The following is a 44,733-nucleotide window of genomic DNA, read 5'->3' as shown; positions in this document are numbered from 1 at the left end:
TTCCCCTCTCTTCTCCCCGGATGCGGCACGGGTGAGTCCGCCGGAGAAGGGCAAGAGGCAGGTATGACCATGACTCTCGGTGCCTTCGTTCTCGGCACCCCCGATCCGCCGGCGCTCGCAGACTTCTACCGGGCCCTCCTGGGCTGGCAGGAGGAGGACCGCGACCCGGAGTGGGTTCGCCTGAAGGATCCGGAGCAGGACCGGCCGAGTCTCAGTTTCCAGCTGGAGGCCGGCCATGTGCCTCCCGTGTGGCCACCGCGGCCCGGTACTCAGCAGATGCAGGCACATGTGGACCTGCGTGTCGACGACCTGGAGGCGGAGACCGCCCGCGCCTGCGCCTTGGGGGCGACAGTGGAGGAGCACCAGCCGCAGAAGGACGTACGAGTGCTCCGTGACCCGCACGGTCACCTATTCTGCCTCTTCCTGCCGGGGGCCTGAGGTGCCGTGGCGCGAGGGCACCCGACCAGACGCCCCGTCGCGCCGAAAAGAACGAGCAGTTGTTCTCCGAGGCCGGAGGCAGGCTCGCACGCACGTCGCACTCGCACGTCGTACTCGTACTCGTGCAGGGCGACGGTGTCCTTGACGAGCGTTCCGGAGCGCCGGGCACTCAGGCCGGTGGCGGTCCGATCGGCGTGGTTTCCAGTGCGCGGGCGACCGCGTGCAGGTCGGCGGCCACCGCCCGCCCGGGAATGGTGTGGCCGATGTCCGTGAGGCCGCCGGTGATCTCGGAAATCACATGATGGCCCCTGTCCTCGTTGCCGGTGACCACCACACCGGCGACCCGGTTGTGGGCGACCGGACGCTCCTGTGACGGTTCCCGAGCTGAGCCCGGCGCTCTGGAGGAGCTGGGCAGGCGTCTGCCGCGCGAAGCCCGGGAGGTCGACCTGACGCTGATTGACGCGTTGGGGCAGCCGCGCGTGCTGGGCTTGGACGAGGCACGGCGCCTCGTGGGGCCGGCCTGTGGAAGACCAGGTTGTTCGTCGGGCAGAAGTTGCCTTTCTGCTGGTGTGTCGTTGATGGATTCGGCAGCACCCGCACAGAGTGGTGGAGGGTGCTCAGCAGGGCGTGGTCCCGCGCGGGGAGCGGTGGCCGGCCCGGTGGACCGTTTCGATCGACTGCGCCACGTCTTCCGGCCAGTTCGCTGTACCCAAGACTTGTTTTTCTCGCTCTCTGCCACAGGTGTGAAAGAGGCATCGGGCGCGGAGGACACGACATGACAAACGGAGGGACCGCAGCCGGACGGCTTCTCGGGCCGCCGCGGCGCCTCAGCGCACCCGGTGTGCGGGCCTGTGACGGGTCGGACGGCGATGGGGGCGGGTGAGGGTGATCTGGCGGACGAGCTGGTGGAAGCAGCTCAGCGCGGTGATCGGGGGAAGGCCGGCGACCGCGATCCCGACGAGGGTCTTGTCGGCGTGGTTGACGCACAGGGTGAGCGCGACGGCCGAGAAGAGGATGACGACGAACCAGGAGTGTGCCGCTCCGCGGTGGTGGAGGGCGGCACGCAGAACGGACAGGGAAGCGACGAGCCATGGACCGTACACCAGCAGTGGCCACAGTTCCGCCAGGTGCCCGGGCACGATCGGCTGGGCCAGGTGGCGCAACGGGTTGTACGTGACGACCGCGCCGAAGGCGCTGACCATGGCCACGATGACGGTGGTGAGCGCGGCGAGACTGATGCTGACTCCGCGCACCCAGGACCACCCCTGCCGCCGCAGCCGGGTGTGCGGCCGACGCCGTTTGCGATGGTCGTGCGACCCGGGCCTCGGGAGCGGCACGTCAGGCTGCCGCGTCTGTTCCGTCTGCTGCGCGGGCGGTTCGGCGGAGGTGCCCAGGATGCGGGCGAGTTCGTCCTCCAGGCCCGCTTCCATGTCCATCGGGCCGGGCCACGAGGTCTGCCGCGGGAGGAAGAGCTCCTGCGTGGGGACCAGCCGTTCGGGGTGTGCTGCGGGGGGTCCGGCCCAGTCTCCGGGTTCTTGCAGGAAGAGTGCTTCGTCCAGGCCGAAGGGATTGCGGTGCTCATCCACAGTGGGAGTGCTCCCACGCCGTGGCCGCCGTCCGCGCGGCGCTGAGCGGCAGCACTTGCGCGTCTGCCTTCGGCCCGCCGGTACGCGCGGGCCGGGGAACGCCCGGAGCACAGGAGCTCGTGCAGACGGCTCGGTGGTAGAAGTCGGCCTGCATGGCGTTGAGTTCCTGAAGGAAGTCCTCCAGAAGGTCGGTGAAGACCGGAGCCCCGTCGGGCGGTGCGGCGGAGCCGTCCGACGACGGGGCAGGAGGGCCGTCCTGCCGAGGGAGCACGCCCCGCAGTGAGATGAGCGCGTCGGCGTCCTGCGGGCCTGCCGTCCGGGGAAAGCGCTGGGATGAGGTCACACACCTCTTAACGAGCCCGTCGTACTGACCATGTGTGGCAGACGAGTGGGCGGGAACGGCAAAGGGGTGAGTGTTCTGCGGCCGTGGGCAGAAAAAAGGCCCAACTGCCCGCGTCGCTTACCCCATTGTGTACCCGGCCGCGCCGGTTCCCATTTCGCTGCCGCCGGAGAGCGCCCCCGCTGCGCCGTATGACGGCATCCGCGAACACAGGAGCGTCCACCGGTGTTCCCACACGCCGAACCGGAACCTCGAGACCTGCACCGGTCGTCACGAGGCCGCACGGCAAGCAGTCGGAGACAACCGTACGCGGACAATGCCTACGACACGGCTCACCTGCGCAGATGGTGCCGCGCAAGCGCCCAGTGCCCACATCACCCGGACAGGCGCCGAATTCAGTGAACCGGAGCCACGAAGACGGTGACGGGGGAGTCGTCGTCGCTTGTCCCCGGTACGAGTTCCGTGCCTTCCCCGGTGTGCGTCGCGGACGCTCAGCGTCGGCCCAGAAGGACCGTCAGCGGCTGGGGGTGGGGTGGAAGGCGCGGATGTCGCGGGTGGTGCGGGCGTTGTGGATGTCGTAGACAGGCGGGGGCGGGACATTTTTCCTCGGGGTCCAGTAGCCGGGCGCTCACATCTGTCCGGCGATCGTCCTTCCTAGGTCCTCCCCGGCGGGCGCGCCTTCCTCCGCCAGGGGGAGACGGTCCGCCGTAGCGGCTGACGTGCGGCTGCCGTGTCCAGGACCAGCATGTACGTCATGACCACAGCGCCAGCTTCTCTCCCTGTCCCCGTCCCCGCGCCCGTCTGGGCTCGTCGTGCCGCCCACGCCATCGCTCTGTGCGCAGTTCCGTCCGGCCTGTGGCGCATCGCCATGGCATCCGGTGTCCCTGTCGGCTACAGCGATCAGGTGCTGCGCGACGTCTTCGACATACCGGGCTGGGGCATCGCCTACGTCGTCGGCCTCTCCGTCCTCGCCGAACTGGCCGCACTGTTTCCGCTGCTACTCGTCAGCGACCGGTGGCGGCCGCTGCGCCCCCGGGTCCTGTCCGCACTGGCCTGGACCGCCTCGGGGGCCCTGGTCCTGGTGGCGCTGTGGCAACTCGTGGTCGCTTTCACCGTCGAGAGCCAGACGTACATGTCGAGTGGTGCGGCACAGGCCCTATGGGGCTTCGTCTTCGCCCCGCTGTTCGCCGTCCCGGCCCTGATGACCGCGGTGACCTGGTCCTACGCAAAGCGGCACCGGGCGGGGAGACGGGCATGGCCCTACCGCGTGGACGTCTTCGACCGCCGCGTCAGCCGTTTCAGTTCCAGCCGCCGTGCCCGCACCCGTCGGCCTTGCCGTCCCTGCCGTCCCGACTGTCCCTGCTGTTCCAGCCGTCCCGGTCACTCCCGCGGGTCTCGGCGTGCAGGGCCGCCCGGGTGAGCGGGCCGTACACACCGGGTGTCTCCGGGATGTTGCGCGCCACTTGGTAACGGCGCAGGGCCACTTCCACCGACTCTCCGAACTGTCCGTCGGCCGACCCGAGGAACAGAGAGAGCTGGAAAAGGCGGCGCTGGAGGTCTACGACCTCGGCGCCGGTACTGCCCAGCCGGAGACACTTCCCGGGCGGTTCGGGCTGTGGGGGGCTGAGGTGCGGTGGCTTCCTCTGCTTGGGCTGTTCCGTCTGCTTGGGCACGGCGCCGGGTGTGGAGGCCGTCGGCCGACCGGAGGCTGGAGACGACGCCTTCGGGGCGGTGGGTGTCGCGTTCCGGACGGAAGTCCGCGGGGTAGCCGGCGGGTTCACCGTTGCGGACGTACTGGCGGACGGCTGGGGCTTCGGGGTCGCGCTGGGCGGCGGGAGGTCGGGCACCGTCAAGATCACCCTGTCCGGCGACGTCCGATGGGGGCCGGAGGTGAAGCACAGGGTGAGCCCGATCCCAGCGGCCAGAGCGCCGGAGACCAGCAGCGGGAGCGAGAGGCCGAGTTGACTCTCGCGCGTCGGTTTCGACGTGCTCCCCCGCGACCGCAACCGCGACCGCGAGGCGTGCCGCATCCGGGGGGTCTTCTCCCCTTTGCGGCTCTCGTGGACGTCGGTGGCTCCGGGGGTGGGAGGCAGGGCGAGCGTGGTGTCGAAGAGCTCGACGTCCTGCTCTCGCGCGCCCAACTCACCGCTGCCGCATTCCGTGATCTTGCCGAAGACGCGATCGTACTGAGCGGAGGGCGGCGTCGACTCGGGGGCACCGCGGTCAGTCGGCGTGCTCAGGGCAGTTGTGTCGCGCATCGAGTGCTCCAGATGAGGTGGATCGCGGGCGATACGGCGCGATGGCGAAGATCCGGAATGAGGACTAGGAGAGTTTGAGCGGCGCTCAATTGAAGCGTCAACTGCGGTGAAGCCACACGAAAAGGTGGCGAAGGTGACGTTGATTCTTAAACGACTCTTAAGGAGAGACGCACATCACATCCACCGGGTCGTGCCCTGTGGCTTCGTGACGCAGGACCTGCCTTCTCGAACGACACCTCGATACGGTTTGTGACCGCCAGCGCAGGCGGTCGGCAACGGTACGGCGGAGAGGGTCCCGCGGGCTGTCCAGGCCGACGTCGGTGCCACGGGCCGGACCGACTGGAGCATGGCCGGTGCCGATTCCACGAACTGCCGCGTGCATCCAGTACGCGGTGCACGTCTCCATCCGTGCCCCGAAGATCCAGGGGCGGTGCGGAAGTCCGGTGCGCCACCGCTCCGATGAGGCCCCGGGACGCTCGCCAGGTGGACTGACAAGCAAGATCCACCGTGTTGGAACGTGTGCCTCGGCAGACGGGTGGACGCCCCCGGCCGTCGCACCGGCCCAGGCATCAGCGCGTCCCATCGGCAGCGGCCTGCACGTCGGGTCCGGGTGCCGGTGACGTCTCCGCGATGAAGGGGTTACGCCGTCGGAGTGAGTAAAGCCTTCACGAGGTGAACCCGCGGGCTCGTTCCGAAAGCATCCCTGTTGAGCAAAGGGCTGCCCGTCGTGGCGACCTCTCAGCGGCCTGTGCGCCGAGGAGTGATGGAGGAACCAGAAGGATGACGTACGGAAGCAGGCTGCGCGAGCAGATCGCGGTGCCGGGCACGACGCCCCTGATCGGTGTTTACGACATGTACTCGGCGTCCATCGCGGCGGAGCACTACGACGGGATGTTCGTCTCCGGGTTCGGCTTCGCAGCCTCCCACTACGGGCTTCCCGACATCGGCTTCATCGCGTGGCCCGACATGCTGGCCTTCGCCCAGCGGCTGCGCGGCGCGTTCCCCCTGCACCACCTCCTGGTGGACATCGACGACGGATACGTCGACCCCGAGGTCGCCTGCCACATGGTGCGGAGTCTGGAACGCGCCGGAGCCTCCGGCGTGATCCTGGAGGACCAGAAGCGTCCCCGGCGCTGCGGACACGCGGACGGCAAGCTGGTACTGCCGCTGGAGGAGTACCTGGAGAAGCTCCACCTGGTCCTGGCCGCCCGTGACGACCTCGTCGTCGTGGCCCGTACGGACGCGACCGAGGACGACGAGATCCTGCGCCGGGCCCGGGCTCTCGCCGCCACGGACGCCGACGTCATCCTGGTCGACGGGGTGCGCAGCACCGAATGGATCCAGCGCATCCGCGAGGTCGTGGGAGGCAAGCCACTGCTGTTCAACCAGATCGCCGGCGGCAAGTCGCCGCGTCTCTCGCTCACCGAACTGACCGGTCTCGGTGTCGACGCCGCCATCTACAGCACGCCCTGCCTCTTCGCGGCGCACCAGGCGATGGAGACCGCCCTGGCCGAACTGCGCCTCGCCGACGGCCGTTTGCCGGCCGCGGACGTGAGTACCGTCGGTGTGCGGGAATCGACCGCCCTGCTGGCCAGGAACATCAGCCGCCACCACGGGGCCCCCACCGCACCGGAAGAGGCCACCGTGTGACCACCAGGCCGACGGGGACGGCAGCCCTCTCGCCGGCCGGGCGGTCCGGTTCGAGCGGGACGGGGAGCCGAACCGGACACGCGCACCGGCTGCACGGATGCACGGGCGCACAGGTGCACGGGCGCGCCCGTCGTGCGGCGCGCCCGTGCACCCGAGCGGGGATCAGCGGCGCAGCGTCAAGCGGTGGACGCCGCCGTCGACCGTACCGACGTAGAGCGTGCGGCCGTCGCGGGCGGCGGCCAGCTTGGTGGTGTCGGTGTTCTGCAGACCGCTGGAGACGTTCTCCCAGGTCCGGCCGTTGTCGGTGCTGCGCAGCACGCCCCGGCCGCCCTGGACGAGTCCGGAGGCCCGTGAGCTGGTGGTGGCGGCGTAGAGCGTCCCGCCGACCCGCAGCAGGTCCGACACGTGGACCGCGAGCGGACCGGTGTCGGCGGTCCGGAAGGTCCTGCCGTCGTCGGTGCTGACCCGGATGGACTCGCCGCCGACCACCAGGCGCCGGCCGTCCGTCGTCAGCGAGGAGACGGGACCGTCGGCGACCTTGGTCTTGGTGACGCCGCCGTCGTCTGAGCGGTAGAGGCCCGAGGCGTTGCCCAGCCAGAGGCGCCGCGGTTCGCGCGGGTCACCAGCCATGGCGTCGAACGACCTCTCGTGGAAGAGGTTCTTCCAGGTGTGGCCGCCGTCGGTGGTCGAGTACAGCCCGTCGCCGAAGATGCTCCGGAAGCCGACCGCCACCCGGTCGGGGTCCGCCGGGTGCACCAGGATCGACGTCGGCACCTCCGACGAGGTGCCCTTCACCTGCCAGGTCCGGCCGGCGTCGCCGCTGCGGGAGACCTCGAAGAGGCCGGTCGCGGTGCGCCGGACCTGCCACACCACCGCGGTGTCCTGGGCGGAGACGGCGAGGTGGGAAGTGAGGCGGCCGGTCATGCCCTCCGCGCCGGACTGGCCCCACTCGGGGCCGGCGACGGGGATCCTGGTGCGGTAGGTGCCGCTCACCGTTCCGGCGAGCAGATGGTCGCCGCCGGCCGCCAGGGCGAGGGTGGTCAGGCCCTGGACGCCGATCCTGCGGTAGCCGGTGGCGTCGGCCGAGCCGCGGTACAGGCCGTCCTGCTCGCTGGACACGGTCACCGAGCCGTCGGCCCAGCGGTCGTAGTCCATCGGGATGGCGGCCCTGGAAGGCGCCTGCGCGGGCTGCCAGGTCCTGCCGTGGTCCCGGCTGACCTGCCCGGCGCCGAACAGCGCGCGCAGGTACAGGTCGCCGCCGGAGGCGGACAGTCCGTTGCCGCCCTCCTTCAGGGGGAGCACGGTGGACCAGGTGCGGCCCTTGTCGTAGGAGCCGCGGACGCCCGTACCGGGGACGAGGGCCAGCAGGACGGTGGAGTCGGCCGTCAGGCCGCGGACGGACTTCACCGGTTCGTCGAGGACCAGGTGCGCCGGACCGGGATCGCCCTTGCCGACGCCGTCGATCCGCCAGACCCTGTCGAAGGTCGCCAGGTAGAGGGTGTCGCCGACGAGGGTCGCGTCGCGTACCGCGCCGTTCACGCCGGTGGGGTACGTCGCCCAGGTGTCGCCGGCGTCCGTGCTGACCAGCAGGCTGCCGTCGACCAGAGCGGCGAGGGTACGGGTCTGCTCGTCGGCGACGAACTCCTCGATGTGCGCGTCCGGCACGTCGAGCTTGCGCCAGCTTCGGCCGTTGTCGTCGGTGCGCAGGACGGCGCCCCTGCGGGTGGGGTCGGCAGCCGTGTTGACGGCGTACCACCAGCGGTCGGGGCGGCGGGCGTCGACCACGACCGCGCCGGTGCCGTTGCCGTCGGCGACCGGCAGCCTGCCGACCTGGCGCCAGTTGGCACCGCCGTCGGTGGTCAGCCAGGGAGCGGCCTTGCGGTATTGGGTCACGACGGCCTGCTTCGGCCGGGCGGGCGTGAGCGCGACGTGACCGGCCTCGCTGTTGGGGCCGACGGGTTCCCAGCGGTCGCCGCGGCTGCCCGCCGGGGTGACCTCGAAGGCGCCGCGGCCGGTGATCCGCCGGCCGTCGGTGGTGGTGGCGCGTACGTCCAGCAGGTAGGCGCCGGCTGCCTTCTCGTTCACGTCGGCCTGGTAGTAGCCGGCGCCGTTCATGGTCGTGGGCAGGGTGTGGCTCCTGCCGTGCGGGGACTTGACGGTGATCTCGGGCGGCGCGTTCAGGGCCGTCGGGGAGGCGATGTGCACCGTGGAGCGGCCGTCGCTCGGGTCGGGGGACGCCTGGACGACCAGGTGCCGCACGACCAGCAGGTACGGCACCCGCAGGGCCGGGCCGCGCGCCGGGGTGGCGGTGATCCGGCCGCTGATCTCCCGGTCGGTCTCCGGGCGGTCGGCGCGCAGGGTGACGGTGACGGTCGCGGACCCGCCGGCGGGAACGGTGACCCGGGACGGGGACACGGTGGCGGGGCCGCTGCTGCTCAGGGTGGTGGTCAGGGGTGCCTTGCCGGGGTTGGTCAGGCGCACCTTCGCGGTGCCGCCCACGGTCCGGCCCGAGAGGTCGGCGAGGCCGAACGACACGGCCGACGGGGAGGCGCCCAGGGTGGCCCCCGCCGCGGCGGCCACGTCGAGGCGTCCGTTGCCCTGGACGGCGGGGCCGGTGCCGGCGAGCGGCTTGGCGGAGCCGACGAGGGCGGACCTGATCCCGTCGGTCCCCTGGTCCGGGCGCAGTTGGCGCAGCAGGGCGGCCGCGCCCGCGACGTGCGGGCTGGCCATCGAGGTGCCGGACATCCGGTAGACGCCGGGACCGTACATCGAGCTGGGTATCGCCGAGCGGATCTCCACGCCGGGTGCGACGAGGTCGGGCTTGAGGCCGAAGCCGGTGCCCGGCCCGCGCGAGGAGAACGAGGCGATCTCGTCGGTGGAGTCGGCGCCGCGCAGGGTGACGGACACCTTGCCGACGGCCAGTCGGCGGCTCAACTGGTCGTACTGGGTCGTGTCGATGCCCATCATCACCAGGCGGTCCATGCGCAGCGAGTCCCCGGAGGCGGCGCCCCGGGCGAGGTCGGGGCGCGCGGGCGTCGCCGGGGCCCCGAACGTCCCGGGGCCGCCGGCGAGCGCGGGTCCGCCGTGGGACGGGAGGCCGCCGGCGAGTGCGGGTCCGCCGTGGGACGGGAGGCCGCCGAGCACGGCGAGCGCGCCGCGCTTCTCGGCCTCGCGCGCCCAGTCGACGTCCTGCTGGCTCAGGACCTCGGTGCTGGGCGGTACGAGGATGTCCGCCCGCAGGATCTTGCCCCGTACGTCACCGGCCCGCTTCCAGTCCTCGGCGGTGCCCGCGCCGACGTCCACGAGCGGGGCGGTGACCGGCTCCCGGGGCGGGTTCGCGGACAGGATGCCCCGGTAGGTCTGGATCAGTTCGGGCTTCCGGCCCGCGAGGTACGCGCTCGGGGTGCGCACCCCGCTGGTGGACGCGCCGACTGCGATGACGCCGTCGGCGGACGCCGGGGTGTTGACGGTGCCGCTGCCCGGCCCGCTGTTGCCGGCCGCCGCGACGACGACCACTCCGGCCCGTACGGCGGCGCTCGCCGCGCGACCCAGCGGGTCGGTGCCGTCGCCGGGGCCGCCGAGGCTCATGTTGATGACGTCGGCGGGGAACGGGTTGGCCGGGTCGGCCGCCGCCTCGATACCGGCAACGATGTCAGAGGTGTAGCCGCTGCCGTCGGCGCCGGTGACCTTGTACGCCAGCAGACGGGCGTCGGGCGCCATGCCGGTGACGCCTTCCTTGCCGGCCGCCTTGCCCGCGATGATGCCCGCGACGTGGGTGCCGTGGCCGTTGTCGTCCATCGGGTCGTCGTCGCCGTTGGCGAAGTCGTAGCCGCCGACGACCTTGCGGTCCTTGCCGAAGCCGCCCCCGAGGTCGGGGTGTCCGTAGTCCACGCCGCTGTCCAGGACCGCCACGACGGTGCCCCTGCCGGTGGCCTTCACCCCGGACGGGTCCGCGCGCTTCCAGACCTCGGGCGCGCCGGTCAGCGGCACGCTCACGTCCGTGCGCACCTGTATCCGGGTGTCGGGCCGGACGGCGGTGACGCCCGGCAGCGCGGCCAGCCGGGCCGTCTCCGACGCGGGTACCGTCATCGCCACGGCGTTGACCAGCAGCCCGAGTTTGCGCGGCGAACCGGGGTGCAGTCCGGCCTTCCGCACCTCCCCGACGAAGGCGTCCTGCCGGGCCGCCAGGTTCCGCCGGGCCTCGGCCACCGCGGCGGCGGGACCGGCGGCGAGGGCTGTCAGGGTGCCGCTGGGGGCGGCGGCGACGGCGGCGTCCCCGGACAGTTCGACGATGACCCGCTGGTTCGGGTCGGGCGACTTCGCGGTCGCGGTCGTGGCGCCGGGCAGCGCGGTGAGCGTCCCGGCGAGAGCGACGGTGGTGACGGCAACGGCCACCAGGCGTCGGGTTCTTCGTGCGTTCTTGGCCATGGGCAGCAGTCCTAGCCCCGAAGTCACTCTCCGTACAACAGATCCCGGCGGCCCATTGCTGCCGCTGGCACAAGTGGGCCAGTATCGGCATATGACGAACGAGCTCACCGCCGCAGGCATCGACCCGTTCGACGAGAGCGTCTACCGGGCCGTGCTGACCCGGCGTACCGCGGCCCCGGCCGAACTCGCCGCCGATCTCGGCTGTTCCGCGCTCCGGGCCACCAGGGCGCTGGACCGGCTGCACGACCACGGCCTGGTCGGGCGGCTCGCGGGGGTCCGCCGCCGGTACGCGGCCATCGAGCCGGGGGCCGCGGTGGAGTCCCTGGTGCGGTCCAGGGCCGCGGAGCTGGACCGGGTCCGCTCGGCCGCGGGCGAGCTGTCCCGCCTCTTTGCGGCGGCCCAGTCCGGCGCGGCCGACGAGGAGGAGGTGGAGATCGTCACCGGCCGTGAGGCGCTCGGCCGCTGGTTCGTACGGCTCCAACAGGAGGCGCACGAGGACGTCATGACGCTGGACCGGCCGCCGTACGCCCTGACCACCTCCAACCCGGTGGAGAGCACGGCGCTGGGCCGCGGGGTGCGCTACCGCGCGGTCTACGCCCCCGAGGCGCTGGAGTGGCCCGGGGTGCTCGCCGACATCCGCGCGCTCGTGCGCCGCGGCGAACAGGCCCGGGTGCTGCCGGGCCTGGGAATCAAACTGGCCGTCGCGGACCGCCGGTTGGCGCTGATGCCGCTCTCCCTCGACCTCGACGGCGTACGTGCCGCGGTCATCCGCCCCTGCACCCTGCTGGACGCCCTCACCGACTACTGGGAGCTGTGCTGGAAGCAGGCCCTGCCGTTGGACGCCCCCGCCGAGGACCCGCTCGGCGAGGAGGACCGCCTGGTGCTCACGCTGCTGGTCAGCGGCCTCAAGGACGAGGCGATAGCCCGTCAGCTCGGCTGGTCGGTCCGCACCATGCGCCGGCGGATGAGCCGCCTCCACGACCTGCTGGGCTCGGTCAACCGCTTCCAGGCCGGTGTGGTCGCGGCCCGCCGCGGCTGGATCTGACCTGCCCCGGGACCCCGCGAGACGTCGGCTGCCGGTGTCGCGCCGCCCCTCTCACCGCACGTCCACGAACACCGGGTTGGTGTAGAGCCAGGTGTCGAGCCACGGGTTGCCCTTGCCCGGCTCGTGCGGCAGCGGACCGTGCGGATCGACGCCCGCCCCGAGGAAGCCCTTGCCGTGGCGCCTGCCGTCGCTGCCGCGCAGCCGTACGTAGCACGACCCGTCCGCGCGCCCGAGCGGAATGCGCAGGGTGTACGTGCCCCGGCGGCCCGACACGTCGGCGGTGCGGACGACCCTGGTGTCCGGGGCGTGCCAGTCGTCACGGTCGGCGGCCGGGCCGCGCACCGTGCCGCGGATGACGTCGAGGTGTTCCAGGCGCGGCAGCACGCCGTACGGATTGCGGCGGGACGCCGCGGTCACCGTGACCGTGAGGGTGATCCGTTCGCCGCGCCGCGCCCGCAGCCTGCCGCCGAGGGTGGCGCTGCCGCCGCGCTCGCCGCGCACCTTGACGTCGATGCCGTCGACGAGGTGACCGTGGTCGACCCAGACCCGGCCGGCCCGCAGTCCCGCCATCACGTCCCGGTAGCCGTACCGGGTGACTCCCACGTGCGTACGGCTGAACTGGCCGGGCCAGAAGTCGCCGCCGGGCTGCGGTTCGGCGGTGTCGTACGGGTCGGGGAGGCGGCCGGTGCTGTCGAAGTCCTGTCCCGGGGGCCAGGCTCCGTTGGCCCAGGTGTCCTGGGCGACCCGGTGGACGTCGGAGTTGGAGGTGATGGTGAAGAGCTTGCCCTCCGCCAGCATGGCGTCCCACAGGCCGCCGACGGTCGCGGTCGCCCAGTCGAAGCCGCCGTAGGTGACGTAGGCCTCGCGGGGGTAGCCGGGCCAGGAGTCGGCGGAGGGCGAATTGGTGTACTCGCCGCGGACGTTGGTGTCCGCGTGCCAGCCCGGGATCGCGCCGGCCTGGGCGCCGGGGGCGCCCTCCATGCCGATCATGATGTCGGGCGCGGCGTCGCGCCAGCCGCGCAGTTCGTGCGGCGAGTCGATGCCGAGCCGCATGGGGTGGTTGGCCAGGACGAGCACGTCGTCGACGTACCGGGTGCGACGCTGTTCGGCCAGCCACTTGAGGGCCTTGACCGCGTGCGCCTCGTTGCGCGGGGTGTCGGGGTGCGTGGGGGCGCCGGCCGTGTAGCCGAGCAGCTTGCCGTCGAAGGCTCTCTCGAACCGGGTGAGCAGATCGACCTCGTGCCGGCCCGGCGGCGAGAAGACGGTGCAGTGCTCGGCGCCGGGGATGTACCACTCCAGGCCCTGGAAGATCAGCATGCGCCTGTTCTCGGCGCGTGCCCGCAGGATCTCCCGGTGCTCCCGCGCGGCGCCGAACTCGGCGTGGCCGACGTTGCTGTGCTCGGTGAAGACCATCCAGTCGAGCCCGAACTTCTGCCCGGCCCGGGCCAGTTGGGAGAACGTGTACTTGGCGTCGTGGCTGTAGACGGAGTGGTTGTGGTGGTCGCCGACCAGATAGACCAGGTCGGGGGCGCGACCCTGCCCTCCGCGCCCGTGCCCCCCGTCGCCGTGCCCCCCTCCGGGGCCGTGCCCCCGGGACCCGGTCCCCCGCCCGTCGGCCAGTGCGGCCGACGGCAGCGACGCGGCGGCGAAGGCCGCGCCGAACAGGCCGGCGCGGCGCATCAGCCCCCGGCGGCTGACCGCCTGCGGGTCGAGCGACTCCGCGGGCACCTGGGGGTCGGCCCATTCGGGTACGGGGTGGGACATGCGACGGATCTCCTCGGTGCGGGCGGCGGCGGTCCGTGATTCGGAGGACGCCACCTGGAGGATCTCCGCATTCCGGAACCGCCCGGTGAACCGCGGACGAACGGAAGGGGGCCTTCCGTTAGTCCGTTGAACGGAAGCCGACGGGCCGTTCACCACCGGAGCCGCCGACCCGGCCGTCAGCTTTTTACTCCCGTGTGCTGGACGGCCGCCGCGGGCACAATGGCCGGGAAGGCACGGGGAGCACGAGCGGCGGGGGACGTGCGGGATGGCCGGACGCGTGTGTACGGCGGTGGACCGATGACCGTCTATCCGATCAAATGTCTGCCGCCCGGGGCGCTGCCCGCAGGCGGCGTGCCGGCCTGGTCCGTGGACGGGGGAGGGGACGTCACCCGGTCCGTGGCCGGAAGCGGCGTCGGCGGCTGGCCCGTGGCCGACGCCGAACGGTGGCGGAGGGCGCGGGTCCCCGCCGTGCTCGCCCCGGCCGTGGGCGGCTGGATCGTGGCGGCCCTGGTGGCGGCGGCGTACGTCCTGCTGTTCGGCCTCTCCTCCACGTCCGCGGTCTGGCACGGCGGGCCGGGGGAGGGCACCGACTGGCTGCGGTACCCGGGGATCGTCCTGCTGACCGCCCTGCCGTTCTGGTACCGGTACGTTCCGGTCGCGGCCGTTCCGGCGGCCCTGGCCGTCGCCGTGGAGGCGGGCCTGTCCCTGGCCGGGTCCGGCGCTGCGGATCAGTCGGCGCGGGCCGGAGAGCTGGTCGTCCTCGCCGCCTGCGCCGTCACGGTCACCGGCGGCGGCCTGCGGCTGCGGGCCCGGCGCCGGCAGCGCGCCCTGGCCCTCGCCGCCGCGGGACGACGCCGCTTCCCGCTGCCCGACGGCACTCCGGAATCGGACGGACACCGCGGCCACCGGCACGTCTACCTCGGGCTGGTGCTCTGCCTGGTCGCCGCCGGCATCCTCACCGAGGGCCTGTTCGGGGAACCGACCGGTTCCGGCGTCCCCTACGACGCCGTCGGACAGCAGCGCGTCGCCCTGGTGCTCCTGGTGGCCGGTACGACCTTCTACGGCCACGGCCAGCTCGCCTACCTGGCGGCCCGGCGGCTGCACGGGGAGCCGCAGCCGGCCCTCGTCGTGGGCGTGCGGGAGGGGGCGGACGGACGCCGCTGGGTGTGCGCGGACGCCCGCACCGGCTCGGCGGCCCCGCTGGTCGCGTTCGTCGCCCGCAAGGGCGACACCTGTGCCTTCGCGCGGTCGCTGGGCAGCGGCTCGGCGTACGCGGTGGGCAACGGACACCACGACATCGACCCGAAGCACGAGCCCTTCGAAGCGCTCCTGTACGGCACCCCCGTGGAGGGCGACGAGGTCGTCCTCCTGTACGCCTGCGCCGAATACCACCGCCCTGACGAGATGGGGCAGATGTACGCGACCGTGTCCGCTGTCGCGCTCCGCCCGGACCGCCGCCACCGGCTCGGTCCGTGGCAGCCGGCGGACGGCCCCGCCCGGCAGCGCGAGCGGCTCCGCGAGGCCCAGGAGCGGGCGGAGCGCCACCGGGCGGCACAGCGCGAGGCGGCGGAGCGCCGCCGGAACGCACCGCGCGGTGGCTCGTGGACCCGCTCGACGGGCAGCGGCAGCAGCTCCGGCGGGGGCGGCTGCGGCTCCGGTTGCGGGTCGGGCGACGGCGGCGGCTGCGGGGGCGGCGACTGAGCGGCGGCGGGCCGGTGGGACGCGGGGCGACCGCGCCGGACGTACGGACGGGGCCCGAGTGGCTGTCGGGCCCCGTCCGTGCCCGACCCCCGGGGGAACGGTCCGGCGGTCGCGCATCCGGTCAACGACCGGCGAGCGGAAACGTTGCTGCACTTCTCCCCGTCGACCCGAGCCCTTCACGGCTCATGCGGAGGCGCGCTGCTTTCCCCGCTGTTTCTGCGCCGCGCGTGCGAGGCGGGACCCCAGCCAGCGCTTGCAGCCGCGCATCGCCGGGAGACGGCCCGCGGTGCGGTCGAGGTAGTAGTAGAGCTGCGGCGGCACGTGCGGCAGCAGGGGGGAGTGCCGCTGGCCGAGCAGGGCGAACATCTGGGACGGCGGAAGCCGGAGGTAGCGCGGGAGGTTCTCGTACCACTGGGCGCTGAGGCGGGCCGCGCTCTGTGCCGCGAGGAGGGCGGACTTGCGCCGTTGCTCGTACCCGCGCAGGGCGGCCTCGGTCGTCGGCTCCCTGAGCACGGCGGCGGCGAGCTCGACGGCGTCCTCGACGGCCAGGGTGGTTCCCGCGCCGATCGAGTAGTGCGTCGTGTGGGCGGCGTCGCCCAGCAGCACGAGGTTCCCCCGGTGCCACCGCTCGTTCGTCAGCGTCCGGAAGGTCTGCCAGCGGGTGCGCCCGTCGGCTTCCGCGCGGCCGATCAGCCGGTGGCCGTCCAGCGGCTTCGCGAACAGGGCCCCGAGGAGTTCCAGCGCCTCGCCCTCGTTCGCCGAGTCCAGTCCGAGGCCGCGGTGCGTCTCGGGCGAGCACTCCACGATGAAGGTGCTGCGGTCCGCACCGAACCCGTAGGCGTAGCACCAGATCCAGCCGTGCGCCGTCTCCACGAAGCTGAAGGTGAACGTGTCGAACCGCTTCGTCGTGCCGAGCCAGACGAAGGTGTTGCGGCCGCCGACCGCCGTGGGGCGGAAGTGGCCGGCGAAGCGTTCCCGCAGCGCGCTGTGGACGCCGTCCCCCGCGACGACCAGATCGGCGTCGGGGAGGGGGTCCTCCGGGGACCACTCCCGCTCGAACTCGACGCGGACGCCGAGTGCGGCGGCCCGCCGGGCGAGGATCTCCAGGAGACGATGACGGCTGATGCCGAACCCGCGGTCGCCGTCGTGCACGGTGGTGCGGTCCCCGACATGGGCGGTGCCGCCCCGCCAGCAGACCGAGCCCGCCCGGATGCTCTCGGCGCTCTCGGGGTCGCAGGCTCGGAGCGTGTCGAGCAGTCCGTCCCAGTACGTCACTCCCCAGCCGTACGTCGAACCGGCCGCGTCGCGCTCGTAGACGGTGACGTCGTGAGCCGGGTCCTGCCGTTTCATCAGGATCGCGAAGTACAGGCCGGCGGGACCTCCGCCGACGCAGACAATCCTCACACGTGCTCCCGTTGGGATTCATTGCGACGACGGTGACATTTTGCCGCCGCAGATTAGCAGGCGGGTGTGCCGGGCCGGAGGAGAAACACGCGGGGGCCGAGGTTTTGTCCCTCCTGCCCGACGGAGGCATTCGCTCACGCGTACGAGACTGTCCGCCGAATGGTAGTCAAAGAAGTTTTCGACCGGGTGTATTCGCACGCCTGAGGTGACTTCATATGGGCCGTCTGAGAATGTGCACTCCTATTTTCTTTTTCCGACCGAACCTGGAGTGCGGCCCATGCGAAGACCAGCACGCGTCCGCTCGTTCGCCGACTCGGGCACGCCGGGCCGGTCGTGCAATTCCCCCGACGAAAGCAGGACGTTCCACTGACCGCGCGGTTCCTTCTCGTCCCGCGCGGATCCGCCGGAGAGCCGGCGGGAAAATCAGGCGTGAGTTCCACCGTTCCTTGCGGCCATCAGAAGTAGTTATGGGACCGGAGTGGTTCCGGCTCCTGAGGGCGGTTGCCGAACCGCCCCGGGACTGACGCACAGTTCCTTTCCGATTCGATTCAACTTCACGTACGAAAGGGCTGCCCGTGTTGCAGAAGAATCGGGCCGGGGGCCGTCCGCTGACGGTCCTTCACCTGGTGCAACCGGTGGACGGCGGGGTCGCGCGGGTGGTCGTCGATCTCGTCGGGTCCCAGGTCGGCAAGGGGGTGCGCGCACTTGTGGCCTGTCCGCCCGAAGGGCCGCTCGCCCGCCAGGCGGCCGCGGCCGGGGCGGAGGTGCTGCGCTGGCCCGCCGGGCGCGCGCCCGGCCCCGGGCTGGTGTCCGAGGTGCTGACCGCCGCCGGGCTGATCCGGCGGAGCGCTCCCGACGTCCTGCACGCGCACAGCGCCAAGGCGGGCCTCGCGGGCCGGCTCGCGGCGCGCGGCCGGGTGCCGACGGTCTTCCAGCCGCACGCGTGGTCGTTCGACGCGCTGGAAGGGCGCTCCGCGGCCCTGGCCCGCCGGTGGGAGCGCTACGGCGCGAGGTGGAGCACCGCCATCCTGTGCGTCAGCGAGGCCGAACGGCGCGTCGGCGAAGCGGCGGGCATCGTGGCCCGCTGGTCGGTCGTCCGCAACGGCGTCGACCTCGGCCGGTTCGGCGCCGACGGCGGCACGGGGGGCCGTGCGGCAGCCCGCTCCCGCGTGCCGCGGCTCGCCGGGCTCGCGCCCGCCGCTCCGCTGGTGGTCTGCGTCGGCCGTGTGTGCCGCCAGAAGGGACAGGACGTCCTGATGCGGGCCTGGCCGGAGGTCACCCGGTCGTTCCCCGGCGCGCGGCTGGCCCTGGTGGGCGACGGCCCCGACGCCGCGGGACTGCGGGGATCGGCCCCGCCCGGTGTGCTGTTCGTCGGCGCGGTCACCGACACGCGGCCGTGGTTGCAGGCGGCCGACGTCGTGGTACTCCCCTCGCGCTGGGAGGGGATGGCCCTCGCCCCCCTCGAAGCAATGGCGTGCGGAACCCCCGTCGTGGTGACCGACGTCAACGGCGCGCGCGAGAGCCTGCCGCCGGGCAGTGAGCCCCACTGCCTCGTGCCGTCGCAGGAACCTCCCGCGCTCGCGGCCGCGCTGACCGCGCTGGTGGCCGACCGCGCGCTGCGCGAGGACCTGGGACGGCGCGCCCGGGACCACGCCCGGGCGGCGCACGACGTACGCACCGCCACCGCGGCCGTGCTCGACCTCTACCAGGAAGTCCTCGGCTCGCCCCGACCCGCAACGAGGGAGTGCACCCAGTAATGACGACAGAGAGTGCGCCCGTGCCGCACGCCTCTTCCAACGCGGCCGTTCTCAGCCCGATCCGGCTCCACGAGCCCCGCAGATCCACGCGGCGCCGTCCGGCCGCGCCGTCCCCCGGTACGCCGCGTGGGCACGGCCAGTTCGCCGGTCGGGTCACCGGCGACGTGCTCGCCCTGACGGCCGCCCTGGTGCTGGTTCCGGACCTGAGCAGGCCGTGGCCCGTCATCCTGCCGCTCGTGGCCGGGCAACTGCTGGCACTGGCCTGCCGCGGTCTCTACCGCCCCAGGCTCTCCCCTTCGGCGCTCGCCGAGTTCCCCTTCCTGTTCGGCCTGGCGCTGGTGCAGTGGCTCGTCACCACGGAGGCGCTCGCCGCGTACCACCCGCGGTACGGCTCCGGCTGGGCGGCCCCGGTGTGCGCGGCGGCCCTGCAGGCCGTACTGGTCTGCGGGGGGCGGGCCGCGACGTACGGCCTGAACCGCCGGTGGGCGGCCCGCCACCCCCAGTCGACGCTCGTCGTGGGCGGCGGCCCGCTCGCCCAGCGCGTCACCGCCGCGCTGCACGAGCACGCCGAGTACGGCATGCGGCCGGTGGGCCAGGTCGACGACCACGCGGCCGAGCCCCCCGCGGCGGATACCCCCGCGCTGCCGGTGCTCGCCACCCCGCAGGACATCAGCCGTGCCGTCGTGCAGGCCGACGTCCGGCACGCCGTCTTCGCCCGCCCCCTCGCGCCCGGTGGGCAGGGCGAAGAGCTCGTCGGGCTGCTCGCCGGTCACGGCTGTCGCCTCTGGGCCGTCGACGGCCCCGCCACGACGTCCGCCGGTCCCGGCACCGCGGTGGGCTCCGACCACCTCTGGGGATTCTCCGTGCGCGCACTGACCCCCCGGGGCGACTCGGCGGCGCAGACCGCCAAGCGGGCGATGGACGTCGTACTGGCCGCCCTCGTCCTGACTCTCGCGGCGCCCGTGCTCGGAGCCTGCGCACTCGCCGTCCGGCTCGCCGACGGCCCCGGTGTGCTGTTCCGTCAGGAACGCATCGGACGGCACGGCCGCCCCTTCCTCCTCCTCAAGTTCCGCACCCTGCGGCCCGTCGACGAGCACGAGTCGGACACCCGCTGGAGCGTCGCCCTCGACCAGCGGATGAGCCCGGTCGGCCGGCTGCTGCGCCGCACGTCGCTCGACGAGCTGCCGCAGTTGTGGAACGTGCTGCGCGGCGACATGAGCATGGTCGGCCCCCGGCCCGAACGCCCCTACTTCGTCACCAAGTTCCGCCAGACCTACCCCGGCTACCAGGCCCGCCACCGGGTGCCCGTCGGAATGACCGGCCTCGCCCAGGTCAACGGGCTGCGCGGCAACACCTCGATCGAGGACCGCGCCCGCTTCGACAACCACTACATCGAGACCTGGTCGCTCTGGCAGGACCTGTGCATTCTGCTGCGCACCGCCACCTCGCTGTTCCGGCACGGAGGCAGTTGAATGAACGTCTCTTCCCCGGCCGCTCCCGCGCCGCGTCCCGCGGTGCCCGCGGCCGTCCTCGGCGCGGCGGCCCGCTGGTGGCCGCTCCTGCCGTTAGTCGTGACCGTGCTGCTGATGGCCGCCCCCGTACGGAGCGAAGGGACGGGCGGGGGTCCGCACGTCTCCCCGGCCGACATCGCGTCGGGAGCCCTGGTGGCCTGCGCCCTGGGCCGGGCGCTGCGCCGCAGACTGCGGCCGCTGACGCCGGCGGCCGCGGTCGTCCTGGGCGCCCCCGTGGTGGCACTGGCGGTCGCCACGGTCACCTCGGCCGATCCGGCCCTGAGCCTGACCGGGTTCGTCCGCTACCTCCAGGTGTTCGTCCTGGTACCGCTGGCGGTGGTCCTCCTGGTCCGGGACGCCCGGGACTTCCGGGTCGTCATCGGCTGTCTCGCCGTGCTCGCCCTCGTGCAGGGCGCGGTCGGCGTCCACCAGTACGTCACCGGAACGGGCGCCTCCTACATGGGGGAGGACATCCGCGCGGTGGGGACCTTCGGGCCCTCGGACGTGATGGGGATGGCCACGGTCGTCGCCTACGGACTGCTCGCCGCGGCGGCCCTCGCGCTGCGCACCTCCCCGGACGCCCCCGCGTGGCTGCGTCCGGCGGCGTCGGCCGCGGCCGTGGCGCTCGTCGTCCCGCTGGCGCTGTCCTTCAGCCGCGGGGCCTGGATCGCCACCGTCGTCGCCGGCGCCGCGGTCCTCCTGCTGGCCGGCCGGCGCCTGGCACTGCGCGCCGTCGCCGTCCTGGTCCCCGCCGCGGTGGTCCTCGTGGCGGGCTTCGGAATCGGCTCGGAGATGATCGCGCAACGCCTCACCAGCATCACCCAGGTGACCGACGCCCCCGACCGGTCCGTCAACGACCGGTACACCATGTGGGCCGCCGCGACCGGCATGTGGCGGGAGCAGCCCGCCGCCGGGGTCGGTCTCAAGGGCTTCCCGGCGCACCGCGACGGGCACGCCTCGATCGGCCTGTCCTCCGGCAGCGACACCGCGGGCGCGGGGCAGGGCTTCCACAAGCAGCCGCTGCTGTCGCCGCACAACATGTACCTGCTCGTCCTCAGTGAGCAGGGCCTCATCGGTCTCACCGTCTTCGCCGGCGGCTGGGCCGCGGTGCTGGTGTGCGGGGCACGCCGCCTGTTCCCCGGCCGGGGGCGGGCGGTGACCGCCGCGGACTGCGGGCTGGCCGCCGTGGGCCTGACGCTCTGGCAGGCCGTCGACTTCCTGTACGCCGACATCGGCGGCCCCTCGACGGTCCTCACCGGCATCGTGTTCGGGCTGGGCGCCCGGTGGGCACTGGCGGGCCCGGACCGCCGGACGAGCGGCGCCGCCGTACCGGCGCGGGCCCGGGTCGCGGACGCCGCGGCCGGCCGGGAAGCGAGGGCCGCCGGATGAGTGACACCAGAGCCGCCACCGAGCCGCCCGACGAGGTGCGGCCCCCCGCCGCTCCCCCCGCACCCGCCGACGGGGCCGGGCCGCCCCCGCTCGGCCGCCTGCTGGTCCGCGCGGCGTGGGTCACCGCCGCGCTGACCGCGGCCGGTTCACTGCTCGGTCTGGTACGCGACCAAAGCATCGCGCACCTGTTCGGCGCGGGGGTCGAGAGCGATGCCTTCCTGATCGCCTGGACCGTCCCCGAGATGGCCGCGACGCTGCTCATCGAGGACGCGATGGCGCTGCTCCTGGTGCCCGCCTTCAGCTACGCCCTCGCCCGGCGTGCCGCCGCCGTCCCGGACGGCGCCGAACCCGATCCGGTGCGGGTGCTGGTGGCCGCCACCTTCCCCCGCCTCTTCGGCCTGCTGGCCTGCGTCGCCGGGCTGCTGGTGCTCGGAGCGCCCTGGGTGGTGCGCGTGCTCGCCCCGGGTTTCGCCGACCCGCAACTGGCCGTCGACTGCACCCGGCTCACCTCGGTCACCGTCCTCACCTTCGCCCTCACCGGGTACTGCAGTGCGGGTCTGCGCGCGCACGGACGTTTCCTCGCCCCGGCCGGGGTGTACGTCGCCTACAACATCGGTGTCATCGCCACCATGTTCGCCCTGCACGCCGTGTGGGGGGTGCGCGCCGCCGCCGCGGGGGTGGCGCTGGGCAGCCTGCTCATGATCCTCGTCCAACTGCCGGGATTCGTCCGGCTGGTGGCCCCGGTACGCGCGGCGCGCGGCACACGCCGACGGGCCGCCCGGCCCCGCGCCGCGACCGTCCGTCATCTGGGGCTCGCCCTGCTGCTGCCGGTCGTCGCCTTCACCGTCAGCCGGCAGTCCCAGGTGCTGGTCGAGCGGTTCTTCGCCTCCGGGCTGCCGGCCGGCGCGATCTCCCACCTGAACTTCGCGCAGAAGGTCGCCCAGATCCCGATGGTGCTGTCCCTGATGATCTGCACGGTCACCTTCCCGGCCGTCGCCCAGGCCATGGCCGGCGGCGACCTGGACCGCGCCCGCCGCCGGGTCGAACGCGACCTGGGGCTGGCCGGGGCCATCGTTCTCCTCGGTACCGCGCTGGTCGTCGGCTACGCCCCGCAGATCATCGAAGTCCTCTTCCAGCGCGGGGCGTTCGGACCGAAGGACACCGCGGCCACCGCCATGGTGATGCGGGTGTACGCACTGGGTCTCCTCGGCCACAGCCTGGTGGGGGCCCTCGGCCGACCGTTCTTCTCCGCGGCCCGCCCCACCTGGTACCCGGCCGCCGCCATGGGCACCGGGCTCGCCGTGACCACGCTGGCGGGCGCGCTCGCCGTGGGCGCCTGGGGGGTCTACGGGATCGCCGCGGCCAACGCCGTGGGCATCACCACCACGGCCCTGCTGCTGCTGGCGGGCATCCGCTCGCGGGTCCTCCCCCTGGACGTGCGCGGGGTCAGCCTCGCCATAGCAAGGCTGGCCGTCGCCGCCGCGGTGGCCGCCGCGGCCGGCTGGGCGGCCGCGCCCCTGCCCGACCACCCGCTGCCCAGTCTCCTCGTGGGCTGTGTCCTGGTCCCCGTCGTCTTTGTCCTCACGGGGCTGGTGGTCAGGGCCCCCGAAGTCGTCCACCTGCTGGCTCTCATCCGACAGAGGTTCACCCATGACCGCTGACCCGGCTGCCCGGGGCTTCCGCCCGACCAGACCTCCCGCCCCCGCACCGCGGGCCGCTCCTCCGTGGATCCTGATGTACCACTCGGTGGCGGACCCGACCGACGACCCGTACGGCATCACCGTCGCCGCCCACCGCCTCGACCACCACCTGCGCTGGCTGCGCCGCCGGGGGCTGACCGGCGTCGGCGTCGGCGCCCTGCTGCGGGCCCACGCGGCCGGTCGCTCCCGCGGGCTGGTCGGGCTGACCTTCGACGACGGGTACGCGGACTTCCTGCACGCGGCCCTGCCCGCCCTGCGACGGCACGCGTGCACCGCCACGGTCTTCGTCCTGCCGGGCCGCCCCGGCGGGTCCAACGAGTGGGACCCGCTCGGCCCGCGCCGGGCACTGCTGACGGAGAGCGGCATCAGGGAGGCCGCCGAGGCGGGGATGGAGATCGGCTCCCACGGGCTGGTGCACCGCGACCTGACGCGCGCGACCCGCGAAGAACTGCTGGCGGAGACGCGGCACAGCCGGGCCCTCATCGCCGACCTGACCGGCAGGCCGCCCGAGGGGTTCTGCTACCCGTACGGCGTCTTCGACCGCAGGGTGGCCGCCGCCGTGCGCGAGGCGGGCTACTCCTACGGCTGTGCCATCGACCCGGGTCCGCTGACCGGCGTCTTCGCGCTGCCCCGCACCCACATCAGCCAGGCCGACGGCGCCGGACGCCTCTGGGCGAAACGGCTGCGCCCCCGCCGGGGGCGGCTGACCTCCCTGCCGCCCGCCGTCGCCGCCCGCCCCGCCCAGGTCGGCGGCCGACGGTGAGGGTGCTGCACATCATCACCGGACTCGGCATGGGCGGCGCCGAACAGCAGTTGCGGCTGGTGCTCCGTCACCTCCCGGTGCACTGCGACGTCGTCACGCTCACCAACCCCGGCCCGGTGGCCGACGGGCTGCGGGCGGACGGGGTGCGCGTCACCCACCTGGGGATGAACGGCAACCGCGATCTCACCGCGCTCCCGCGGCTGGTCCGGCTGATCCGCGCGGGCCGTTACGACCTGGTCCACACCCACCTCTACCGCGCCTGCGTCTACGGCCGGATCGCGGCCCGTCTCGCGCGCGTCCGGGCGAGCGTGGCCACCGAGCACTCCCTGGGGCGCGCCGAGATCGAGGGCCGTCCGCTGAGCCGCGGCACCCGCGCGCTCTACCTGGCCACCGAGCGGCTGGGGGCGGCGACCGTCGCCGTCTCCGGGACCGTCGCCGCACGGCTGCGTGCCTGGGGCGTCCCCGCCGCCCGCATCCACGTCGTGCCCAACGGGATCGACGCCGCCCGGTTCCGCCACGACAGCGCCGGCCGCGCCGTCACCCGTATCGCTCTCGGCCTTCCGCCGGACACCTTCGTGGTGGGCGGGGTGGGCAGGCTCGTGCCGGGCAAACGCTTCGACGTGCTGGTGCGCGCGGTGGCCGCACTGCCTGGCGCTCACCTCCTGCTGGTGGGCGAGGGCCCCGAGCGCGAAGCGCTGCGCGCCCTCGCGGTGCGGCTCGGGGCAGCCGGACGGGTTCATCTGCTCGGCGAGCAGGGCTCCGCGGCGGGCCCGGGATCTCCCGGCCTTCCCGCCCTGCTCGGCGCCATGGACGTCTTCGTCTCCACCTCGCGCGAAGAGGCCTTCGGGCTCGCCGTCGTGGAGGCGCTGGCCGCCGGCCTGCCGGTGCTGCACGGCCCCTGCCCCGCGATCGAGGACCTGCCCGCGGATCTGGCGCCGGGCGCGGTGCGCATCAGCGGCGAGCCGGACGAACTGACCTCCGTCCTGCGCGTCCACCGGGTTTCCGGAGCCCGTCGGCTGGACCCGCCTCCCGCCGTGGGCCACTACGACATCGCGCGCAGCGCGGCCCACCTCATGGGTGTCTACACCCACGTCCTTTCCCCCGCCCGGCCGACCGAGAGAACACGCCCATGACCGAGACGCCCGAGCAGCAGAACGCCGCCGCCCCCAAGAGGTTCCCCGGCCGGCGGTTCCTGACCCTGCCGCCGCCCCTGCCCGCCTGGTGGCCGGTGCCCGCCTGCGCCCTCCTCGGCGCGCTGTGCGCGGGTTCCTACGGGATGCTCCAGGAAGCGGAGTACCGGTCCACCGGCTACGTCGTCGCGGCCCCCGAGAAGGACGCCTCGCCCGAAGCGGCCCTCGGTTACGCCCAGGCGTACGGGCGGATCTCCACCAGCGACTCCATGCTCTCGTACGCGAGCGCGACCGCCGGAGTCCCCGCGGCGTCCCTGCGCGCCCGGGTGCAGACGGAGACCTCGCCCGACGCGCCGATGATCGCGATCACCGGCACCTCCGGCACCCCTGCCGAGGCCGCCGACATCGCCAACGCCGTGGCCGACGCCCTCCTCGTCAACAGCGGCGGGATGGCGGAGAAGACCGGAGTCAGACTGGTCACCTTCACCCGCGCGGTCGCCCCGCTGGCCTCCTCCTCCCAGCCCGTGCCGCTCACCGCGGCCGTGGGCGCCTGCGCCGGCGGCCTGATCGGCGGAATCCTGCTGCTCGTCCGGCCCCGGCGCCCCCGCCGGACGTCCGCTTCCCCGTCGGTGCCCGCGCCCGCGCACACCACCGACCACCTCGGCATCGAACAGGCACGGGTGTGACGCACATGAACCAGCACACACTGCGGACCACCCTGTGCCGCGACCCGCAGCACTTCGCGCGGCTGCGCACCGAGTGGAACGCACTGCACCGTCGCTGCGCCGCGGCGACCCCCTTCCAGGCCCACGCCTGGCTGAGCTCCTGGTGGCACTCCTACGGCGACCGGGGGCAGTTGCGCGTCGTACTGGTTCGGCGCGGGGACCGGCTGGTCGCCGCGGCGCCGCTGATGCTCGTGCACCGGCCGATGCCCCTCCTCGTCCCCGTCGGCCTCGGCATCTCCGACTACTTCGACGTGCTGGTCGACGACGAGGAGACGGCGGACGCCCTGCGCGCCCTGCGGCACGGCCTGGAGCGGGCCGCGCCGCACGCGGTGATCGACCTGCGGGAGGTGCGGCCCGGGGCGGCGGCCGAGGAACTGTACGAGAGCTGGCCCGGGGCCCGCGACCGTTTCCAGGACTCCACCTGCATGGAACTGCCCGCCTCGCCGATCGACGAACTCACCCGGCGGATGGCGAACAGCCGGGCGCAGCGCGTCCGCGCCAAGCTCCGCAAGATCGACGCGCTGGGGATCGAGAGCCGTACGGTCGCGGCGCACGAGGTGCCGGGCGCGGTCGGCCACCTGCTGCGCCTGCACGAACTGCAGTGGCGGGGCAGGGGGGTCAACGTCGAGCATCTGCGGCCGAGGTTCGCCGCGCACCTGGTGCGGGCCGCCGGGCCCATGGTGCGCGACGGCGACGCGGCGATCACCGAGTTCCGGCTGGGCGGAGAGGTTGTCGCCGCCAAGCTGACCGTGCACTCGGGCGGGCTGACCGGCGGCTATCTCTACGGCGCGGACCCGGTGCTCAGGGAGAAGAAGGTCGACGTGACAGCGATGCTGCTGCGCCACGACGCGCACCTGGCGGCGGGCTCGGGCAGCGGTGTGCTCAGCCTGCTGCGGGGTGCGGAGACGTACAAGGACCACTGGCGGCCCCAGCCGGTGGTGAACAGCAGACTGCTGCTGGCCCGGTCGGCCCTCCGGCCGCTCCTGCGGCTGCGCGCGGCACAGGTGGCCTCGCGGAAGCGGGCCGTCAGGACCCTCGTGGAGCGACTGCCCGCCTCGCGTGAATGGCACGCGCGGTGGCAGAGCAGGCAGGCGGACGCCTCCGCGCGCTGAATCCGTCTGCCGGCGGTCGCGCGGGGCACCGTGCTTCTCCGGCCCCTCCCGCCCGGCCCCCGCGCATCCGCGGGGGCCGGGCGGGGCCGCACCCGGGCGGCTAGCGGCCCGGGCGCCAGTCCCTCACCGATGCGGGGCAGATCCGCAGGTTGGGCAGCCAGCGCCGCAGCCACTCGTCCGGCTGCCAGGGCAGACACCAGTCGTCCTGGTTCGGCTCGGGCCATTCCGGAACGGTCGGCTTGGGCGGCACCGGTGTCGGCTCGGGCGGCACCGGCGTGGGCTCGGGCGGCACCGGTGTGGGCTTGGGCGGCACCGGTGTGGGCTTGGCGGTCAGCTTCGCGCGGAACACCTCGGACGACTTCGGGTTCTCGGAGCACTGCCAGACACCATGCGGACAGTAGTCCGTGATGGTCTGGTAGAGCGGTTTGTGCTGCGCGATCCAGTCGAGCATGCGCCGCATGTACTCGGGGTTGTCCCCGTTGCGGAAGAGCCCCCACTCCGGGTACGACGTCGCCTTGCCGTGGGCGGCGGCGAAGTCCACCTGGTGCTGGAGGCCGTACGGGGCGCGCACCTGCTCGTCGAAGGTCTCACCGGGCGGCTGGTCGTAGGAGTCCATGCCGATGATGTCGACCACGTCGTCACCCGGGTAGCACTTGGTCCAGGGGACCGCGTCCCGGCCGCGGTTCGGAGCGAAGTCGAAGCGGAACTTCTGGCCGGGGACGGACCGCATGGTGGCGACGATCCCCCTCCAGTACTTCTTCCAGTCCCTCGGGGAGGGCCCGCAGCGGTGGGTGTACGTCGTGCCGTTCATCTCCCAGCCGAGAACGATCACCGTGTCCGGTACTCCCGAGTTCACCAGGTTCTCGGCGAGCCGCAGGTAGTGCTCGTTGAAGTCGCCGCGTGCGCCGGCGCGCAGCAGGGAGCGGACCCGCCGGTCGGAGACGTGGTCCTCGTTGCCCTCCTGCATCGGCACGTTGAGGACGAACAGCCGCTCAGGGGCGCCACGCCGCCACTTCGCCCACGCACGCAGGAACTCGGGCCTGCCCTCGATGTTGGACCAGAGGTCGCCGGGCAGGTACGTGTGGCCGACGGTGAGTTCGGTGCCGCCGAGCCAACGCGACAACTCCTTCATCCGCCGGACACCGGCCGGACCGTAGTGCAGATAGGCCCCGAGAGCGGCGCTCGGCCGTCCTCTCTCCTTGTCGGCGGCGGCCGCCGGAGGACGGGGATCGGTGTCCGCGGCGGTACGCGTCGCGGACGAGTGGACAGAAGCGCGGGCCGTTCCGGGCGCCTTTTCCACCAGCGGCCCCCCTGCCGCGCTGCCCGTGGCAGCGAACAGGCTGACGGAAATCGCCCCGATCGAAATTGCGGTCAGATTCCGCCGTGCTGCCATGTGCTCCTCCGCGCCGGTGTGTCGTTCATGTTCTTGACACTAGGCAGAAAGTCACACATACACCTCCGTGAGGGTCCGTCAGTAGGACCATTGGTGAAACCCGCGAATACATTCCGGGCCAGTCGGGTGATATTCGGCGCGGCGAGGTCCGTCTCTCCCGGAGTTCTCCCGCCGGGCCGTCCGCCACGGCCGCCTGCCCGCCCGGCACCGGCGGGACCGCCGCCGTCTGGCGAGACCGTTTCGCCGGCCTGTCGTTGACCACTGCGGCAACAGGTACGAACGGAATGGAGAACGAGCATGAAGACACCCACGGGGCACGGGGCCGGGCGGCCGGGCACCGCCGCCACGCCCGCCCTGACCGCTCGTCGTGCGGTCCTGCGTACGGTGTTCGGCGCCGGTGTGGTCGCCGGGACCGCCGCGGCGCTCGCACCCGTCGTCGGAAAGAGGGAAGCCACCGCCGGCCCGCACCACGGACCGGCCTTCCCGGCAGCGGGCTTCAGCGAGATGTACCGCGGCCGCCTCATCGAAGGGACGGCGCCGAGCGGGCGGGTGAGCCCGCTGGCCGCCCTCGCGGAGTCGGACACTCGGCATCCCCCCGAGGTGCGCGTCGACGGCCGGCCCCTGCACCTCATGAGGTGCGCGGACGGCAGCTACCTGAGCGTGGTGAACCACTACGAGTCGTTCCCGACGCCGCTCGCCGCCGCCCGCGCCGCCGTCGACGACCTGGGGCCCGCCCAGTTGTCCCGGACCCCCCTCCACACCAACTGAGACAGGACGGCCGGCCCGGTGCACACCCGCAAGAACCAGCGGAATCTGAACCGCACAGAGAAGCGCCGCCTGGTTGCCGCACTCCTGGAACTCAAACGTTCCGGCCGCTACGACGAATTCGTGTCCCTGCACGGCGAGTTCTACAACGCCGACGGCGACAAAGGTCCCCGTGTCGCACACATGACCCCGTCGTTCTTCCCCTGGCACCGCCAGTTCCTGCTGGAATTCGAACGAGCCCTGCAGGCGGTCGATCCGAGCGTGTCCGTCCCCTACTGGGACTGGACCACGGACAACACGCCCGCGGCCTCGTTGTGGGCGGAGGACTTCCTCGGCGGCAACGGCAGGACCGCCGACCAGCAGGTGATGACGGGACCCTTCGCCTACGCCAACGGCAACTGGCGCATCGAGGTCTCGGTCACCGAGACCCCCCACCTCACCCGGAAGTTCGGTGGGCGCGGAGGCACGGTGACCCTGCCCACCAAGAACGACGTGGCCCGGGCGCTCCAGGATCCGCTGTACGACGCCGCCCCCTGGGACAGCACCGCGTCCAGGGGCTTTCGCAACAAGATCGAGGGGTGGGCGGCCGACGGGGTCGGCAAGGGGAACAACCACAACCGGGTGCACCAGTGGGTGGGCGGCATGATGCTGGGCGCCACCTCCCCCAACGACCCCGTCTTCTGGCTGCACCACGCGTTCATGGACCTGCTCTGGCAGCGCTGGCAGCAGCAGCATCCCCGCTCCGGCTACCTGCCGGCCGCCCCCCTCCGGGCGGGCGACCCGCAGCGGGGCCGGGTGTACGGCCTGCACGAGAAGATGCCGCCGTGGGACACCACGCCGGCCCAACTGCTCGACCACGGCAACCTGTACCGGTACGCCTGAGGCCGGTGGCGGCCACGGCCCCGCCGCGCGCACGGGCCAACGGCATGGGCCAACGAACGCGGCCTCCCCGACCATGTCGGAGAGGCCGCGGGCGGGAAGCCGGAATCAGCTGCCGTAGCCACCCTCGTGGTGCTCGCCACCGTTCACGCAGGTGTTGCCGAACGCCGGGTTGAGCACCCCGATGACGTTCACCGTGTTGCCGCAAAGGTTGACCGGGACGTTGACGGGAACCTGCACGAGGTTGCCCGACACGACGCCGGGAGAGTTGGCGGCCACGCCCTCCGCGTCGGAGTCGGCCATGGCCAGTCCGGCGCCACTGGCGATGAGGGCACCGGCACCGGCTACCACGACGGCTGCCTGGGCGAAACGTGACATCAGTTCTCCTTCGAAGAAGCGCGGCCGACCGCAGGATTGCGACCGGCACGGTCCTTCAACGCGCGACCCGACAGAGCGGTAACGGCCCCCGTTGAAATCTTCTGGCAGGAAAGCGGCGGGAAAGCGGCGGCCAATGCCGGGGCGGCGGCAGGAAAGCGGCAGACAGCGCCGCGGCAGCGACAGGAAACACGCAAAGGAAAGGAAAGAGGGCCGCGCGCGGACGGAATGTCCCGGCGCGGGCGGCGCCCGCTCCCCGGCCGACGGACAGCCGCAGCCCCCGGTCCGGCGCCGAGGGCGGGCCAGGACGCTCGTCAGCGCCATGACGAGCAGCCCACCGGCCTCCTCACCGGGCTGCGCCATGCGACCACCCCGCAGCAGATCCCGGGCGCGGCGTACGAGGGCGCGGCCTTCACGCTGCTGCGCGCCCTGGACGAACTCCTCACCGCGTGCGGCGTCGACCCCGGCGCGCCGGGAGCGGCGGACCGCCCGCCGCGCCTGATCGGGGGCGGTGCGCGGGGCCGCGCCTGGACCGGCACCGTCCGCCGCCTCTCCGGCCGCCCCGTCCTCCTGCCCGCCGGTACGGAGCCGGTGGCCCTCGGCTCCACCGCCGGGCCCCGGCGCGGACGCGGACCTCGGCGCGTACCTCGGGCAAGAACTCGACTGGGGGGAGTGCGAGACGACCGCGACGGACACCGGGGACGCCAAGCTGTTCGCGAACCCCGCGCTCCAGTGCGCCTCGGTCGAGGTACCGCTCGACTACGACAAACCGAAGGGGGAGAAGGCCCGCATCGCGCTCACCCGCCTCCCCGCCACGGGCGACGTGCCGCGTTCGACGCGGTGTACGACATCACGAGCGCCCAGGAGGCGAACAAGCTCGCGAAGCGCTGCGCGGACGGCTTCGGCGGCGTCGCGAACCTCGTGAACGCCGGGTCCGCCGACGTCGTACGCGACATGGACGTCATGCGCGAGGTGCTCGGCGACGACCGACTGACGTACCTCGGCTACAGCTACGGTTCCGAGCCGGGCGCCACGTACGCCGCGGCCCACCCCGACAAGGTCCGCGCGACCGTGCTGGACGGGACCGTCTCGCCCGGCCTGTCGGCGAGCGAGCTCCGCCTCTCCTCCTTCACCGGACTGCAGGCCGGGTTCGACGACCTCGCCGCACTCTGCGTGAAATCGCCCGACTGCTTTCTCGGCCCCGGTCCCACGGCTGCGAACGACCGCCTGCACGAGATCGTCCAGCCGCTCGTCGAGATGCCGGCACCGGCCACCGGCGGCCGGAACCCGAGCGTCTGGGACGTCTGCCTCGGCATCAGCGACGGACTGTACTCCGAGAAGAAGTGGCCCGGCGTGCTCGCCGCCCTGACCGCGCTCCGAGCGGGCGACGCCGACCGGATGCCCGCCCTGCGCGACGCCTTCCACGCCCGCACGGCGGACGGCGCCTACGGCCACGACTTCGACACGAACATGGCTGTGTGCTGCATGGATTCCTCCCGGATGACGCCGGAGGAACAGACCGCGCTCGCACGCAAGATCGGAGAGGCGGCCCCGATGTTCGACATCGACGTGTTCACGGCAGGCACCCACCACAGCGAAGGCGAGGCGTGGCCCGCTCCGCCCGCCCGTGGCGAGCCCTGGCTCCCCCATGTCGGAGCAGGCCTCCCCGAGACGCTCGTCGTGTCCGTCACCGGCGATCCCGTGCCGCCGCACCAGGGCGGCACCGCGATGGCGAAGGCCCTCGGCGGAAGCCTGCTCACCGTCGGCGGCAAGCAGCACGGCGCCTACCTCCTCGGCGGCAGCAAGTGCGTCGACGTCGCGGGCAACACGTATCTCCTCGACCTCAAGGCCCCGCCCGCCGAAACCCGTTGCAGCCTGTGACCCGCCACTCCCCGCCGTCGCCGCCTCACACGGGCGTGGAGCCGGCGTCGGCGGTCCGGACGGGGAGCGGTGTGGCGGCGAAGACCGAGTCCGGGTCGACCGCGGACTTCACGGCCAACAGGCGTTCGGCGTTCGGCCCGTAGGAGTGCGCGACCTGCTCGGGCGTCTCCGGTCCCAGGAAGTTCACGTAGCCGCCCGGCAGGGAGAAGGGCCCAAGCGCCGAGTGCAGCCCTTCCAGCCAGCGCAGGTGCGGCGAACTGCCTTCTCGGGTGCCCGTGTTGGCGTCGTCGCCGCCCTCCCACAGGGAGATCAGCTCGACCATCAGGTGCGGTTCGCGTCGGCCGAACGCGGTCGAACCGAGCGGCGGGCGGGTGGCCGCGCCGTGGAACTGATGCCACACGATCGCGGAGAACGGCGAGGTGAACTCCCGGGCGGCCCGGTCCAGGACGGCCGCCGGCGAGCCGGTGACGCTCCGGACGGTCCGGGTGCGGATCGCGCCCCTGCGCCCGGGCGGGAACATGGCGTCCGTCGCGGCCAGCGTCGCGGACCGGGCGACAGGTCCCACCTCGGCGAGCAGGGGTGTGCCGAGCTCGGCCAGGGCACGCACCGGCCCGTTCTCGGCGTTCCCCACGTGCGGGTCCCCCGACCAGGTCGGCGCGACGTACACCGTCGGCTCGCCCTCCGGGCCGGGCAGGAACCCCACGTCCACCGTCAGCTCGTCCGGAGAGCCCTGAAGTATCTCCGTGAGGTCGGCGAGCACACGCGCGCTCTGCGCGATCGGGTACAGGATGGTCCCCGACACCACCGTCGGCACGGGGTGCAGCCGGATCCGCGCCGAGGTCACGACGCCGAAGTTGCCGCCGCCACCGCGCAGCGCCCAGAAGAGGTCCGGATGGTGTTCGGCGTCGGTGTGCACGAGTGAGCCGTCGGCCAGTACGACGTCGGCGCCCAGCAGGTTGTCGGCCGCGAGCCCGAACCGCCCGAGCAGCGGGCCGTACCCGCCGCCGAGCGTGAGGCCGACCATTCCGACCGCGCCGGCCGTTCCGGTGGCGGCGGTCAGGCCCACCCGCTCGGCGGCGGACACGACGTCGGACGAGAGCGCTCCGCCGCCCACCGTCGCGAACCGGTGAGCGGCGTCGACCCGGACGTCCCGCATGCAGGTCAGATCGAGGACCAGCCCGCCGGGGCGGAACGCCCGGCCCCAGAAGTCATGGCCGCCGCCACGCACGGAGAGCGGCACTCCGTGCCGGCGCGCCGCGCGGACTCCCGCCTGCACGTCGGCCGTGGACGCGCACCGCACCACGACCGAGGGCCGGACGTCGACCGCCGCGTTGAACAACGCCACCGCCCGGGTGTACTCCGGTCCGTCGGTGAGCACGCGGCCTTCGGGGATGTGGGACCGCAACTCGGACAGCAGGGCGGCGCTGACCGCGTCGCCGGCATGTGCGTCGGTAATGGACTGCATGGTCACTCCTGTGTGTCGTTGATCGGGTGCGGTCGTCAAGGGTGCGGCGGGGGACGGGAGTTGGGAGCCGGGGGTCGGGTCCGACGGCTCGGTCGGTCCTGAACGGATCAGGCGGACGGGGAGTCCGGCTCGGCGCACTGCTGGGCCAGCACTGCTGCCAGGCCGGGCAGCAGCCCGGCCACGGGATCGTGGGTCAGCTCCGTCATGCGCAGACGCCCCCCGTGGGTGACGACGCCCAGGACGTGTTCACCGCGCAGTTGGGTGGTCTGCGCCGGCCCCCAGAGGGCGGTGAGCGAGGCGCCGCCGTGCGCGGGCGCCCGGACCACCCCGAGATTGGTGATCTGGAGGTCGGCGGCGGTGACGGCGGTCATCATCGCCTCGGCCTCTTCGGGGGTGGCCGGCGGCTGCTGCTCCAGCGCCGCCGAACCGGCCTTGAGGACCTCGGGTGCGCGCTGGTGCTCCAGTGCCCGGTGATGGTGCCGGGCCAGTTCCCAGAAATCTCCGGCCCGGGACGCCTCGCTCGCCGTGCGCGCTCCCGCGAACCGGTTCGCGACGGCGTCGGGCAGACGTGCGGCTCGGCGCAGGTCGACCGGGCTCAGCACCCGCACCCGGGCGCGGCCCGCCCGGTGGAGGACCGTGCAGGCGGCGGCGCACAGCGCTGCGTGCACGGACACGCCCTCAGCGCGGCAACGGCTCACGAGCCGTGCGGTCGGAGCGGGCGACAAGGCCAGGGCGGAGACGTGCGGTACCCGCCCTGAGAACGGCGTCAGCTCACCGGGCGCGCCCGGTGTCTCGTCCTGGGGCGGCCCCGCGTGCGGCGCCGCAACGTCGAGAGCACGCAGGAGAGTCTCCTGGGAGGGCGGAACATCCCCCTCCGAGGCCAGCCCGCCGACCTCGTCGCCGAGGGCGGCGACGAGGTCCGCCACCACCCGCATGCCGCCGGTCCCGTCGGTGATCTGGTGAGCGAAGGTCAGCACGATGACGCTGCCCGCCTCCGCGGGAATGAGTACGGTCCGCCAGAGCGGGCCGGGCTCCGGCGCGACGGGGCGCGTCTGCTCGTCGGCGACCACCGCCTGCCAGGGCGTTCCCTCGGGGGCGACTTCGACTCCGACCGGACCTTGGGCCCAGCGGTACCGGGCCCGGGGAACCCGGCGGTCGACCGAGACGCGAAGCAACGGGTGCCGGGCCCGGACCTCCCGCAGTGCTCGCTCCAGAGTCCGCTCGGAGACCTTCCGGTCGATCTCGGCGACCAGGGAGAACTGGACGGGATTCCGGTGCGTGTAGAGGTCGATGGCCCGCTCGAAGGCTCCGAGTTCCCGCACCGTCTCCGCGTGCGCGCTGCTGCTCGACATTTCAGGGTCCTTTCTCTGCTGGGGTGATGTGCGGTGACGGCGTCGCTACCCGGACGCACCCCGCTGGGGCGGGAGTCCGGGCTCCCGCCGCGCGATCGCCTCGGCCGGCCGGTTCGCCTGCATGCGCCGGGACGTCCTGCGGAAGGCCCAGGCCACGACCACCGCGGCCAGCACGGTCAGCGGGGTGCCCATGGCGATCTTCGCGAAGGCGAGCCAGCCGGTGGCGTCGTGAACGTAGAGCCACTGCTTCACGACGAACCGGCCGCCGAGGACGAGTGCCACGGCGAGGGTGGCCGTGTCGTGCGCCCGCAGCACCTGACGGTCCGCGCGCCAGGCGTACGCGCCGCCGTGCAGGAGGTTCCACACGACGCCGGTCAGGGGGCGGCGGAGGAGGACCGAACCGAAGGTGGCGAGGAAGCCGGCGAAGGCCACCCAGATGCCCAGCAGGAAGAAGTCCTTGGCGGAACCGGTGAGCGCGACGATGCCGGCCGCGACCAGCACGCCGGCCAGACTGCCGGAGGCGGCGAGGAGACGTTCGCCGCGTACCAGCCGGACCACGGTGAGCACCGCGCCGGTGGCGACGGCCGCGATCACGGCCGTCTTCGTGGACAGCAGGGCGAGGGCGATCACGAACACCACGACCGGGACGGTCGAGTAGAGGAATCCCGCCGTGCCGCCCAGGGACTCCAGCATGGGCGGGCGCGGGGCGGCAGGTGGCGTACTGCGTTCGTCCCCGCCGTGGGCGGGGGAGGGGCCGTGCTTGCTCCGGGGGTGGGACATCGATCACTCCTGTTCGCGTGCTGGGGGTTTCAGTGCTTGCAGGACACCGGTGGCACCGCTGTTCAGGCGCTCCAGCCGCCTCCCACGGCCCGGCTGGCGAGGTAGGAATCGCGCAGGGCCTTGCGCAGTCCGGGGACGAGGGCGTCGAACCGCGCCGCGTGCGCCGTGAGAGCGGACTTGTGGGCGCGGCGGCCCTCCTTGCTCCACACCGGGGTCAGTTCCAGTTCCGCGGCCAGGACGGCCATGGCCAGTTCGTCCGTCAGGTGCTCCGCGGAAGCGCCGTCGAGGACGGTCGAGCGCACTCGCTCCTGGAGGTCGTGCACCTGTCGCGGGCGCACGACGGTGACGCGGTCGGTGGGGATGACCCCGAGTTTCTTCTCCCGCGTGAGCGTGATGTCCCCGCGGGCGAGCAGTTGATCGCGTACCGGAGCCTCGGCCCTGTGCGCCTTGTCGTGCAGGAACTTGAGCCAGCCCCTGGGCTTGTCCTCGGGCAGGTCGTACCAGACCGAGGCGGTGAACGGATCCCCGGGCGGGTTGCCGGGGAGCCGCCGGACCTTTCCTCCGGTGGCGTCCAGCAGGCCTTCGCGGGTCAGCTCGGCCATGGCCCCGGCCCGCAGCAACTGGCCGCGTCCCTGAATGTCGTCCAGCCGGAACTTCTCCTTTTCGACGGTGTAGCTGAGCAGGTACAGCTTCTGAGCGAGAGTCATGGGCACGTCGGGCTCCCTGCGGGTCGGCCGTCGTCGCGGGGCGAGGAATTCTCGCCGCAGAAAGAGGTGGCGCGCGCAGCAAAAGGATTTTCACTCACCCCTTGCTTCGCGGTCCCCCCGAATCGTCGTGACGGAAAGAGAAGACGTGGAAGGCCGGGAATCCACTCGCTCTTGTGCATGTCGGTGAGTGAATTCCCTGGTGCTGTTCTGCCTTCCTGAGGTGACTCCTACCTCCGGGTCGAGCCGTGAAACTGATGACGTTACGGCACACTTTTGCGGACCCCTGAAAAGGGGCATTTCGTGACGCTGCTGTACTTTTGTGGTCTGCTTCGGAGTTCGTGCCTCAAACGAACGTCATCCGTTGTTCCTTGCTGTTCAGGCGTGTTGTGGGTGGGGGCGCCAGAGACGCAGGGAGCCGCTGCGTCAGGAGTGAATGGCGGACCCGCGACGGGCGGCGCCGTATGTCCGCATGCGCGAGACGGCGACGCGACGGAACGGCCGAGCGAAATGCTGCGGTCATAGGCGCATACGGAATTGTCCGGCGTACGTCTTTCCGTGCTGCGTGACTTCACGTGTGTTCACACGGCGAAAGGCGGCGAGCTGGTCCTCTCGGCCGCGTCATTCACTCGAGCAACTTCGGTGCGGGACCGCGACGAAGGCCGCGAGTGTGTCTTTCCGCTCGCTCGATCGTCGTGCCGTACGGAACGGGTGCGCGGGTGCAGACCGGCCGTGCCTCAATGGTTCGCGGGGACGAAGGGACGAGTGGTGGCGGGAGTGTCCGTCCGGCACACCGTGCCGTTCGCGGGGTGGGTGCCGTGGACGAGGGCGGCGTCAACCGCCTTGTTGACGCACGCATTGATGCCGTAGGAGCCGTGTCCGACTCCCTCACGCGTGAGCAGGACCGCGGAGTCCAGGGTCCGGGTCGTGTTCCCGGCCCAGTGGTGGGGGGTGACGGGGTCCAGTCGGCCCGCGACCACCAGCACCGGCGGTGCGCCGGCGCCCGTGAGCGGCTCGGTGACACGGTCCTTGCCCGGCGCGGGCCACCGGGCGCAGTTCAGGGCGGAGTAGGCGGCCCTGGTCCCGATCCGCTTGGCCTCGGCGACGGCCTTGGCGGCCGCGGCCCGGTGCGCGGCGATCCCCGCTGGGGTTCGCCAGTCGGCGCACCGTACCGCGGTGTGGGCTTCGAACATCGCGGTGGGGACGGGGAAGGGGGACACCGTGACGCTGCGCCACAGGGTGTGCAGGAGTGCGCCGTCGCCGGCTCGCGCGGCCAGCAGCGCCGAGGTCAGCAACGGCCAGGTCTTCTGGTCGCCCGCCAGGGCCCGGGCGGCCTCCAGGGCCATGGCGCCGTCGAGTCGGCCGTCCGGGGTGACGCCCCGGGAGGGCGCGATCCGCAGTGGTTTCGCCTCCAGCGTGTCGATCAGTGCGTCGAACGCCGTCTGCGGGTCCCCCGCTCCGAACGGGCACACCGCGGTCCCTTCGGCGCGGCAGGTCTCGAACCAGGCGTCGAGCGTCCGTTCGCTCGCCAGGGCGACGTCGTGGAGGAAGGCGAGGGAGTCGCCGAACCACAGGCCGGTGTCGACGGGCGCGTCGAGCACCATCTGCCGGACGCGGCGCGGGAACAGGGTGGCGTACATCGGGCCGACCACGGTGCCGTAGGACAAGCCGTAGTACGTGATCTTGTCCTCGCCGAGCGCGGCGCGAAGCCGGTCGATGTCGCGGGCGACGTTGTCGGTGGACAGACTGGCCAGGAACTCCTTGCTCTGCCGTGCGACGCAGCCGTCGGTGAACGCGGCGGCATCGGCCAGGAGTCGCGGCAGGGGTTTGCCCCCGGGGACTGCCGGGTCGAAGGCGGTGCCCGCGGCGGTGGCCCGCTGCTCGTCGGTCAGGCACCGAACGGCCTGCGATCCGCCGACGCCGCGAGGGTCCATCGCGATGACGTCGAACCTGGCGAGCACCGCGGGCGAGAAGGCGCCGGGGGTGCCCGCCGTCGCGGGCAGGTTGCGCAGGGTCTCGGTGGCGGAGACCCCGGGGCCGCCCGGGTTGAAGATCAGGCTGCCGACGCGGTGGTCGCGATCGGTGGCCCGGTGACGCATGACCGCGAGCGGAATCCGCGCGTCACCGGGCTCGGTGTAGTTCCGGGGCACCTGGAGGGTGGCGCATTCGAGGTTCTTCCCGCAGGCGCTCCAGGAGAGAGGGGTCGGGGGCGGGACCGAGGTGGACGTGGCCGTCGTGGAGGTGCCGGACGGTCCCGGGGCGCCGGACGAGCAGCCGGTCAGGACCATGAGGGCTGCGGCGAACGCCGCCCCGTACCGGGCGGCGGGCCTTGGCCGTGCTTGGCTCATGATGGTCTTCCTTTCATCGCGCTCGGACCGCCCTGCGCGGCCGGACCGTGCCGTGCCGGTCGCGCAGGGCGTCGGCCGAAGAGGGCCGATGCGGCCGCGCCTTCCGCACGTCAGGAGGCCGGTGACCGGCCAGGTCGAGCAGAGAGGAGTACCGCAGACGCAGGGCCCTGCTCAGTCCCGGGCGGCAGGCGGTGGGCGGCGAAGCGTGCTCGCCGTCTCCCGGCGCGACCCGACTAGTACGGTGTGTCAGTGGCACGCTAGCACGCTGTGCTAGTACGGTGTACTAGTAGAGTGGTGGAGGAGCGGGAAAAATGAAGGGAGTGGAGCATGGAGACACGCGAGAAGATCCTCCAAGCCGCGGCGGAGATGATCGCCGAGGACATGTCGGCCAACTTGAGCGTGCGGGCGGTCGCCGCGCGTGCGGGAGTGAGCACCGGATCGCTGAGGTTCCACTTCCCCACCCAGCGCGCCCTGCGGGACAGCTTGCTCGCGCGGATCTACGACCGTCTCCTGCCCGGCGACCCGATCCGGGACCGGACGCTGCCGCCCCGCGAACGGCTGCTGAACTGTCTGCGGCAAGTTCTCGCACCGCTGGGCACCAGCGACGACGCGCGGACCGCATGGGGTGCGACGTATCGGGCCTTCATCGAACCCGAGCCGACCGAATCGGTGCGCGACGCCTATCTCGGGCATGCGCGGGAGGCGGAGCGCCGGGTCGAGCACTGGCTGATGGTGCTCGCCGAGGAAGGCGTGCTGCCCCCGGCAGACCACACCCGCAACGTCAGATTCCTCATCACCGTTCTCAACGGTCTCTCCGTCGAACGCGCCCTGCCCGCCCGCGAGTCCGTCCTCATCGCCGAGAACGAGACCCTCAATGCCGCCGTCGACCACGTCCTCTCCACCGGCGTCGCACCACCCGAGGGCGCGACTCGGCAGTGAACCGAGCCCGCCATCCGTGCACAGCGGTCCCCTTCGGGCAGAGGTGCGGGAGCACGGGGGCGGGCGCAGGCGCAGGTGCAGGCAGGCCGAGGCGGCGGACGGTTCGACGAGCACGCGCCCGGTCGTGGAGCCCTTGACGGCGACCGCGGTGAGACGGCGCCCAACGACGAAGGAGACATCGACCATGGCGTGGAGCACACGGGAGATGGCGGAGCTGGCCGGTACCAGCCTCAGGGCCGTCCGGCACTATCACGAGATCGGCCTGATCGAGGAGCCGGAGCGACGCTCCAACGGTTACAAGCAGTACCGCGTCAGCCATCTCGTCCGGCTGCTGCGGATCAAGCGTCTCACCGCGCTGGGCTTCTCCCTTTCCCAGATCGCGGACATGCGGGACGGCCCGCACTCCGCCCCGGACCCGCGCGATCTGCGGGCTCTCGACGCCGAGTTGGCCGCCGGCATCGAACGACTGGAGCACGCGCGCGCCGAGGTGGCCGCCCTGATGCGGAGAACTGCCGCGAGCGACCTCCCCCTCCGCGTCGCCTTCGTGGACGAGGAGGCGGAGCTCCCCGATCCCGACCGCTCGTTCGTCACCGTCCTGGGGACGGTGCTCGGCCCCAACGGCATGGACGCGTACGCGGACGTGCTCGACCAGCAGCCGCAGCCGGTGGCACGCGAACTCGACGAGCTTCCCGCCCACGCGGACGAGCAGGCGCGCCAGAGTCTCGCCGAGCGTCTCGTGCCTTACGTCCGGGGTCTGCGAGCCAGGCATCCCGGGCTGAACGACCTCACTTCGGACGCCCCGCGCGGCCGACAACATGCCGGTCGCACCATCGGCGCGGCCATCGCCGATCTCTACAACCCGGCCCAGATCGACGTCATGCGGCGGCTCCGTGAGCTCTTGTCCGATTCCGGGCGTGAACCCGGCACATGACGGGTGGACGCCCGGCGGTGGGCGGCTGCCCGCCGTCTCTCGCACGTCGTGAAGGCCCTCCCCCTGCCGGTCACGGGCGTCCGGGCCGGTCGGCCGTACCGGCGAAGGGTCCGTTGTCCGCGAAGACGAGCCTGGCGAAGTTCTCGCCGATGCGGCGGTGTCCTTCGGGGCTGGGGTGGATTCCGTCCGGCAGGGGGAACTCGTCGTGGTCGCTCTGCCCGTACAGGTCGAGTCCGTCGAGGTAGTGGAGGTGGGGGTCCTCGGCGGCCCGCTGCTCGACGATGTCGGCCAGGACGTCGCGGACGATCGTGAGCGTCAGCCGCCCGGCGGCGGTCTCGGCCGGATCGCCGGTGGCCCTGAACTTCAAGGTTCCACCGGAGAGGTCCGGCATGAGAGGCCCCGGGGTGTTCTCGTGGGTCGGACACAGGACGGGGGAGACCAGGAGCAAGGGGGTCGCGGGGTGACCTTCGCGGACGGTGTCGAGGAACCCGTGGACGGCGGGGGCGAAGGCGCGCAGGCGCATGGTGTCCCCGTTGACGACGTTGATGCCGAGCTTGAGGCTGATCAGGTCCGCGCGGGTGTCGCGTATCGCGCGGGCGACGAAGGGGTCCACCAGCGCGCTGCCGCTGAATCCGAGGTTGATCAGCTCCACGCCGCCCGCGGAGGCGGCCAGGGCGGGCCAGATGGTGCTGGGGAAGACGGCGTTGGAGCCCTGGCTGATGGAGCTGCCGTGGTGCAGCCACACCCGGCGCCCGGTCCTCGGGGCCGGTTCGACGGGGGCGTCGCTGCGCAGGGCGACGACCTCGGTGATCTCCGCGTGCGGGAGCCAGATCTCGATGTCCTTCTCGCCGACGGGGAGGCCGGTGAAGCGAGCCGTGCCGACCGCGCCCGGGGTGAGTTCCGCGGTCTGGGTCCGCATGTCGGTGACGGTGCGCAGGTTGCCGCCGTCCACCGTGGCCCGGGCGGTGAGGCGGCCGTCGACCAGGAGGTCGTAGACGCCGTCCGGCGGGGCCGGGAAACCCCGGTAGACGCGTTTGGTCGGCAGGGTGTCCAGGCAGACGGTGGTGGCGCTCGTACGGAAGGCCAGCCGGACACCGGAGGGCTGCGTCTCGGCCACGGCCAACTGGTCGTCGGGGATCTGGCGGCGCGCTCGGGCGGGCAGCCGGTGCGGCAGCAGCCCGTGGGCGGTCGCTTCCGCGTCGAGGTGTCCGCGCAGGAAGTCCTCGGTGACGCGGGTGGTGATCAGTTTCTGTTCGGCGCTCATTGCCTCAAGCCTTCTCGCTGGGGGGGGGTGGGGTGCTGCCGGGCGGCATCGGGAAGCACTGGGGGTGACGCTGCCGGTCAGGGGGTGGTCCGGCTCCGCAACGCGGTGCCGAGGCGGTCCGGGGTCCAGGCCCGGGGCTGCTGTGCGGTGATGTCGGCGGGGCCGAAACGGCTGGCTGCCTTCAGGGAGGGCGTATCAGTGGAAGACGACGCTGCTCAGCAGCCGGACCACGTGCGTCCGGTCCGGCTCGGCCGGCTCACAACGACGCCGGATCGCCCCCGTCATCTGTGGGTGCCGGGTGCCGGGTGCCGGCCGTGGTGGTCTGCGGGTTGAGCCGGAAGCGCGCTGCTTCGTAGCGGCCGGGATGCGCGCCCTGGCGCAGTCCCGGTAGGTGTTCGCGCCGGTACGTCGAAACGCCGGCCGAGGGCGGACCTTGGCCACCTGGCCGAACCAGGCTTCATCGGCGAGTTCCGCGTCGGCGAGCGTCAGCAGCCTCGGGCTCAGTCCTGCCCGCACCACGGCCATCACCTTCTCTCAACATCCTATGGCCATCATGCCCCTACCTACGCCCTTTAGGCAAAACATGCAGCGCTTCAGGTTCTGCTGCACGCTGCTGGAGAAGGTGAGCGTGACGGCAGCGGCGACACCACACGGGTACTCAAGAGGACGTCGTGAGCGGTGGCACGGAGCGGTGCCACTCTCCTCGTAGCGGCGGAAGCGCGGCACTGACGACATCGAACGCCACCCCTGCGGATACCGCCGGGCCCCCCTACTTCCGCATCCGTACGGTGCCCCGCTTCCCTTTACTGCCGTATGCCTGCGCCGTCCGGGCCGCCCGTACAGCTCTGGCGGCCCGGACGGCGCAGGCGTGTCACGTCGGTCGGTTGCTTCAGCCGTTGTACGGAGCGGTGACGTCCAGGACCCAGGTGATGCCGAAGCGGTCGGTGAGCATGCCGTACAGCGGCGCCCACTGCGCGGCCTCCAGCGGACGCACGACGGTCGAGCCCACGGCGAGCCTGCCCCATAGGGCGCTGATCTCCTCGGCGTCGTCGCCGCGCACGGAGACGAAGAACGGGTTCTCGCCCTGGTTCCAGGGCAGTCGTGAGGGGACGTCGTAGGCCATGATGTGGAAGCCGTCGTCGCCCGTCACCTCGCCCCACATCATCCAGTCCGCCTCGCTCTCGTCCTGCACGGCGCCCGCGTCCTTGTAGGTGACCGCGACGACACGTCCGCCGAAGACGGACCGGTAGAAGTCCAGCGCCTCACGCGCGGTGCCCCGGAAGTTCAGGTGGGTGGTGGTCGTGACGGGCATGACCTGCTCCTTGCTCGATGTGGTGGCTGCACCGCCGGTCGCCTCAGCGCCCACGGCGGCTGCCGTGACCAGGGGCGATGCCCCCCGAACGGCTCGTAGGCCACGATGGCAGGGGTAGAGGACAGGAGGTGTCCGGTACTCCGGGGAGTATGGGTGCCATGCACAAGACATCCGCCCGGCTGCTCGCGTTGCTCTCGCTCCTGCAGACGCCCCGTGACTGGTCGGGCGACGATCTCGCCGAGCGTCTCGGCATCACGTCCCGCACCGTGCGCCGTGACATCGACCGCCTGCGCGAACTCGACTATCCGATCAAGACGCTCAAAGGACCGGCAGGCGGCTACCGCCTGGAGGCCGGCACCCGCCTGCCGCCCATGCTGTTCGACGACGGCCAGGCCGTCGCGCTGGCCGTCGCACTGCAGACGGCGGCAGCCGGCACCACCGTCGCCGAGGACGCCGGCCGCGCGCTGGCCACCCTCCGCCAGGTCATGCCGCCCCGCCTGCGCCACCGCATCGACCTGTTGCACCTCACCGCCGTCCAACCGCCCGCGACGGCCGGCGACGCCCACCCGGTCGACGCCCAGATCCTGACGGACCTGAGCCGCGCCCTCCACGCGCGCGAGGAACTGCGCTTCGACTACGCCCCGGGGCCGGGCGCCTCGGCCGGCGACGTACGCCGTGCGCAGCCCCACCACCTGGTCACCTGGCGCCATCGCTGGTACCTCGTGGCCTGGGACCTCCACCGCGAGGACTGGCGCACCTTCCGCGTCGACCGCATCCGGCCCCGCACGCCCACCGGCCCGCGCTTCACCCCGCGTGACCTCCCCGGGGGCAGCGTCTCCGCCTTCATCACCAGCCGGTTCCGCGGCAACGACGGCACCACCACCGACTGGCCCTGCCGGGGCGAAGTCGTCCTCCGCCTCCCGGCCGCCGAGGTCGCGCCCTTCGCCCAGGACGGAATCGTCGAAGAACTCGGCCCCCGTCACTGCCGGCTCCTCCTCGGCTCCTGGTCATGGACCGGACTCGCCGCCGCCATCGGCCGCTTCGACACCGATATCGAAGTCATCGGCCCGCCCCAACTGTCCACCGCGTTCGGTGAATTGGCTGACCGCTACGCGCGCGCCGCCCGCACCGCGAGCCCATAGACCGGCCCGGCCCGTCTGCTGTCCGGCCGAAGGGCGGGCAGGCGCGTGCCGGCGGCGGTGAGGCTTGGGCTGCTCGACGACGTGTGCCGTGTCCTCAGTGGCCGCCCCCCGGTCGTCGGGGCCGCCGACATGCACGTGGCCGCGCTCGGCGCGCAGATCCGCTCCCTGGAGATGGGCCGGGCCGTGCTGTCCACCGTGGCGAATGAGGTCCGATCGTTGAGGAGACGGCGATGACGAACCGGTTGCCGCGGCTCTCAGCCGCCTGGGCGGTGTATTCAAATGATCTTGAGTGGTGAGTCATGGCCGGGTGATACGTCGTCCTCGCTGGTCAGGTGCGGCTTGTGCGAGGGCCGGGCGGCCCGGCGCCGGGCGTCTCTGCGGAGCCGCATCCTTCGTGGAAGATCACACCTGATTCATGGCACTCCCGAAGTCCCCGCGCGGTGTTGTCTGCATCTGTAGATCGCGTGGTGCCAATCCTGCTGCTGGGGCGGGGTGCACTTGC

At 72.7% G+C, this 44,733-nt stretch carries 34 protein-coding genes and 2 pseudogenes (1 of these 36 only partly in view); 19 read left to right on the top strand and 17 right to left on the bottom strand.

What is annotated here, in order from left to right:
• The first annotated feature begins 63 nt into the window (after positions 1 to 63).
• Positions 64 to 438: a VOC family protein gene (locus tag ACZ56L_RS10375; RefSeq protein WP_471063091.1), complete on the top strand. Its 375-nt coding sequence runs from the start codon at positions 64 to 66 to the stop codon at positions 436 to 438.
• Positions 439 to 607: 169 nt separating this feature from the next.
• On the opposite strand, the pseudogene ACZ56L_RS10370 reads toward ACZ56L_RS10375, so the two are convergent.
• A pseudogene (locus ACZ56L_RS10370) lies at positions 608 to 802 on the bottom strand (flavodoxin family protein); the annotation flags it as partial.
• 463 nt (positions 803 to 1,265) lie between these two features.
• Positions 1,266 to 2,024: a DUF2637 domain-containing protein gene (locus tag ACZ56L_RS10365; protein ID WP_345219274.1), complete on the bottom strand. Its 759-nt coding sequence runs from the start codon at positions 2,022 to 2,024 to the stop codon at positions 1,266 to 1,268.
• Positions 2,025 to 3,232: 1,208 nt separating this feature from the next.
• Between ACZ56L_RS10365 and ACZ56L_RS10360 the strand changes: the two genes are divergently transcribed.
• The gene (locus tag ACZ56L_RS10360) at positions 3,233 to 3,784 is read left to right on the top strand and encodes a hypothetical protein (RefSeq protein WP_471063863.1); all 552 of its coding nucleotides are present in this window, start codon (positions 3,233 to 3,235) and stop codon (positions 3,782 to 3,784) included.
• A 43-nt stretch (positions 3,785 to 3,827) separates the two neighbouring features.
• Here ACZ56L_RS10360 and ACZ56L_RS10355 read toward each other — a convergent pair.
• A pseudogene (locus ACZ56L_RS10355) lies at positions 3,828 to 4,394 on the bottom strand (peptidoglycan-binding domain-containing protein); the annotation flags it as partial.
• 1,008 nt (positions 4,395 to 5,402) lie between these two features.
• On the opposite strand from ACZ56L_RS10355, the gene ACZ56L_RS10350 reads away from it, so the two are divergent.
• Entirely contained in the window at positions 5,403 to 6,272 is an 870-nt protein-coding gene (locus tag ACZ56L_RS10350; protein ID WP_345219276.1) for an isocitrate lyase/PEP mutase family protein, read from the top strand.
• 162 nt (positions 6,273 to 6,434) lie between these two features.
• On the opposite strand, the gene ACZ56L_RS10345 is transcribed toward ACZ56L_RS10350, so the two are convergent.
• On the bottom strand, positions 6,435 to 10,700 hold the full coding sequence (locus ACZ56L_RS10345; RefSeq protein WP_471063089.1) for a S8 family serine peptidase: 4,266 nt from the start codon (positions 10,698 to 10,700) through the stop codon (positions 6,435 to 6,437).
• A 91-nt stretch (positions 10,701 to 10,791) separates the two neighbouring features.
• Between ACZ56L_RS10345 and ACZ56L_RS10340 the strand changes: the two genes are divergently transcribed.
• A complete protein-coding gene (locus tag ACZ56L_RS10340; RefSeq protein ID WP_401762798.1) occupies positions 10,792 to 11,745 on the top strand; it encodes a helix-turn-helix domain-containing protein in 954 nt (317 codons plus the stop codon).
• A 51-nt stretch (positions 11,746 to 11,796) separates the two neighbouring features.
• Here the strand turns inward: ACZ56L_RS10340 and ACZ56L_RS10335 are convergent, their stop codons facing one another.
• Positions 11,797 to 13,509, bottom strand: a complete 1,713-nt coding sequence (locus ACZ56L_RS10335; RefSeq protein WP_468685441.1) for a PHP domain-containing protein — start codon at positions 13,507 to 13,509, stop codon at positions 11,797 to 11,799.
• A 297-nt stretch (positions 13,510 to 13,806) separates the two neighbouring features.
• On the opposite strand from ACZ56L_RS10335, the gene ACZ56L_RS10330 reads away from it, so the two are divergent.
• A complete protein-coding gene (locus ACZ56L_RS10330) occupies positions 13,807 to 15,210 on the top strand; it encodes a hypothetical protein (protein ID WP_468685439.1) in 1,404 nt (467 codons plus the stop codon).
• Between the two features lie 183 nt (positions 15,211 to 15,393).
• Here ACZ56L_RS10330 and ACZ56L_RS10325 read toward each other — a convergent pair whose 3' ends face one another.
• Positions 15,394 to 16,614: an FAD-dependent monooxygenase gene (locus tag ACZ56L_RS10325; protein WP_471063086.1), complete on the bottom strand. Its 1,221-nt coding sequence runs from the start codon at positions 16,612 to 16,614 to the stop codon at positions 15,394 to 15,396.
• Positions 16,615 to 17,189: 575 nt separating this feature from the next.
• Between ACZ56L_RS10325 and ACZ56L_RS10320 the strand changes: the two genes are divergently transcribed.
• From ACZ56L_RS10320 to ACZ56L_RS10285, 8 genes are read left to right on the top strand one after another with little or no spacing between them, the layout of a single operon-like run.
• A complete protein-coding gene (locus tag ACZ56L_RS10320) occupies positions 17,190 to 18,371 on the top strand; it encodes a glycosyltransferase (RefSeq protein WP_471063084.1) in 1,182 nt (393 codons plus the stop codon).
• Positions 18,371 to 19,843, top strand: a complete 1,473-nt coding sequence (locus ACZ56L_RS10315) for a sugar transferase (protein ID WP_471063082.1) — start codon at positions 18,371 to 18,373, stop codon at positions 19,841 to 19,843. Before ACZ56L_RS10320 ends, ACZ56L_RS10315 begins: the two co-directional genes overlap by 1 nt.
• Positions 19,844 to 21,271, top strand: a complete 1,428-nt coding sequence (locus ACZ56L_RS10310; RefSeq protein ID WP_468685428.1) for an O-antigen ligase family protein — start codon at positions 19,844 to 19,846, stop codon at positions 21,269 to 21,271. It begins immediately after the preceding gene.
• A complete protein-coding gene (locus ACZ56L_RS10305) occupies positions 21,268 to 22,932 on the top strand; it encodes a lipid II flippase MurJ (RefSeq protein ID WP_468685425.1) in 1,665 nt (554 codons plus the stop codon). The genes ACZ56L_RS10310 and ACZ56L_RS10305 overlap by 4 nt, the downstream gene beginning before the upstream one ends.
• On the top strand, positions 22,922 to 23,734 hold the full coding sequence (locus tag ACZ56L_RS10300) for a polysaccharide deacetylase family protein (RefSeq protein ID WP_380836454.1): 813 nt from the start codon (positions 22,922 to 22,924) through the stop codon (positions 23,732 to 23,734). Before ACZ56L_RS10305 ends, ACZ56L_RS10300 begins: the two co-directional genes overlap by 11 nt.
• Positions 23,731 to 24,867 carry a glycosyltransferase gene (locus ACZ56L_RS10295; RefSeq protein WP_471063079.1) on the top strand — a complete coding sequence of 379 codons (1,137 nt, stop codon included), beginning with the start codon at positions 23,731 to 23,733 and terminating at the stop codon, positions 24,865 to 24,867. The genes ACZ56L_RS10300 and ACZ56L_RS10295 overlap by 4 nt, the downstream gene beginning before the upstream one ends.
• Complete coding sequence (locus tag ACZ56L_RS10290; RefSeq protein ID WP_471063077.1) at positions 24,864 to 25,550, top strand: YveK family protein; 687 nt, start codon at positions 24,864 to 24,866, stop codon at positions 25,548 to 25,550. Before ACZ56L_RS10295 ends, ACZ56L_RS10290 begins: the two co-directional genes overlap by 4 nt.
• A 5-nt stretch (positions 25,551 to 25,555) precedes the next feature.
• Positions 25,556 to 26,701 carry a GNAT family N-acetyltransferase gene (locus ACZ56L_RS10285; RefSeq protein ID WP_471063075.1) on the top strand — a complete coding sequence of 382 codons (1,146 nt, stop codon included), beginning with the start codon at positions 25,556 to 25,558 and terminating at the stop codon, positions 26,699 to 26,701.
• A 100-nt stretch (positions 26,702 to 26,801) separates the two neighbouring features.
• Here the strand turns inward: ACZ56L_RS10285 and ACZ56L_RS10280 are convergent, their stop codons facing one another.
• Entirely contained in the window at positions 26,802 to 28,094 is a 1,293-nt protein-coding gene (locus ACZ56L_RS10280) for a glycoside hydrolase family 26 protein (RefSeq protein WP_471063073.1), read from the bottom strand.
• A 297-nt stretch (positions 28,095 to 28,391) separates the two neighbouring features.
• Between ACZ56L_RS10280 and ACZ56L_RS10275 the strand changes: the two genes are divergently transcribed.
• Together ACZ56L_RS10275 and ACZ56L_RS10270 are read left to right on the top strand one after the other, a co-directional pair.
• A complete protein-coding gene (locus tag ACZ56L_RS10275) occupies positions 28,392 to 28,862 on the top strand; it encodes a tyrosinase family oxidase copper chaperone (RefSeq protein WP_471063071.1) in 471 nt (156 codons plus the stop codon).
• A gap of 18 nt (positions 28,863 to 28,880) precedes the next feature.
• The gene (locus tag ACZ56L_RS10270; protein ID WP_471063069.1) at positions 28,881 to 29,741 is read left to right on the top strand and encodes a tyrosinase family protein; all 861 of its coding nucleotides are present in this window, start codon (positions 28,881 to 28,883) and stop codon (positions 29,739 to 29,741) included.
• 105 nt (positions 29,742 to 29,846) lie between these two features.
• On the opposite strand, the gene ACZ56L_RS10265 is transcribed toward ACZ56L_RS10270, so the two are convergent.
• Positions 29,847 to 30,116 (bottom strand): chaplin, encoded by a 270-nt coding sequence (locus tag ACZ56L_RS10265; RefSeq protein WP_345219292.1) that lies wholly within the window; start codon positions 30,114 to 30,116, stop codon positions 29,847 to 29,849.
• An 837-nt stretch (positions 30,117 to 30,953) separates the two neighbouring features.
• Between ACZ56L_RS10265 and ACZ56L_RS10260 the strand changes: the two genes are divergently transcribed.
• Entirely contained in the window at positions 30,954 to 31,994 is a 1,041-nt protein-coding gene (locus tag ACZ56L_RS10260; RefSeq protein ID WP_468685405.1) for an alpha/beta fold hydrolase, read from the top strand.
• Positions 31,995 to 32,019: 25 nt separating this feature from the next.
• On the opposite strand, the gene ACZ56L_RS10255 is transcribed toward ACZ56L_RS10260, so the two are convergent.
• From ACZ56L_RS10255 to ACZ56L_RS10235, 5 genes are all read right to left on the bottom strand, one after another.
• Positions 32,020 to 33,459, bottom strand: a complete 1,440-nt coding sequence (locus ACZ56L_RS10255; RefSeq protein WP_471063066.1) for an FAD-binding oxidoreductase — start codon at positions 33,457 to 33,459, stop codon at positions 32,020 to 32,022.
• A 107-nt stretch (positions 33,460 to 33,566) separates the two neighbouring features.
• Positions 33,567 to 34,811 carry a phthiocerol/phthiodiolone dimycocerosyl transferase family protein gene (locus ACZ56L_RS10250; RefSeq protein WP_471063064.1) on the bottom strand — a complete coding sequence of 415 codons (1,245 nt, stop codon included), beginning with the start codon at positions 34,809 to 34,811 and terminating at the stop codon, positions 33,567 to 33,569.
• Positions 34,812 to 34,856: 45 nt separating this feature from the next.
• Positions 34,857 to 35,591, bottom strand: coding sequence for a DUF3159 domain-containing protein (locus tag ACZ56L_RS10245; RefSeq protein ID WP_471063062.1), 735 nt, complete (start codon positions 35,589 to 35,591; stop codon positions 34,857 to 34,859).
• A 62-nt stretch (positions 35,592 to 35,653) separates the two neighbouring features.
• Positions 35,654 to 36,298, bottom strand: coding sequence for a GOLPH3/VPS74 family protein (locus ACZ56L_RS10240; RefSeq protein WP_471063060.1), 645 nt, complete (start codon positions 36,296 to 36,298; stop codon positions 35,654 to 35,656).
• A 734-nt stretch (positions 36,299 to 37,032) separates the two neighbouring features.
• Positions 37,033 to 38,643 carry an alpha/beta hydrolase gene (locus ACZ56L_RS10235; protein ID WP_471063058.1) on the bottom strand — a complete coding sequence of 537 codons (1,611 nt, stop codon included), beginning with the start codon at positions 38,641 to 38,643 and terminating at the stop codon, positions 37,033 to 37,035.
• Between the two features lie 327 nt (positions 38,644 to 38,970).
• Between ACZ56L_RS10235 and ACZ56L_RS10230 the strand changes: the two genes are divergently transcribed.
• Positions 38,971 to 39,582 carry a TetR/AcrR family transcriptional regulator gene (locus ACZ56L_RS10230; protein ID WP_471063056.1) on the top strand — a complete coding sequence of 204 codons (612 nt, stop codon included), beginning with the start codon at positions 38,971 to 38,973 and terminating at the stop codon, positions 39,580 to 39,582.
• Between the two features lie 184 nt (positions 39,583 to 39,766).
• Positions 39,767 to 40,513 carry a MerR family transcriptional regulator gene (locus ACZ56L_RS10225; RefSeq protein WP_471063054.1) on the top strand — a complete coding sequence of 249 codons (747 nt, stop codon included), beginning with the start codon at positions 39,767 to 39,769 and terminating at the stop codon, positions 40,511 to 40,513.
• 70 nt (positions 40,514 to 40,583) lie between these two features.
• Here ACZ56L_RS10225 and ACZ56L_RS10220 read toward each other — a convergent pair whose 3' ends face one another.
• The 3 genes from ACZ56L_RS10220 to ACZ56L_RS10210 all read right to left on the bottom strand — a co-directional run bounded on the left by ACZ56L_RS10220 (position 40,584) and on the right by ACZ56L_RS10210 (position 43,089).
• On the bottom strand, positions 40,584 to 41,777 hold the full coding sequence (locus ACZ56L_RS10220; protein ID WP_471063052.1) for a GDSL-type esterase/lipase family protein: 1,194 nt from the start codon (positions 41,775 to 41,777) through the stop codon (positions 40,584 to 40,586).
• A gap of 195 nt (positions 41,778 to 41,972) precedes the next feature.
• The gene (locus tag ACZ56L_RS10215; protein ID WP_471063050.1) at positions 41,973 to 42,305 is read right to left on the bottom strand and encodes a hypothetical protein; all 333 of its coding nucleotides are present in this window, start codon (positions 42,303 to 42,305) and stop codon (positions 41,973 to 41,975) included.
• 361 nt (positions 42,306 to 42,666) lie between these two features.
• Positions 42,667 to 43,089: a VOC family protein gene (locus tag ACZ56L_RS10210; protein WP_345219294.1), complete on the bottom strand. Its 423-nt coding sequence runs from the start codon at positions 43,087 to 43,089 to the stop codon at positions 42,667 to 42,669.
• A 158-nt stretch (positions 43,090 to 43,247) separates the two neighbouring features.
• Between ACZ56L_RS10210 and ACZ56L_RS10205 the strand changes: the two genes are divergently transcribed.
• Entirely contained in the window at positions 43,248 to 44,231 is a 984-nt protein-coding gene (locus ACZ56L_RS10205) for a helix-turn-helix transcriptional regulator (protein WP_471063047.1), read from the top strand.
• Positions 44,232 to 44,633: 402 nt separating this feature from the next.
• Here ACZ56L_RS10205 and ACZ56L_RS10200 read toward each other — a convergent pair whose 3' ends face one another.
• Positions 44,634 to 44,733: the final stretch of a cytochrome P450 gene (locus tag ACZ56L_RS10200; RefSeq protein WP_471063045.1), read on the bottom strand. It continues 1,268 nt past the right edge of the window; only the last 100 of its 1,368 coding nucleotides appear in the window; its start codon lies beyond the right edge, outside the window; it ends in the stop codon at positions 44,634 to 44,636.

It is taken from the genome of Streptomyces sp. NPDC039736 (genome assembly GCF_055596485.1).
The sequence above is the reverse complement of the archived record's forward strand: the minus strand, read 5'-3'. Positions and strand labels throughout refer to the sequence as shown.

Bases quoted from the DNA above. Each gene is read 5' to 3' on its own strand.
- ACZ56L_RS10375 (WP_471063091.1), top strand. From the start codon at position 64: ATGACCATGACTCTCGGTGCCTTCGTTCTCGGCACCCCCGATCCGCCG.
- ACZ56L_RS10360 (WP_471063863.1), top strand. From the start codon at position 3,233: ATGGCATCCGGTGTCCCTGTCGGCTACAGCGATCAGGTGCTGCGCGAC.
- ACZ56L_RS10350 (WP_345219276.1), top strand. From the start codon at position 5,403: ATGACGTACGGAAGCAGGCTGCGCGAGCAGATCGCGGTGCCGGGCACG.
- ACZ56L_RS10345 (WP_471063089.1), bottom strand. From the start codon at position 10,700: ATGGCCAAGAACGCACGAAGAACCCGACGCCTGGTGGCCGTTGCCGTC.
- ACZ56L_RS10340 (WP_401762798.1), top strand. From the start codon at position 10,792: ATGACGAACGAGCTCACCGCCGCAGGCATCGACCCGTTCGACGAGAGC.
- ACZ56L_RS10335 (WP_468685441.1), bottom strand. From the start codon at position 13,509: ATGTCCCACCCCGTACCCGAATGGGCCGACCCCCAGGTGCCCGCGGAG.
- ACZ56L_RS10330 (WP_468685439.1), top strand. From the start codon at position 13,807: ATGACCGTCTATCCGATCAAATGTCTGCCGCCCGGGGCGCTGCCCGCA.
- ACZ56L_RS10315 (WP_471063082.1), top strand. From the start codon at position 18,371: ATGACGACAGAGAGTGCGCCCGTGCCGCACGCCTCTTCCAACGCGGCC.
- ACZ56L_RS10310 (WP_468685428.1), top strand. From the start codon at position 19,844: ATGAACGTCTCTTCCCCGGCCGCTCCCGCGCCGCGTCCCGCGGTGCCC.
- ACZ56L_RS10305 (WP_468685425.1), top strand. From the start codon at position 21,268: ATGAGTGACACCAGAGCCGCCACCGAGCCGCCCGACGAGGTGCGGCCC.
- ACZ56L_RS10300 (WP_380836454.1), top strand. From the start codon at position 22,922: ATGACCGCTGACCCGGCTGCCCGGGGCTTCCGCCCGACCAGACCTCCC.
- ACZ56L_RS10290 (WP_471063077.1), top strand. From the start codon at position 24,864: ATGACCGAGACGCCCGAGCAGCAGAACGCCGCCGCCCCCAAGAGGTTC.
- ACZ56L_RS10285 (WP_471063075.1), top strand. From the start codon at position 25,556: ATGAACCAGCACACACTGCGGACCACCCTGTGCCGCGACCCGCAGCAC.
- ACZ56L_RS10280 (WP_471063073.1), bottom strand. From the start codon at position 28,094: ATGGCAGCACGGCGGAATCTGACCGCAATTTCGATCGGGGCGATTTCC.
- ACZ56L_RS10275 (WP_471063071.1), top strand. From the start codon at position 28,392: ATGAAGACACCCACGGGGCACGGGGCCGGGCGGCCGGGCACCGCCGCC.
- ACZ56L_RS10265 (WP_345219292.1), bottom strand. From the start codon at position 30,116: ATGTCACGTTTCGCCCAGGCAGCCGTCGTGGTAGCCGGTGCCGGTGCC.
- ACZ56L_RS10255 (WP_471063066.1), bottom strand. From the start codon at position 33,459: ATGCAGTCCATTACCGACGCACATGCCGGCGACGCGGTCAGCGCCGCC.
- ACZ56L_RS10250 (WP_471063064.1), bottom strand. From the start codon at position 34,811: ATGTCGAGCAGCAGCGCGCACGCGGAGACGGTGCGGGAACTCGGAGCC.
- ACZ56L_RS10245 (WP_471063062.1), bottom strand. From the start codon at position 35,591: ATGTCCCACCCCCGGAGCAAGCACGGCCCCTCCCCCGCCCACGGCGGG.
- ACZ56L_RS10240 (WP_471063060.1), bottom strand. From the start codon at position 36,298: ATGACTCTCGCTCAGAAGCTGTACCTGCTCAGCTACACCGTCGAAAAG.
- ACZ56L_RS10235 (WP_471063058.1), bottom strand. From the start codon at position 38,643: ATGAGCCAAGCACGGCCAAGGCCCGCCGCCCGGTACGGGGCGGCGTTC.
- ACZ56L_RS10230 (WP_471063056.1), top strand. From the start codon at position 38,971: ATGGAGACACGCGAGAAGATCCTCCAAGCCGCGGCGGAGATGATCGCC.
- ACZ56L_RS10225 (WP_471063054.1), top strand. From the start codon at position 39,767: ATGGCGTGGAGCACACGGGAGATGGCGGAGCTGGCCGGTACCAGCCTC.
- ACZ56L_RS10220 (WP_471063052.1), bottom strand. From the start codon at position 41,777: ATGAGCGCCGAACAGAAACTGATCACCACCCGCGTCACCGAGGACTTC.
- ACZ56L_RS10210 (WP_345219294.1), bottom strand. From the start codon at position 43,089: ATGCCCGTCACGACCACCACCCACCTGAACTTCCGGGGCACCGCGCGT.
- ACZ56L_RS10205 (WP_471063047.1), top strand. From the start codon at position 43,248: ATGCACAAGACATCCGCCCGGCTGCTCGCGTTGCTCTCGCTCCTGCAG.